This window comes from Pseudomonas sp. 13B_2.1_Bac1 (assembly GCF_025466155.1).
GTDB lineage: Bacteria > Pseudomonadota > Gammaproteobacteria > Pseudomonadales > Pseudomonadaceae > Aquipseudomonas > Aquipseudomonas aylmerensis.
Map to the genome: position 1 here is coordinate 1 of NZ_JANLOH010000106.1, position 57671 is coordinate 57671.

Here is a 57671-nt window from a genome sequence, read left to right on the forward strand (position 1 = left end):
ACCAAAATCGGTCATTCAGATGTGTCTAGGGAACCCGGCGCGATTCATTACTGTCGAGCGTCTGTTTACTATAGATATCAATTTTACGGGTATTTGGGAACTGTGAATGAACGTTAAGAACTTAAAGCCGGAGTACATTTCCCACTATGTTAATGATGGAGGCACTTATAGTTGGGTGAGTCATCAGGCAAAAGTCTTGCCATCAGCTTATTTGGAATACGCAAGGCAAGACTTTGACGAGCAGAATGGGGAGCGGGCTTTAATTAACGCTGTTGGAAACGCTAAAAGAGCTTTTCATCTGCAGACAGAAACACTGTGCGATGCCCTAGGATGGAAAGTTGCCTACAAAAATAAGAAGCTAGGGTTTGATAAGCGACTGGAGTACCTTTCGAAATGCGGGATATTGTCACCTCGCATTTTGTCTAGATTAAATAAGACACGCAATCGTGTCGAGCACGAGTACATTGTACCTACTACAGAGCAGGTTGAAGACTACCTCGATATTGTGGAGCTATTCATCTTCGCGGTCGGGCAAATCCTCGATAGATTTCCATACGAGATCGATTTTTCCCTGATGCAAGATGAGTATTACGATCCGACGTTGAAGTTGCCGGATAATTTTACCTTTAAAATGAACAGCGGCGGCCTAGATTCTTTCACGATTGGCCAAAAAGGCGAGAGCATTACAAAAGCAATGACTGATGATGACTATTTTCCTTGGTTAAAAGCTATATTTACGCAATATTTTCTAGTTTAGAGCTAGCACGTTGTAGGGTAGTGGCTTAGCGGTGGCTATACGCTGGTTCTTCATAAAGCTAATCACCACTGGTTTTGCAGCCTCTTCGGCGGAAAGGAGTGGCTAGATTAAAGATCTCCACAATGACGGTTATTGCCTAGAGGTGGCCCTCGTCTGAATATCTGTTTTTGGCCGAAAGCGGTAATAGGCCCACAGCCGCCACAGACTGAGAGCCGAAAAATCTGAAGCCTGCTTTTAATGGGAGAATCTGGTGAAGCGGAAGCTGCTTAAGCCTCCGCTTCTTCATCAACTGGTCTTTCTTTTGAGCTGAAGGTCAATGAAGTCAAGCTCTGCCTTGATTGCATCAATCGTGAGCGTCTCAACCTTGGTGTCTTTGTTTTCTCTAGCGTTGAGCTTTTTCATGCCAACCAGAACGACAATTATCCCGTTTAAATGAAGCTTTCGGGCCTTCAGGTAATCAGGCATCTGTGCGCTGTTCTGTGGTAGTTTGTTCATGATTGGACCGATAGTAGGCCCGAAGCAACCAGCCCTCGCCGGTTGCTTCGGGATAGGTTTGGGTTAGGCGGCCAGCAGGTCAAGCAGGCTGTGTTGGTGTGAGCGATCCGCGAGTTCGCGCCAGGTCCAGCTTCCAAAGTGCTCGCCCTGTTCAGGGATATCCAGCTTCATCAGTGCGACCGGGTCACGACTAATCAGGTTGCGTGCTGCCCACAGCTTGCCGCCTGTCTCCAGAAGTGTTTTCGCGGCCTCATTCCATTGCTCTTCTAACACTGTGTTCGCCAGATGAGCCGCTTGGTTTTCGATCTTGGCGCGTTCTTTTTGTGCCTTTATGATGTGCTGATCAATCGTCACGAGCTCCTGCTCCAGCGCGGTGATTAGCAGTTGTTGGCGGCGGTGATGTTCAACCGCAGCCGTTAGGTTTTTTGCTGCTTTTTGAGCTTCGGCATTGGCCGCTTTCTCGCCCTCCACATCGCCCCAGGCGACAGCCTGTGCATAAGCGGTGGCCGCGTCCGTTTCAGCTTGTCGAGCTTTTGCCATGTCTTCCTGATCGCTCTGGCGGACCTGCTGCAATCGGGTCTCGATGCTACTGCGCTTTTCGTTGAGTTCCATCTCGTCGGCTTTCCAGTTCGCCATATCGCTAAGATATCCCGCAGCCAAGCTCTCACGGTTTGCCAATCTCTCAAGGCGATGAATCTTTTGATTCAGGTTGCTGATTTCCAGATTTCGCGAGTCGATGCGTCTTTTGTGATCGTTGATTTCATCCTGCACGGCTCGTTGACGGCCCTGCTGGATAACCTCTGGGCTTTCCAGCGCCTCTTCGAAGGGAGCCAGGTCACCCTGAATGCTCTCCACTTCGAGGGTCAGTTGGTCGCGGCGGTCTTTCAGTTCTTGGATAGTGTTCATCTGTATTGTCTCTGGGTACTGCGGTTAATAGGGATGGTTGTCGAATGGCTGGCGAGGCCGAGAATGAGCCGGCGCTACCTCGATCAGCAGGCATGCCGTCAACTGGCCTTGGCCTCGCCTTCATCCGTTCCTGGAACCGTCTTCACCACGTGGCAGCGTTGAGGCCCTAACCCGGGCAGGCGAATCAAGCTGTACGCTTTTCCGTCGGTTCCCGGCTCGAGCACGCCCCGTTGCAGCGGTCCTTGTTCACCGCACTGATATTCATGCCCTTGAAGATCTCGGCCCTCTAGGCTTCCGGCAGCACGTAATAGGTATTGGTGGTATGCAGGGCATCGCCCATGCCGTGTTCCATCGTCGTGCGAAAGCCCAGTCGATCAATCGTTCGTGGGCCGTGCTCATCGATCTTGGCGGCGGCAGATTCCCAGCGCGTAAAGCGGCTTTCTCCAAAGCGTTCGATGACCTGACGCAACCGCGCCAAGATCTCATCGCTCTGGAAATCACCGGCGCCGCCGCGTTCGGCCACTCATAGATGCAGGGTCCTCCGTGAGGCGCTCTTGACCCTACAATCGGGCCGGCCGGTGACGCGCCAACTCTCATGCGAGCGCTGGCTAGGCCGAAGGGAAGGGGATCTGCAGGGCTTGCTTACTTTTAGAGGCAGGAAGGTTTTGGGTCACGAGTTGCTCTACCGTGTGGCGAGTGATCACCGACCGCTAAGCATTTCCTCAGGCGCGCAGAATGTGTGCAGGAAGGCAGTCGTGGCGTGTGCCAAAAAACTCGGCTACATGATGCTGGAGTACATCAGATTAAACAGCAGTGTCCTCAAACCACTCGGTATATTGTGTAATTGGAGCAAGGCGAAAACTTCGCTACTGACGTTCACGACGCTCCAGGCAGCCCGCCGGAAATTTCCCGCCACAGATCCTGGCTTCCTGCTTCAACCGCTCCTGCGCTACCTTCCGCTGTGTCGCTATCAACCTAGCGACCGGACTTGAGAATCCGAGAAACAATAGGCGCATAGGCGCCACCATCCATTAGACTGTTGGCGCTTTTTATCGCCCGTAAGTCTGTGTAATGGCGGCTATGCGTGGGAGACCTTCGGGTCTGCCGGGTTCCTATTGTCCCGGTTTCTCAGCCCGCGCATAGCTGCCACCCATTCGCATGAGAAACGAACGTGGCAGCTCTCAACATTAGGAGCTTAAGCAATGATCGTTTATGACAGGTCTTACCTTCGAAATCCCTCAACTCGCACCTCCGTCTATCTGGTAGGTGGCCAATGATCAATCCACCACTCAACAAAACCCTCGGCGTCATCACCTTTTCTACCTGCGGCAAGCAGCCAAGTCTCCACCGCCTATTCCGCGTCAATTCCGGCGTGCCCATCCGTGATGCCTTGGAGCATGTCTCCGAGCTTCTCCATTGTTCCAAAATGCTGGCGTTGGATGCAGCGATGGAGAAGGGCGCGGATCGCTATGCCTGGGCGGCGCATTATTTGGGGGAGATGGCGAAGGCGGTGGTGGATGATTTGGCGAATGGGATGTTGCCGAATGGTGTGGAGGAGGAGGGGGAAGAGAGTCGTGTGTAGGCGGGTGGTTTAAGGCTGTTGGGTCTGGCGTTTTCGCAGGCAAGCCAGCTCCCACAGGAGACTGCATTTCAAGGTGGCGACGGCGGCGACCGGTCATTTCGCGGGCTGGCCACTTTTCTACAGGCGAAAAAAAAGACCTTGAATTTCAAGGTCTTTTTTTAAGATGGTGCCCCGAGGGAGACTCGAACTCCCACTCCTTTCGAAAACGGATTTTGAATCCGCCGCGTCTACCAATTCCGCCATCAGGGCTCAATGGCGGCGAAGTATAGAGAGGTGATTACCGTTGGTCAATCACGTTTCATGGTCAATTTTGACTATTTCCGCTAGACTTCCCGGCCCTGCTAGACGAACCCCATCATGCGCGTTGCTGACTTTACTTTTGAGCTCCCTGATTCGCTGATCGCTCGCCATCCTTTGGCCGAGCGTCGCGCCAGTCGACTGCTGACCCTGGACGGGGTGAGCGGTGCCCTCGCACACCGTCAATTCACTGATTTGCTTGAGCATTTGCGCCCCGGCGATCTGATGGTGTTCAACAATACCCGGGTGATTCCGGCACGGCTGTTTGGCCAGAAAGCGTCCGGCGGCAAGCTGGAAATTCTGGTGGAGCGGGTGCTGGATAGCCATCGCGTGCTGGCCCATGTGCGCTCCAGCAAGTCGCCGAAACCGGGCTCGAGCATCCTCATCGATGGTGGTGGCGAAGCCGAGATGGTCGCGCGTCATGATGCGCTGTTCGAGCTCAAGTTCGCCGAAGAGGTGTTGCCGTTGCTGGAGCGCGTCGGCCATATGCCGTTGCCTCCTTATATAGACCGCCCCGACGAAGACTCGGACCGCGAGCGCTATCAGACGGTGTATTCCCAACGCCTCGGCGCCGTCGCTGCACCGACTGCCGGGCTGCATTTCGACCAGCCGCTGCTGGATGCGATCGCCGCCAAGGGCGTCGAGACCGCCTATGTGACCCTGCACGTGGGGGCCGGCACGTTTCAGCCGGTGCGTGTGGATAAAATCGAAGATCACCATATGCACAGCGAATGGCTGGAAGTCAGCCAGGAAGTCGTGGACGCGGTTGACGCGTGCAAGGCGCGCGGCGGGCGGGTGATTGCGGTGGGCACCACCAGCGTGCGTTCCCTGGAGAGTGCGGCGCGTGATGGCGTGCTCAAGCCGTTCAGTGGCGACACCGATATCTTCATTTACCCAGGCCGGCCGTTCCATGTGGTCGATTGCCTGGTCACCAACTTCCATTTGCCGGAATCCACGCTGTTGATGCTGGTGTCGGCATTTGCCGGTTATCCCGAGACCATGGCCGCTTATCAAGCCGCCATCGATAACGGATACCGTTTTTTCAGCTACGGTGATGCGATGTTTATCACCCGTAATCCGGCGCCGCGCGGCCCAGAGGAACAACTATGAGTCGTATGTCGTTTGAACTGCTCGCCACCGACGGCAAAGCCCGTCGGGGTCGCCTGACTTTCCCGCGCGGCACCGTCGAGACCCCGGCGTTCATGCCCGTGGGCACTTACGGCACCGTCAAGGGCATGCTGCCGCGTGACATCGTCGCCACCGGCGCCGAGATCATCCTTGGCAACACCTTCCACCTGTGGCTGCGCCCGGGTACGGAAGTGATCAAGAAGCACGGCGACCTGCATGACTTCATGAAGTGGCAAGGCCCGATCCTGACCGACTCGGGTGGTTTCCAGGTGTTCAGCCTGGGCGCCATGCGCAAGATCAAGGAGGAGGGCGTGACCTTCGCCTCGCCGGTGGACGGTTCCAAGGTGTTCATGGGCCCGGAAGAGTCGATGCAGGTGCAGCGTGACCTGGGCTCTGACATCGTGATGATTTTCGACGAGTGCACCCCGTACCCGGCTGACGAAGACGTCGCGCGGATTTCCATGGAGCTGTCGCTGCGTTGGGCCCAGCGCTCGAAGAATGCGCATGGCGACAACACTGCCGCGCTGTTCGGTATCGTCCAGGGCGGCATGCACGAAAGCCTGCGCAAACGCTCGCTCGAAGGCCTCGACAAGATTGGCTTTGACGGCCTGGCCATCGGCGGTTTGTCGGTGGGCGAGCCCAAGCACGAAATGATCAAGGTGCTGGATTACCTGCCGGGCCTTATGCCGGCTGACAAACCTCGTTACCTTATGGGCGTTGGCAAACCCGAGGATCTCGTAGAGGGTGTGCGCCGCGGTGTGGACATGTTCGATTGCGTGATGCCAACCCGTAATGCCCGCAATGGGCATCTGTTCATCGATACAGGCGTGCTGAAGATCCGTAACGCGTTCCATCGCCATGATGATTCGCCGCTGGATCCCACCTGTGATTGCTACACCTGCCAGAACTTCTCCCGTGCTTATCTGCACCATCTGGACAAGTGTGGGGAAATGCTGGGTAGCATGTTGAATACCATCCACAATTTGCGTCACTACCAAGTCCTGATGGCTGGTTTGCGCGAGGCTATTCAACAGGGTACATTGGCCGCCTTCGTCGATGCCTTCTATGCCAAGCGCGGGCTCCCTGTGCCGCCCTTGGACTGAGTTTTCCGACCCTAAGATTCACTATTTGCAACTGGAGTGCTAAATGAGCTTTTTTATCTCTAACGCCATGGCTGATGCCGCTGCGCCTGCCGCTGCCGGTCCTATGGGCGGTGGTTTCGAGTGGATTTTCCTGGTCGGCTTCCTGGTCATCTTCTACCTGATGATCTGGCGTCCACAGGCCAAGCGCGCCAAAGAGCAGAAGAACCTGCTCGGCAGCCTGCAGAAAGGTGACGAAGTTGTGACCACCGGCGGCATCGCTGGCAAGATCACCAAAGTTTCCGACGCTTTCGTGGTTCTGGAAGTCTCCGACACCGTAGAAATGAAGTTCCAGAAGGGCGCCATCGCCGCCACGCTGCCTAAAGGCACGCTCAAAGCGATCTGAGTAACAACCTTTACCAATCGACGGGGCGCGCAAGGCGCCCCGCGTTATAAGCGGGCGGCGTGATGCTGAACAAATACCCTCTGTGGAAATACGTACTGATCCTGGCGGTGCTGGCGATCGGTTTTATTTATTCCGCTCCCAATCTCTATCCTGATGACCCGGCGATCCAGATCACTGGCGCCAGCACTTCGCTGCAAGTCAATCAGGCTGACCTGGAACGCGCGAGCAAGGCACTGACCGACGCTGGCATCCAGGTTAAAGCGGCAACGTTGGCGGCTGATGCGAAGGGCGGCTTGCTGCGCCTGACCAAGGCAGAAGACCAATTGCCGGCCAAAGACGTTGTGCGCAAGGTCATGGGTGATGACTACGTCGTCGCGCTCAACCTGGCACAGACCACGCCGACCTGGTTGCGCAAGATCGGCGCGCACCCGATGAAGCTGGGCCTGGACTTGTCCGGTGGTGTGCACTTCCTGCTGGAAGTCGACATGGACAAAGCCCTCGACGCTCGCCTGAAAGTCTACGAAGGCGACGTGAAGAGCCTGCTGCGCAAAGAGAAGTTGCGTTATCGCAGCCTGCCGCAGCTCAACGGTGCCATCCAGCTGGGCTTCTCTGACGAAGCTTCGCGCGAACAGGCCCGTGCGCTGATCCGCAAGAATTTCAACGATTTCGACATCGTGCCGGCTGACCTCAATGGCCAGGCTGTACTGCGTCTGGCGATGACCCCAGCCAAGCTGGCGGAAATCCGCGAATACTCCATCAAGCAGAACTTGACCACGGTACGTAACCGCGTCAACGAGCTGGGTGTGGCCGAGCCGATCGTTCAGCGCCAAGGCGCCAACCGCATCGTGGTTGAGCTGCCTGGCGTGCAGGACACTGCTGAAGCCAAGCGTATCCTGGGCAAGACTGCCAACCTGGAATTCCGTCTGGCGGCTGAGCCGGGTGCTACCCGCGCGACTGCCGAAGAGTTCGAGTTCCGCGAAGGCAACCGTCCTCCAGCGCTGATCGAGCGTGGCTTGATCATCACCGGTGACCAGGTGACTGACGCCAAGGCCGGTTTCGGCGAACACGGTACCCCTGAAGTGAACATCCGCCTGGATGGCCACGGCGGCGAACTGATGAGCCGCGCCACGCGCAGCAACGTCGGTCGCAGCATGGCGGTGATCTTCATCGAGCAACGCCCGGTGACCACCTACACCAAGCAGATCGTCAACGGCGTCGAGAAAGACGTGCCGGTACAGACCTTCAAGGAAGAGAAGAAGATCATCAGCCTGGCGACCATCCAGTCGCCGCTGGGTGCTCAATTCCGTATCACCGGCCTGAACGGCCAGGGTGAGTCCTCGGAGCTGGCCCTGTTGCTGCGTGCCGGTGGCCTGGCTGCACCGATGTACTTCGCTGAAGAACGTACCATCGGCCCGAGCCTGGGTGCCGACAACATCACCAAGGGTATCGACGCGGCCTTGTGGGGCATGCTGTTCGTGTCGCTGTTCATCATCGCCATCTACCGCTTCTTCGGCATCATCGCCACCGTGGCCCTGGCGGGCAACATGGTAATGCTGCTGGCGCTGATGTCGCTGCTGGGAGCTACACTGACCCTGCCAGGTATCGCCGGTATCGTACTCACCATGGGTATGGCGGTTGACGCCAACGTGCTGATCTTCTCGCGGATCCGTGAAGAGATCGCCGCCGGCATGACCGTGCAGCGTGCAATCAACGAAGGCTTCGGCCGGGCATTTACCGCGATTCTCGACTCCAACTTGACCACTTTGCTGGTCGGCGGGATTCTCTTTGCCATGGGCACCGGCCCGGTCAAAGGTTTTGCGGTGACCATGTCCCTCGGTATCTTTACCTCGATGTTCACGGCCATCATGGTGACCCGCGCAATGGTCAACCTGATCTTTGGCGGGCGTGACTTCAAGAAGTTGTGGATTTAAGGGGCTGCCATGTTACGTACAATCAACTTCATGGGCGTTCGCAACGTTGCGTTCGGCGTCACTGTGCTCCTTACCGTTCTGGCGTTGTTCAGCTGGTTCCATAAGGGCCTGAACTACGGTCTGGACTTCACCGGCGGTACGCTCATCGAGCTGACCTACGAGAAGCCGGCCGACGTCACCCTGGTGCGCAACGAGCTGGTCAAGGCCGGCTATCACGAAGCCATCGTGCAGAGCTTCGGTGCCACCACCGATCTGCTGGTGCGTATGCCGGGCGAAGACCCGCAACTGGGTCACCAGGTCGCCGAGGCCTTGCAGAAGGTTGGCGGTGACAACCCGGCATCGGTCAAGCGCGTCGAGTTCGTCGGCCCGCAGGTCGGTGAAGAGCTGCGCGACCAGGGCGGCCTCGGCATGCTGATGGCGCTGGTCGGCATCATGATCTACCTGGCATTCCGCTTTCAGTGGAAATTTGGTGTCGGCGCCATTGTGTCGCTGATCCACGACGTGATCGTGACCGTGGGCATCCTCGCCTACTTCCAGATCACCTTCGACCTGACCGTGCTCGCGGCGGTACTGGCGATCATTGGTTACTCCCTCAACGACACCATCGTGGTATTCGACCGGGTTCGTGAGAACTTCCGGGTACTGCGCAAGGCGTCGTTGATCGAGAACATCAACGTTTCCACCACCCAGACCCTGTTGCGGACCATGGCGACGTCGATCTCCACCTTGCTGGCGATCGCGGCACTGATGATCTTTGGCGGCGACAACCTGTGGGGCTTCTCCCTGGCGCTGTTCATCGGCGTTCTGGCGGGTACCTACTCGTCGATCTACATCGCCAACGTGGTGCTGATCTGGCTGAACCTCAACAGCGAAGACCTGATCCCTCCTGCTGCGACTGGCAAGGAGGTCGACGACCGCCCTTGATGGGCGCTTGTTGATCTGCTGTTACAAAGAAGGCACGAGTATTGAACTCGTGCCTTTTTTTTTGCTCCAAGGCTGGGTATAGCGCGGATCTTTCGGTCCGTTTGTGATGGTCAGGAGGTTCACGTGAACAAGTCGTTGCTGGTTGGTGCGGTATTGGGTGCTGTCGGTGTGACTGCCGGGGGTGCTGTTGCCACCTACAGCCTGGTGAAAAGCGGCCCTGAGTATGCGCAAGTGCTGGCGGTGCAGCCGGTAAAAACCCAGATCAAAACCCCGCGCGAGGTCTGCAAGGACGTCGCAGTGACCCGGCAGAAGCCGGTTCAGGATCAACATCAGATCGTCGGCACGGTAGTCGGCGCACTGGCCGGTGGCCTGTTGGGCAACCAGGTCGGTGGCGGTAATGGCAAGAAGCTGGCTACTGTAGCTGGCGCGGTCGGTGGCGGTTACGCTGGTAACAAGGTTCAGGAAGGTATGCAGAACCGCGATACCTACACCACCACTCAAACCCGTTGTAACACCGTCAATGACATCAGCGACAAGGTGGTCGGTTATGACGTGCGTTACAACCTGGATGGCAAGGAAGGGTCTGTGCGCATGGACCGTGATCCGGGTGGCCAGATTCCAGTCGATAAAGAAGGTCGGCTGATCCTGGGTCAGAACCAGCAGTAATTGATAAGCCTGGCACTGATCCAGATGTAGGGGGTGGCTTGCCTGCGATTGCGCTGGGTCAGCAGCTGATTAGCTGGCTGACAGCAATCGCAGGCAAGCCAGCGCCTACATTGGATTGTGTTGAGTCAGTGGTACTGGGTTTTTCCAAATCCCAGGCATAAAAAAAGCACCCCTCGGGGTGCTTTTTTTGTGCTCGCTCGCTTAGCGTTTCAGCGAAGCCGGCAGGTGCGGCTGGATCGCCGTCAGTACTGCCTTGAAGCATTTGGTGTTGCCGGCAACCACGTGGCCTTTCTCAAGGAAGTCGTGACCGCCGGTGAAGTCGCTCACCAGGCCGCCTGCTTCCTGGATCAGCAGGGCGCCTGCAGCCATGTCCCACTCGGACAGGCCCGATTCCCAGAACGCATCAAAACGACCTGCGGCCACATAGGCCAGGTCCAGGCTGGCGGCACCGGCGCGGCGGATGCCGGCGGTCTGGCCAACCAGGGCGCGGAACATGCCCAGGTAGTTTTCCAGGTTGTCCATCTGGTCGTCACGGAACGGGAAGCCGGTGCCGAGTAGGGCGCCGTCCAGGCTGGTACGGCCGCTGACACGCAGGCGACGACCATTCAGCTGGGCGCCACGGCCACGGCTGGCGGTGAATTCTTCCTGGCGAACCGGGTCGAGTACGACGGCGTGTTCCAGGCGGCCACGGTATTTGCAGGCAATGCTCACAGCAAAGTGTGGGATGCCGCGCAGGAAGTTGGTGGTGCCATCCAGTGGGTCGATGATCCACAGGTAGTCTTCGCCTTCGCCGCTACCTTTGTGCAGGCCGGTTTCTTCACCGAGGATGCCGTGGGTAGGGTAGGCCTTGCGCAGGGCGTCGATGATTTTCTGTTCGGCGGCGCGATCCACCTCGGATACATAATCCTTGGCGTCTTTTTCGTCGACCTTGATGGTATCCAGGCGCTCGATGGAGCGGAAGATCAATTCACTGGCGCTGCGGGCGGCGCGCAGCGCGATATTCAGCATGGGCTGCATGGATGTGTCACCTAAGGTTGTTAAAGAAAGCCGGGCATTCTAGCAGAAACTTTCTTCAGGTGAAGGACGACGTTAGCTTTCATGGCATAACCTTAGGCTGTTCTGTAAGATTTGCTCCCCTTTCCCGTGTCCGAGAGCGCCTCCCTTGCTGCAAAACATTCGTGTCGTCTTGGTCAATACCAGTCATCCCGGCAACATCGGCGGGGTGGCGCGAGCCATGAAAAACATGGGGCTGACGCGCCTGGTGCTGGTCGAACCGCGCGTGTTCCCCCATCACGAGGCTGATGCCCGTGCGTCCGGCGCCAATGACATCCTCGAAAAGGCCCAGGTCGTCGCCACCTTGGAAGATGCCCTGGTCGGTTGCAACCTGGTGCTCGGCACCAGTGCTCGCGATCGCCGCATTCCCTGGCCGCTGCTGGATCCGCGCGAGTGCGGGACCAAGGTCGTGGAAGAGGCGGCTGGCGGCGCTGAGATCGCGCTGGTGTTTGGCCGTGAAGACTCCGGCCTCACCAATGAAGAGCTGCAGCGATGTCATTACCACGTGCACATTCCATCAGACCCCGAGTTCAGCTCGCTGAACCTCGGGGCAGCGGTGCAGGTGTTGAGTTATGAAGTGCGCATGGCCTGGCTGGCCGCAGAAGGGCCGCCGAGCAAGGTCGAGAAGGACGAAGTGGCGTCGACCAAGAGTGGCGAGTTGGCCACCATGGACGAGCTGGAGCGATTCTATGAACACCTGGAGCAAACCCTGGTGGCCATTGAGTTCCTCGATCCGGAAAAACCACGGCACTTGATGGCGCGCCTGCGTCGGTTGTACGGACGCAGCTCGGTCAGCCGGGCGGAAATGAATATATTGCGTGGCATCCTCACGGAAACCCAGAAAGCGGCCCGTGGCGAGCTTCTTAAGCGGAAGGATTAAAAATGTTCGAGCGTTTGCGAGAAGATATCCAGAGTGTTTTCCACCGTGACCCGGCGGCGCGCAACGCCTTTGAAGTGCTGACGTGCTACCCGGGCATGCATGCAATCTGGATCCATCGCCTGTCCGGCGCCTTGTGGGGCATGGGCTGGAAATGGCTGGCGCGGCTGGTGTCGAACTTCGGTCGCTGGTTGACCGGGATCGAAATCCACCCGGGGGCCAAGGTCGGGCGTCGCTTCTTTATCGACCATGGCATGGGCATTGTGATCGGCGAGACGGCTGAAATTGGGGATGACGTAACCCTCTACCAGGGCGTTACCCTCGGCGGTACCAGCTGGAACAAAGGCAAGCGCCACCCAACCCTCGAAGACGGCGTGGTGGTCGGGGCGGGCGCCAAGGTGCTTGGCCCGTTCACGGTCGGCGCGGGCGCCAAGGTCGGCTCCAATGCGGTGGTGACCAAGGCGGTGCCAGCCGGCGCGACCGTGGTCGGCATTCCAGGGCGGATCATCGTCAAGCCGGAAGTCGGTGACGAGCAGGAAGCCAAGCGCAAGGCTATGGCCGAGAAGATCGGTTTCGATGCCTACGGCGTCAGCGAAGACATGCCGGACCCGGTGGCGCGCGCCATCGGCCAGTTGCTCGATCATCTGCAGGCCGTAGATGGCAAGCTGGAGGGTATGTGCGGTGCGCTGAAGGATCTGGGCAGCCCTTACTGTGCGAAAGATCTGCCTGAGTTGCGCGAAGAAGACTTCGCCGAGATCAAGGACGAAGCGTCGGCCACCAAGGCAGGCTAGATATTACGGTTGATAGAACTCGCCTGTGGGAGCTGGCTTGCCGGTGATAGCGGTCTGCCAGCTACCCCTAGGGCTGCTGATCCACCGCCGATCGCAGGCAAGCCTGCTCCCACATTTGATCTCCATTGGGCATGAGATGGGGCCCTGACCTTGTTCCTGCTGGTCGTCCCCACCCCATCCTGCTATGATTCGCGCGCCCTTTTTACGGGTAATCCTGACTAAAGTACTAGGTCTTATAGTTGACTTAAATACTCGGGAATCGCATACTTGCTCCCATTCTGAAACACCTTGGTACTTGTCCATGAGACTGACTACAAAAGGCCGATACGCGGTGACCGCCATGCTTGACCTGGCCTTGCACGCGCAAACTGGGCCGGTGTCCCTGGCCGATATCTCCGAGCGCCAAGGCATTTCCCTGTCCTACCTCGAGCAACTGTTCGCCAAGTTGCGCCGCAGCAACCTGGTTTCCAGCGTGCGTGGGCCGGGCGGCGGCTATCAACTGTCCCGCGACATGCAGGGCATTCAGGTAGCCCAGGTCATCGACGCGGTGAACGAATCCGTCGATGCAACCAAATGCCAGGGTCTGGGTGACTGCCACGCCGGCGACACCTGCCTGACGCACCACCTGTGGTGTGACTTGAGCCTGCAGATCCATGAGTTTTTGAGTGGTATCAGCTTGGCTGATCTTGTGACTCGCCGTGAGGTGCAAGAAGTAGCCCAGCGTCAGGACCAGCGCCGTTGCAACACCAAGGCGCCGCGTCTGGACAAGATTGAAGCGTCCGCCGTCGAGTGACAGCCGAAGAGCTAACGGCACGCCAGCCAGCCTGATTTAGGAGAAAGTCCATGAAATTGCCGATTTACCTTGATTACTCAGCGACCACCCCGGTTGATCCGCGTGTCGCGCAAAAGATGAGTGAATGCCTGCTGGTTGACGGAAACTTCGGCAACCCGGCCTCCCGTTCCCACGTATTCGGCTGGAAAGCCGAGGAAGCGGTCGAGAATGCTCGTCGCCAGGTCGCCGACCTGGTGGGTGCAGACCCGCGTGAAATCGTCTGGACCTCCGGTGCTACCGAGTCCGACAACCTGGCAATCAAGGGCGCGGCGCATTTCTATGCGACCAAGGGCAAGCACCTGATCACCACCAAGATTGAGCACAAGGCTGTCCTCGACACCATGCGCCAACTGGAGCGTGAAGGTTTCGAGGTGACCTACCTCGAGCCAACCACCGACGGTATCGTCACCCCGGCCATGATCGAAGCCGCGCTGCGTGAAGACACCATCCTGGTTTCCGTGATCCACGTGAACAACGAAATCGGCACCATCAATGACATCGCGGCCATTGGCGAGCTGACCCGTTCCAAGGGCATCCTGCTGCACGTCGACGCTGCCCAGTCCACCGGCAAGGTCGATATCGACCTGTCGAAACTGAAAGTCGACCTGATGTCGTTCTCTGCCCACAAGACCTACGGCCCTAAAGGCATCGGCGCGCTCTACGTGAGCCGCAAGCCTCGCGTGCGTATCGAAGCCACCATGCACGGCGGCGGTCACGAGCGCGGCATGCGTTCGGGCACCCTGGCGACCCACCAGATCGTCGGCATGGGCGAAGCTTTCCGCGTAGCCAAGGAAGACATGGCTGCCGAAAATGTACGCATCAAGGCCCTCAGCGATCGCTTCTACAAGCAGGTCGAGAACCTTGAAGAGCTGTACATCAACGGCAGCATGACCGCCCGTGTACCGCACAACCTGAATTTGAGCTTCAACTACGTCGAAGGCGAGTCGCTGATCATGGCACTCAAGGACCTGGCGGTTTCGTCCGGTTCGGCCTGCACCTCGGCTTCGCTTGAGCCTTCGTATGTCCTGCGCGCCCTGGGCCGCAACGACGAACTGGCACATAGCTCGATCCGCTTTACGTTCGGCCGCTTCACCACCGAAGAACAAGTCGACTACGCCGCGCAGAAAGTCTGCGAGGCCGTCAACAAGCTGCGCGTTTTGTCGCCGCTGTGGGACATGTACAAAGACGGTGTCGATATTTCCAAGATCGAGTGGGCGGCACACTAAATATAGAAGCCGCCACCCAAGCTCTGTAGGAACGTGGCGGAAAACGCAGGCGTTTTTACAGGGTTCCAGAGCGGCCCTGATGAGTGAGGATTCAGTACCATGGCTTACAGCGAAAAGGTCATCGACCACTACGAAAACCCGCGCAACGTCGGCAAGATGAACGCGGAAGACCCTGATGTCGGCACCGGCATGGTCGGCGCTCCGGCGTGCGGCGATGTGATGCGCCTGCAGATCAAGGTCAACGAGGCTGGCGTTATCGAAGACGCCAAATTCAAGACATATGGCTGCGGTTCCGCCATTGCCTCCAGCTCCCTCGCTACCGAGTGGATGAAAGGCAAGACCCTGGATGAGGCTGTCACTATCAGCAACACCCAGCTGGCCGAAGAACTGGCCCTGCCGCCGGTGAAAATTCACTGCTCGGTACTCGCTGAAGACGCCATCAAGGCGGCCGTTCGCGACTACAAGCAGAAGAAAGGCTTGATCTAAGCATTTGGCGACGAGTAAGGAGTCAACGATGGCTATCAGCATGACAGAAGCGGCTGCGCAGCACATTCGCCGCTCCCTGAATGGGCGCGGTAAAGGTGAGGGGATTCGTCTGGGTGTTCGCACCACGGGCTGTTCCGGCCTTGCCTACGTGCTGGAGTTTGTCGACGAGGTGGTTGCGGAAGACCAGGTGTTCGAAAGTCACGGCGAGAAAGTGATTATCGACCCCAAGAGCCTGACCTACCTGGACGGCACCGAACTCGATTTCGTCAAGGAAGGGTTGAACGAAGGCTTCAAGTTCAACAACCCCAACGTGCGCGGTGAGTGTGGCTGCGGCGAAAGCTTCAACATCTGAGGCTATTCGTGGGTACTCCTTGTCATTTCGCTTTATTCGAGCTGCAGCCGAGTTTCCGGCTGGACCTCGAACAGCTAGCCACGCGCTACCGTGAATTGGCGCGTGGCGTGCACCCGGACCGCTTCGCTGACGCTTCCGAGCGTGAGCAACGCCAGGCCCTGGAGCAATCGGCCAGCCTCAACGAAGCCTATCAGACGCTCAAAAGCCCTCCGAAACGCGCGCGTTACCTGCTCGCGATGAATGGTGGCGAGTTGCCGCTGGAAGTCACGGTTCACGATCCGGACTTCCTGATGCAGCAGATGCAGTGGCGCGAAGAGCTCGAAGACTTGCAGGACGAAGCCGATCTGGCGGGTGTCGCGGTCTTCAAGCGTCGTCTGAAAACGGCCCAGGATGAGCTCAACGAAAGCTTCGCAGCCTGTTGGAACGATGCTGCGCAACGCGAACAGGCCGAACGCCTGATGCGGCGCATGCAGTTCCTCGACAAGCTCACCTACGAAGTGCGCCAGTTAGAAGAGCGCCTCGACGATTAACCCAGTGCTGCCCGTGATGCACGCCTGATAGACAGATAAGACCTGATTACCATGGCTCTACTGCAAATCGCCGAACCCGGCCAAAGCCCTCAACCGCACCAGCGTCGCCTGGCGGTGGGGATTGACCTGGGCACCACCAATTCCCTGGTTGCTGCCTTGCGCAGCGGCCTGTCCGAGCCGCTGCCCGACGCCGATGGCCAGGTGATCCTGCCGTCCGCCGTGCGCTATCACGCTGATCGCACCGAAGTAGGCGAGTCGGCCAAGCTGGCCGCGTCTGCCGATCCTTTGAACACCGTGCTGTCGGTCAAGCGCTTGATGGGTCGTGGTCTGTCCGACGTCAAGCAATTGGGCGACCAGCTGCCGTACCGCTTTGTCGGTGGCGAATCCCATATGCCGTTCATCGACACTGTCCAGGGGCCGAAGAGCCCGGTGGAAGTGTCTGCCGATATTCTCAAGGTGTTGCGCCAGCGTGCGGAATCCACCTTGGGCGGCGAACTGGTGGGCGCGGTGATCACCGTTCCGGCGTATTTCGATGATGCTCAGCGCCAAGCCACCAAGGACGCGGCGAAACTCGCCGGCCTCAACGTGCTGCGCCTGCTCAACGAGCCTACTGCGGCGGCCGTGGCCTATGGCCTGGATCAGCACGCAGAAGGCCTGGTCGCTATTTATGATCTGGGCGGCGGCACCTTTGATATTTCGATCCTGCGCCTGACCGGCGGTGTCTTCGAAGTGCTGGCCACCGGCGGCGACAGCGCCCTGGGCGGCGATGACTTCGATCATGCCATTGCGGGCTGGATCATCTCCAGCGCCGGCTTGTCGGCTGACCTGGATCCGGGCGCGCAACGCAACCTGTTGCAAACCGCCTGTGCGGCCAAGGAAGCGTTGACTGATGCCGCCTCCGTTGAAGTGTCCTACGGCACTTGGTCGGCGCAACTGACCCGCGACGCCTTCGATGCGTTGATCGAACCGATGGTTGCCCGCAGCCTCAAGGCTTGCCGTCGCGCCGTGCGTGATTCCGGTATTGAGCTGGAAGACGTCGGTGCCGTGGTCATGGTGGGTGGTTCCACCCGTGTGCCGCGCGTTCGCGAGGCCGTGGCCGAAGCCTTTGGTCGCCAGCCGCTGACTGAAATCGACCCGGATCAGGTAGTTGCCATTGGTGCTGCGATCCAGGCCGATACCCTGGCTGGGAACAAGCGCGATGGTGGCGAGTTGCTGCTGCTCGACGTGATTCCGCTGTCCCTGGGCCTCGAAACCATGGGCGGCCTGATGGAGAAGGTGATTCCACGTAATACCACCATCCCCGTTGCCCGCGCCCAGGACTTCACTACTTACAAAGATGGCCAGACGGCCATGATGATTCATGTGCTGCAAGGCGAGCGCGAGTTGATCAGCGATTGCCGCTCCCTGGCGCGCTTTGAATTGCGCGGCATTCCGGCGATGGTGGCCGGTGCGGCGAAGATTCGCGTGACCTTCCAGGTCGACGCCGATGGCCTGCTCAGTGTCGCTGCGCGCGAACTGGCGTCCGGCGTCGAAGCCAGCATCCAGGTCAAGCCGTCCTACGGCCTGACCGACGGCGAAATCGCCAAGATGCTCAAGGACTCGTTCCAATATGCCGGTGACGACAAGGTCGCCCGCGTATTGCGTGAGCAGCAAGTGGATGCCCAGCGCCTGCTCGAAGCGGTGCAGGGCGCCCTTGAGGCGGATGGCGAGCGCCTGTTGGATGCCGAAGAGCGCATGGTCATCGACCTGCAAATGCAGGAACTGGCTGAACTGATGAAAGGCAACGATGGTTACGCCATCGAGCAGCAGACCAAGCGCTTGTCGCAGGTCACGGATGCGTTTGCCGCCCGGCGCATGGATCAGACGGTGAAAGCCGCACTGGCCGGGCGCAACCTGAATGAAATCGAGGAATAATTAATGCCGCAGGTCATTTTTCTGCCACACGCCGAGCATTGCCCGGACGGTATGGTCGTGGAGGCTGAGACCGGCAAGTCCATCCTCGAAGTTGCCCATGACAACCACATCGAGATCGAAAGCGCCTGTGGCGGTGTGTGCGCCTGCACCACCTGCCACTGCGTGATTCGCGAGGGTTTCAACTCCCTGGAAGAAGCGGATGAGCTCGAAGAGGACTTCCTGGACCGCGCCTGGGGCCTGGAGGCGACTTCTCGCCTAAGCTGTCAGGCAAAGGTCGGAACTGAAGACATCACCGTCGAAATCCCGAAATATTCCCTCAACCATGCAGCCGAAGCGCCGCATTGATTCAAGGAAATGTCATGAGCCTGAAATGGGTTGATGTACAAGAGATCGCTATACAACTTGCGCAAGCCCACCCGGAGGTCAATCCTCTGACGGTCAACTTCGTCAAGCTGCGCAATCTGGTGATGGAACTGCCGGACTTCGACGACATCCCCGACCGGGGTGGCGAAAAGGTTCTGGAGGCGATTCAAGGCCTGTGGATCGAAGAAGCAGACTGAACCGCCTTTTTACGCAGTTAGGCAATACCCAATAACCCGCGTATAATTCGCGGGTTTAATTTTTCGTAAATTACCGTTTCTGGAGTTACACCATGGCTGTTCAACGTACTTTCTCCATCATCAAGCCTGACGCTGTTGCAAAAAACGTCATCGGCGAGATCACCACTCGTTTCGAAAAAGCCGGCCTGAAGGTTGTAGCTTCGAAACTCAAGCAACTGTCCAAGGCTGAAGCTGAAGGCTTCTACGCTGAGCACAGCGCTCGTGGCTTCTTCGGCGACCTGGTTGCCTTCATGATCTCCGGTCCTGTTGTTGTTCAGGTCCTGGAAGGCGAAAACGCTATCGCTCTGAACCGTGAGCTGATGGGCGCTACCAACCCTAAAGAAGCAGCTGCCGGCACCATCCGTGCTGATTTCGCTGAGTCCATCGACGCCAACGCTGTACACGGTTCGGACTCCGAAGCCGCTGCTGCTCGCGAAATCGCTTACTTTTTCGCTGCTACTGAAGTAACCGCTCGCTAAGCATCGGCTTAAAGAGTGAGGGTGAATCCATGACTACATCGACTGTTAAAACCAACCTGCTGGGTCTGACTCAACAGGAAATGGAAAAATTCTTCGACTCAATCGGGGAGAAGCGTTTCCGTGCCGGTCAGGTAATGAAGTGGATTCACCACTTTGGCGTCGACGATTTCGACGCCATGACGAACGTCAGCAAGGCTTTGCGCGACAAGCTCAAGGCTATTGCTGAAGTGCGTGGTCCGGAAGTGGTCAGCGAGGACATCTCCAGCGACGGCACCCGTAAATGGGTGGTGCGCGTGGCGTCCGGCAGTTGTGTCGAGACCGTGTACATTCCCCAGGGCAAACGCGGCACCTTGTGCGTTTCGTCCCAGGCAGGCTGTGCCCTGGACTGCAGTTTCTGCTCCACCGGCAAGCAAGGCTTCAATAGCAACCTCACCGCCGCCGAAGTCATCGGCCAGGTGTGGATTGCCAACAAATCCTTTGGCAGCGTCCCGGCAACCGTCGACCGTGCCATCACCAACGTGGTGATGATGGGCATGGGTGAGCCGCTGCTGAACTTCGACAACGTCGTTTCGGCCATGCATCTGATGATGGACGACCTGGGCTACGGCATCTCCAAGCGCCGTGTGACCCTGTCGACCTCCGGCGTGGTGCCGATGATCGATGAGTTGTCCAAGCACATCGACGTCTCCCTGGCGTTGTCGCTGCACGCACCCAATGACGCATTGCGTAACCAATTGGTGCCGATCAACAAGAAGTATCCGCTTAAGATGCTGCTCGAGTCTTGCCAGCGCTACATGTCGTCCCTGGGCGAAAAGCGCGTGCTGACCATTGAGTACACCCTGCTCAAGGACATCAACGACAAGGTCGAACACGCGGTCGAGATGATCGAGTTGCTCAAGAACATCCCGTGCAAGATCAACCTGATTCCGTTCAACCCGTTTCCACATTCTGGCTACGAGCGGCCGAGCAACAACGCCATCCGCCGTTTCCAGGATCAACTGCACCAGGCCGGCTACAACGTCACCGTACGCACCACCCGTGGTGAAGACATCGACGCCGCCTGTGGCCAATTGGTAGGACAGGTGCTGGATCGCACCCGTCGCAGCGAACGTTATATCGCGGTGCGCGAACTGAGCGCCGCCGACGATATGCCACAAAGCGCTGCGAATCGAAACTGAGAGAGGATCTCTATGCCCTTGCGCCTTGCGCTGCTTTTACTGGTGACCGGCCTTGCGGCCGGATGTGTTTCATCGGGACATGAAAGCCCGTTGCAAACCGGTAAAGGCCGTGACGCGGCGCGAGTTGCCTATGTGCAACTGGGGTTGGGGTACCTGCAGCAAGGCATGAGCGAACAGGCCAAGGTGCCATTGAAAAAGGCCCTGGCGCTGGACAGCGACGATGCCGACGTCAACGCGGCATTGGCCCTGGTATTCCAGGCCCAGGCCGAGCCTGAACTGGCCGATCAGTATTTCAACAAAGCCCTGGCCGTCCGGCCTGCCGATCCGAGGTTGCTGAACAATTACGGCAGCTTCCTGTTCGCGCAGCAACGTTATGACCAGGCAGCCGTTAATTTCCAGCAAGCCAGCGCCGATACCCTCTATCCTGAACGCTCGCGGGTGTTCGAGAACCTTGGGGTGACCTCGATGCGCCTCGGCCAGCGCGACAGCGCACGCCAGCAACTGGAAAAAGCCCTGCACTTGAACGGTCGTCAGCCACGCGCGTTGCTCGAAATGGCTGAGTTGTCCTACGAAGACAGGCATTATGTGCCGGCACGTGACTATTACGAGCGTTTTAGCCTGCTCAGCGGGCAAAATGCACGTAGTCTATTGCTCGGTGTGCGCCTGGCGACGGTTCATGAAGAACGCGACACGGCCGCACGTTTTGGCCAGCAACTCGAACGACTCTATCCCGGTACGCCGGAATATCAGCAATACCTGTCGGAGCAATGATGAAAGCGGCGCACCCGGAAGTTGTAGCAGCTAATCGCGTAAACCCAGGCGACACCTTGCGTCAGGCCCGCGAAAGCAATGGTTGGTCGTTGGCGGAAGTGGCCCTCAAGCTCAATTTGACCACCACCTCCCTGGGCAACCTGGAAGCCGGCGCGTTCGACAAGCTGCCTGGGCATACCTTCGCCCGCGGCTACATCCGCGCCTACGCCAAGCTGCTGGGGATCGACCAAGCCGTATTGGTCCAGGAATTCGACCAGTTCACCGGCACCGACTCCCAGGGCAGCAATGTCCACGGCCTGGGCCGCATCGAAGAGCCGGTGCGGGTTTCCCACACGATTTTACGCATTGTCAGCCTGTTGCTGCTGATCGCTGTCATTGGCGGCGGGTTTGTCTGGTGGCAAGACCAGACCTCCCAGCGCTCCAAGGACCTGACCAGCAACGCCATGGAGCACGTCGAAGTCGAAAGCGCCGACGGCACCACCCAGATTCACCCGCTCGATGAGCCAGAGGACCAGGCTGTGGCTGAGAGCCAGGCCGCGCCTGAAGCGCCGGTTGCCACTGAGCCGCCAGCAGCAGAAACCGCACCTGCCGCAACCGCTGCCGTACCAGCACCTGCGACGCCGTCTGCACCGGCTCACACACCGGCAGCTCCGGCCGCCCAGGCGCACACTCCAGCGACTCCGGCGCAGGCGCCAGCGGCCCCAACGCCGGCCGCTCCGGCAGCGCCTGCGATTTCACCGCCTACCGCCCCGGCATTGATCGCGGGTGATGGGCGCGTACAGATCACCTTCATCGCTGACTGCTGGACGCAGGTCACCGATGGCAATGGCAAAGTGCTGTTTAGCGGTCTGAAGCGTAAGGGAGATACTCTTGACCAAGGCGGCAAGCCTCCTTTGACGCTGCGTCTGGGCTTTGCCCGTGGCGCGCAAGTGGCCTACAACGGCCAGCCTGTGGACGTGGCGCCGTTCACCAGTGGCGAGACCGCTCGCCTCAAGTTGGGACAATAGTCATGCACGGCGAATCTCCAATCAAACGTCGCGTATCGCGCAAGATCTGGGTCGGCTCGGTGCCGGTGGGCGGCGATGCCCCCATCGCGGTGCAGAGCATGACCAACAGCGACACCAATGACGTGGCCGCTACCGTCGCCCAGATCAACCGTCTGGAAGCGGCCGGCGTGGACATCGTGCGGGTATCCGTGCCGGACATGGACGCTGCCGAAGCCTTCGGTCGCATCAAGCAACTGGTCAAGGTGCCGTTGGTGGCCGACATTCACTTCGACTACAAGATCGCACTGCGCGTAGCCGAACTGGGTGTGGACTGCCTGCGTATCAACCCGGGCAACATCGGTCGCGAAGACCGTGTGCGTGCCGTGGTGGATGCGGCGCGTGATCGCGGCATTCCGATCCGCATCGGCGTCAACGCCGGCTCCCTGGAAAAAGACCTGCAAAAGAAATACGGCGAGCCGACCCCGGCGGCGCTGGTTGAATCGGCGCTGCGCCATGTTGAACACCTTGAACGCCTGAATTTCCAGGACTTCAAGGTCAGCGTAAAGGCCTCCGACGTGTTCATGGCCGTAGAAGCCTACCGCCTGCTGGCCAAGGAAATCGTGCAGCCGCTGCACCTGGGTATCACCGAAGCCGGTGGTTTACGTTCAGGCACAGTGAAATCTGCGGTGGGTCTCGGTATGCTGCTCGCCGAAGGGATTGGCGATACTATCCGCATCTCCCTCGCGGCAGACCCGGTAGAGGAAGTGAAGGTCGGTTACGACATTCTCAAATCCCTGCATTTGCGTTCCCGTGGCATCAACTTCATTGCCTGCCCGAGCTGCTCGCGGCAGAACTTCGACGTGGTGAAAACCATGAACGAACTGGAAGGGCGCCTCGAAGACCTGCTGGTGCCGCTGGATGTCGCGGTAATCGGTTGTGTGGTCAACGGCCCGGGTGAAGCCAAAGAGGCGCACATCGGCTTGACCGGCGGCACACCGAACTTGATCTACATCGACGGCAAGCCGTCGCAGAAGTTGACGAATGACAATCTGGTGGATGAGCTCGAAAGACTGATCCGCGAGAAAGCGGCCGAAAAGGTCGCGGCTGACGCAGCGCTGATCGCGCGCGGCTGATTGAACGAATTTAAGGATTTGATGTGAGCAAGTCTCTGCAAGCCATTCGTGGCATGAACGACATCCTGCCTGAGCAGACGCCCCTGTGGCGTTACTTCGAGAGCACTGTCGCGCGCCTGCTGGATAACTACGGTTACAAGCAGATCCGCATGCCGATCGTCGAGTTCACCGAGCTGTTCAAGCGCTCGATCGGTGAAGTGACCGACATCGTCGAAAAAGAGATGTACACCTTTGAGGACCGCAACGGCGACTCCCTGACCCTGCGTCCGGAAGGCACAGCCGCGTGCGTGCGCGCCGTGCTCGAGCATGGCCTCACCGGTGGCGGCCAGCCACAGAAACTCTGGTACATCGGCCCGATGTTTCGCCACGAGCGCCCGCAGAAAGGCCGTTATCGCCAGTTCCACCAGATCGGCCTGGAGGTGTTCAACCTCGACGGTCCCGACATCGACGCCGAGCTGATCGTGCTGACCTGGCGCCTGTGGGGCCTGCTGGGCATCCGCGACGCGGTCAAGCTTGAGCTCAACAGCCTGGGCACCAGCGAGTCGCGCGGTCGCTATCGCGAGGCCCTGGTCGAATACCTGTCCGCCCACCTGGACAAACTGGATGAAGACAGCCAGCGCCGTCTGAAAACCAACCCGTTGCGCGTCCTTGATACCAAGAACGCCGACACCCAGGCCGTGCTGGTTGATGCGCCGAAAATGGCCGACTACCTGGACGACGAATCCCGACTCCACTTCGAGGGCCTCAAGGCTCGCCTGGAGGCGGCCGGGATTCCGTACGTGATCAACCCGAAGCTGGTACGTGGCCTCGATTACTACAGCAAGACCGTGTTCGAGTGGGTCACCGACAAGCTCGGCGCCCAGGGCACCGTGTGTGCCGGTGGGCGTTACGACGGCCTGGTTGAACAGATGGGCGGCAAGCCGACCGCGGGTGTAGGTTTTGCCATGGGTATCGAGCGGCTGATCCTGCTGCTGGAAACCCTGGAGCAGGTCCCGGAAGAAATCTCCCGTCAGGTGGATGTGTACCTGTGCGCGTTCGGCGAGGCGGCCGAACTGGCAGCCCTGGCCCTGAGCGAAAAGGTTCGCGACCAACTGCCGAACCTGCGCCTGCAGATCAATGCCGGCGCCGGCAGCTTCAAGAGCCAGTTCAAGAAGGCCGACAAGAGCGGTGCGCTGTATGCACTGATCCTCGGCGATGACGAGTTGGCCCAGCAAGTGATAGGTTTCAAACCCCTGCGTGGCCAGGGCGAGCAACAGAACATTGCCTTTGATGCGCTCGCCGCGCACTTGGCCACCTGCGTCGTGCAGGGTTGAAGCTGTCGAACAGCCGAATTTAGCGATTAAGGAGTATTGGGGTGTCGAGTACTGATGATGAGCAACTGGCCGAGTTCAAGGACTGGTGGCAGCGTAACGGCAAGCCCCTGGTTACTGGCGGCCTGCTGGCTTTAGTGGTGGTGTTCGGCTGGCAAGCCTGGACCAAGTATCAGGCCAACCAATCCCAGGGCGCCTCGATCCTCTATCAGCAATTGCTGGAAACCACGTTGACGCCTGACGGCAAACCCGACCCTGCACAAGTAGCGGATCTGGCCGGCAAGCTGAAGAACGAATTTGGCGGTACCACTTACGCCCAGTACGGCAGCCTGTTCGTCGCGAAAGTCGCGGTCGACACCGGCAAGCTGGATGACGCAGCCACCGAGCTGAAGGCCATCGCCGACAAACCGACCAACCCGACCCTGGGTGAAATCGCACGTCAGCGCCTGGCTCAGGTATTGGCGGCACAGAACAAGGCTGACGAAGCACTCAAACTGCTCGACGGCGATGCTGACAAGGCATTTGTAGCCACTCGCGAAGAGCTCAAGGGCGACCTGTTGGTCCAATTGGGTCGTACCGACGAAGCCAATGCTGCGTACCAAAAAGCCAAGGCGGCGCTGTCTGATGAAGCGGCGGTCGGTGGCTTACAAATCAAGCTGGACGACTTGGCCAAAGGGGATGCGTGACGTGATCCGTTGGAAACATGCAGCATTGCTGGCTCTGGCCGTTCTGGCCGCGGGTTGCAGCAGCAACAGTAAAAAAGAACTGCCTCCGGCCGAGCTGACCAGCTTCAAGGAAGAAGTGGTCCTGCAAAAGCAGTGGAGCCGCTCCATCGGTGACGGTCAGGGCGACACCTACAACATGTTGGTACCGGCAATCGACGGTGACAACATTGTGGCCGCTGACGTGACCGGCGTCGTGATCTCCATGGATCGCATGAACGGCGACGTGAAGTGGAAGAAAGACCTCGAATTGCCTGTGTCCGGCGCCGTTGGCGTGGGTTATGGCCTGGTGATGCTCGGCACGCTCAAGGGCGAAGTCGTGGCGCTGGATTCCAGCACCGGTGAAGAGAAATGGCGCGCTCGCGTGACCAGTGAGGTTCTCGCACCGCCTGCCACCAACGGCGATATCGTCGTGGTGCAGACCCAGGACGACCGTGTGATCGGCCTCGACGCCAGCACCGGTGAACAGCGCTGGTTGTACGACAGCACCCCGGCGGTACTGACGTTGCGCGGTACCAGTGGTCCGATTGTGACCAACAATCTGGCCGTTGCAGGCCTGTCGACCGGTAAAGTGGTCGCCCTCGATACCCAGAACGGCGTGCCGGCCTGGGAAACCCGTGTGGCCATCCCGCAAGGTCGTTCGGAACTCGATCGCGTGGTCGACATCGATGGTGGCTTGCTGCTGTCGGGTGAAACGATCTACGTCGCCACTTACCAGGGCCGTGTAGCGGCGCTGGACCTGCAGAGCGGTCGCGTCAACTGGCAGCGTGATGCTTCCAGCTACGCGGGTGTCGCCCAAGGGTTTGGCAGCGTCTACGTCAGCCTGGCATCCGGCACCGTTGAAAGTGTGGATGAGCGCACCACCACTGCGCTGTGGAGCAACGACTCGCTGGCCCGCCGTCAACTGTCGGCACCGGAAGTGTTCTCCAGCTACGTGGCTGTTGGCGACTTCGAAGGCTACCTGCACCTGCTGAGCCAGGTGGACGGTCGCTTCGTAGGTCGTGAGCGTATCGACAGCGACGGCCTGCGTGCCCGTCCGCTGGTCGTGGGTAACATGCTTTATGTGTTTGGCAACAGCGGCAAGCTGGAAGCCCTGACCATCAAGTAAGAACTATGCTTGGGGTAACCCCCAGGCGGCCCCGTTTCGGCGGGGCATGCGGCATTTGAATATGCTGCCCCGAGCACCAGCCGCTGCCTTGCAGCGGCTTTTGTATTTTCTGAAATAACGAAGTGGAGAGCCGCATGGTTCCCGTAATCGCCCTGGTGGGCCGACCTAACGTCGGCAAGTCCACCTTGTTCAACCGCCTGACCAGGACTCGCGACGCCATCGTCGGCGACTTGTCCGGTCTGACCCGTGATCGCCAATACGGTGAGGCAAAGTGGCAAGGGCGCTCCTACATTATTGTCGACACCGGTGGTATCTCCGGTGACGAGCATGGCATGGACGAAAAAATGGCCGAGCAGTCGCTGCTGGCCATTGAAGAAGCCGATGTCGTGTTGTTCCTGGTGGACGCCCGTGCGGGCTACACCGCTGCCGACCAGATGATTGGCGAGCACCTGCGCAAGCGCAACAAGCGTTCCTACGTGGTCGCCAACAAGATCGACAACATCGATCCTGAACTGGCCCGTGCCGAATTCAGCCCGATGGGCCTGGGCGACGCGATCCCGATCGCCGGTGCACACGGTCGCGGCATCACCCAGATGCTGGAAATTGCCCTGAGCAGCTTCCCCAAGGATGACGCCGAGGAAGAAGAGGGCGAGGAAGAGATCGTCGCCGAGGGTGAGGAAGCCAAGCGCATTCCTGGCCCGAGCGAAAAAGACGGTATCAAGATCGCCATCATCGGCCGTCCGAACGTGGGCAAGTCGACCCTGGTCAACCGCATGCTCGGTGAAGACCGGGTTATCGTGTATGACCAACCCGGCACCACGCGCGACAGTATCTACATCCCGTTCGAGCGTAACGACGAGAAGTACACGCTGATCGACACCGCCGGTGTGCGCAAGCGCGGCAAGATCCACGAGGAAGTTGAAAAGTTCTCCGTGGTGAAAACCCTGCAGGCGATCAAAGACGCCAACGTGGTGATCTTCGTGATGGACGCCCGCGAAGGCGTGGTGGACCACGACCTCAACTTGCTGGGCTTTGCCCTGGAAGCCGGTCGCGCCCTGGTGATCGCGATCAACAAGTGGGACGGCATGACGCCGAGCGAGCGCGATTTCGTCAAGATCGAGCTGCAGCGCCGGCTGTTCTTCGTCGAGTTCGCCGACATCCACTTCATCTCGGCACTGCACGGGACCGGCGTGGGCAACCTCTACGCATCCGTACAGAACTCGTTCAAGTCCGCGGTCACCCGCTGGCCGACCAACCGCCTGACCCAGATCCTCGAAGACGCGGTGGGCGAACACGCGCCACCGATGGTCAACAACCGCCGGATCAAACTGCGTTACGCCCACTTGGGTGGTGCCAACCCGCCGATTATCGTGATCCACGGTAACCAGATCGAGAAGGTGCCAAAGTCCTATGTGCGTTACCTGGAGAACACCTACCGCCGTGTCCTGAAGCTGGTCGGTACGCCGATCCGCATCGAGTTCAAGGGCGGCGAGAACCCATACGAAGGCAACAAGAACACACTGACTGACCGTCAGGTGAACAAGAAGCGTCGTTTGATGACTCACCACAAGAAGGCCGACAAGAAGCGCCGCGACAAGCGATAGCAGCAGCTTCAAGTCGTCAGCTACAGGCTGCAAGAGAGGGCTCCTTTGGAGCCCTTTTTTGTGCCTGGCAGTTTGTCGCTTGACCTGCTTGCAGCTTGCAGCTTAAAACTTGGGGCTCACCTGCAGGGGCCTCCGATGATCACCAGTAAGCTGCCAAATGTCGGCACGACCATTTTCACCACGATGTCGCAACTCGCTGCCGAAACCGGCGCGCTCAACCTGTCCCAGGGCTTTCCCGATTTCAATGGCCCGCAGGGTTTGCTCGACGCGGTAGGCAAGCATATCGCCCTTGGCCATAACCAGTATGCGCCGATGACCGGGCTGCCCGTGTTGCGTCAGCAAGTAGCCGCCAAGATCGCCCGCAGCTACGGCGCCACGGTGAATGCGGACACTGAAGTGACCATCACCCCAGGCGCCACCGAGGCGATCTTCTGCGCGATCCAGGCAGTGATTCGCAGTGGTGACGAAGTCATCGTCTTCGATCCCTGCTACGACAGCTACGAGCCCTCGGTCGAACTGGCTGGTGGCCGTTGCGTGCATGTGCAACTGAGCCTGCAAGGCTTTGCGCTCGACTTCGAAAAGATCAAGGCCGCGCTTTCATCGCGCACGCGCATGATCATCCTTAACACCCCGCACAACCCCACCGGCGCGCTGATCAGCCGCGCCGAGCTGGACCAGTTGGCCGAATTGATCCGCGACCGCGATATCTATCTGGTCAGCGATGAAGTCTACGAGCACCTGGTATTCGATGGTGTGCCCCACGTCAGCGTGCTGGCCCATGAAGAGCTGTACCAGCGCGCCTTTGTGGTCAGCTCCTTCGGCAAGACCTATCACGTCACCGGCTGGAAAACCGGCTACGTGGTCGCGCCACCGGCCCTTAGCGCCGAACTGCGCAAGGTGCATCAATATGTCAACTTTTGCGGCGTAACGCCTTTGCAGTACGCTCTGGCGGACTTCATGGCCGAACACCCGGAGCACGTCGAGGAACTGCCGGCCTTTTATCAGGCCAAGCGCGACCTGTTCTGTGATCTGCTGGCGCCGTCGCGTTTGAGCTTTACCCGGGTGACTGGCACCTACTTCCAATTGGTGGATTACTCACAGATTCGCCCGGACCTGGATGACGTCGCCATGTCGCTGTGGATGACCCGCCAACACGGTGTGGCGACCATTCCGGTCTCGGTGTTCTATCAGGATCCACCCCAAGGCCAGCGCCTGGTGCGCCTGTGCTTTGCCAAACGCGAGGAGACGCTGCAGCAGGCAGCGGAAAAACTATGCGCGATCTGAGTGCACTGCCCGACCTGAACATTGCCTTGGTCCAGACCAGCCTGGTGTGGCATGACCGTCAGGCCAACCTCGAGCATTTCGAGCTGTTGCTGGAGCAGGCGCGCGGCGCCGAACTGATCGTGTTGCCGGAGATGTTCACTACCGGCTTCTCCATGGAGTCGGCCACCCTCGCCGAACCGGAAAACGGCCCTACCCATCATTGGCTCCAGGCCCAGGCGAAGAAGTACAACGCGGTAATTACCGGCAGCGTGATCATCCAGGCCGCCGACGGCAGCCATCGCAATCGCCTGCTGTGGGCACGGCCGGATGGCGAGGTGTTGCACTACGACAAGCGTCATCTGTTTCGTATGGCCGGTGAGCACGATCACTACACCCCCGGCGAGCGTCAGGTGCTGTTCGAACTCAAGGGCTGGCGCATTCGCCCGCTGATTTGCTACGACCTGCGTTTCCCGGTGTGGAGCCGTGACGCCCAGGACACCGACTTGCTGCTGTACACCGCGAACTGGCCTGGTGCGCGGCGTCATCATTGGAACCGTCTGTTGCCGGCGCGGGCTATCGAAAACCTGTGTTATGTGGCAGCGGTGAATCGGGTTGGTACCGACGGTAAGGGTTTTGCCTACACTGGTGACAGCCAGGTGCTGGATTTCCAAGGCGAGACCGTGCTGAGTGCGGGGGAGGCGGATGGGGTTTTTCAAGTTCGTCTTGAGGCCGGGGAGCTGGCGGATTATCGCACTCGGTTTCCTGCCAATTTGGACGCCGACACGTTTCACTTGGGCTGATGGGGCGATGTTGAGTACGGGTACCTCGACCTTCCAGTCGAGGTACAAGGGGATTAGCTTTTAGAGCGCAAATTCGCTGCTTCGAATGGCCGCGTAGTAGTTCTTGCTTTGCTGGGCGATGTCTTTGGCTTCTGTGCTGTTGGGATCAAGTGTTCGATATTGCTCATAAAACTTGTGTCCCAAACCTCCTTTTTGTCCGGACGTTTCTTCCAGCTGCTTGCAATAATCCTCTCCCAACATGGATTTGGCGGTACTTGGATTCATCTTTCCAAAGATCATTGCAGGTGTGATGACTTGCATTTCACAATTGCCGCCGGCCTCAGATTTATAGGTGGCATTGATGCCGCTGTAACCGAGTGGGTCTACATCTCCATCAATTCTTTTTATATTGATGCCGCCTTTTTTTTCCAGATCGGAAACCACGTTGTCTACTTTTTCGCTATTGATAATGACGGTCGTGCGGGTGAGGTCTTTGATTTTTCCCATGTCGCCGCCGTAGTCATTATTTATTTTGGTCAATGCTCGATCAATTGTTTTCATCGGGGCGGTAATTAACTTGCCGCCATAATCTTTAGCTATTTTTTTGGAAAAATCATCGTTTTCCGATTTCGAGGTGTACATCTTTTCGTAGATGAACGTTCCCAGCTTGGTATGCCCTCTTTTTATACCCAAACGTTCAGGGTCACTATTGTTTGTAGGCGGGAGGGTTTCTTTATTGTCCGTTGACCATGCGTTTGGCCTTTGCTGTTGGGGGCTTGCTTGTTGTGCAGGCGTGTGCGCGATAAAGGGGTTGCTGGCTGGATGAGAAGGAGCGGTCGTAATCATGAGCGAGTACTCTCACTGTGATTATTTTCTTGCGGATCAATACGGAAGATTTCATCAGAGAGATTTTTGCAGTGATAATGCTGTTTCATGTGATTCCTCAATACTTACCTCAAATGCAATCCCTTAGAGATTAATGCAGGGCGCTCCTCACCTTGCAGGCGCTTATTGGGTGGTTGCATCTAAGTTTAAAGTTCCATCCATGCCGTAAGGTCTATGTCTGGAGCAGGTAGGCAGGGAGGCGTTAAGTCTCTCGAAAAGTATTTGGTATGATTTTGAATACTTAATAAAAAAGCCCCTGAGTTTTAACTCAGGGGCTTTTTGCATTGCCGCGATCAGGTTTACGCCGCTTTCGCTTCCAACTGGCTCAACGAGCGGTTCAGCGCGCTGAAGAGTGCCTTGAAGCTCGCCGTGGTGATGTTTTCATCAATGCCCACGCCGTGCACCGGACGCTCGCCGTTCACGCGCAGTTCGATGTAGGCCGCAGCCTTGGCGTTGGTGCCGGCGCCGATTGCGTGTTCGTTGTAGTCCATGATCTCGACCGCTACCGGCAGGCCGGCTACCAGGGCTTCCAGTGCACCGTTGCCTTTGCCTTTCCAGTGCAGGTTGGTTTCGCCCTGGCCTTTGCCCGACACTTCTACCTCGACAAAGCTGTTGCCATTCTCTTCCTGCAGGCGATGGCTGACCAGCGCGTACGGGGTGTTGGCCTGCAAGTATTCACGCTGCAGCAATGCGTAGATCTGCGGGGCGGTCATCTCCAGGCCCACGCGGTCGGTTTCAGCCTGGACCACCTGGCTGAACTCGATCTGCATGCGGCGTGGCAAGCTGATGTCGTATTCCTGCTCCAGCAGGTAGGCGATACCGCCTTTGCCCGACTGGCTGTTCACGCGGATCACCGCTTCGTAGCTGCGGCCGATGTCCGCCGGGTCGATCGGCAAGTACGGCACTTCCCACAGGGCGTCGTCTTTCTGCTGGGCAAAGCCCTTGCGGATCGCATCCTGGTGGGAGCCGGAGAAAGCGGTGTGCACCAGGTCGCCGACATAGGGGTGACGTGGGTGCACCTGGATCTGGTTGCACTCCTCAACGACCTTGCGCACGCCGTCGATGTCGGAGAAGTCCAGCTGCGGGTCGAGGCCCTGGGTGTACATGTTCAAGGCCACGGTGACCAGGTCGACGTTGCCGGTACGCTCGCCGTTGCCGAACAGGCAGCCTTCGACACGATCGGCGCCGGCCATCAGGCCCAGCTCGGTGGCGGCAACGCCGGTGCCACGGTCGTTGTGGGTGTGCAGGCTGATGATCACGCTGTCACGACGGTTGATATGGCGACCGAACCATTCGATCTGGTCGGCATAGATGTTCGGCGTGGCGCACTCGACGGTGGCGGGCAGGTTGAGAATCACCTTGTGCTCAGGCGTCGGGTTCCACACCTCGATCACTGCGTCACATACTTCCTTGGCGAATTCCAGTTCGGTGGCGCTGAAGGTTTCCGGGGAGTATTCGAAGGTCCACTGGGTGTCTGGCTGTTGGGCCGCGTATTTGACAAACAGCTTGGCTGCGTTGACCGCGATGGCCTTGATGCCTTCCTTGTCCTGGTTGAACACGATGCGGCGGAACGACGGCGACGTGGCGTTGTACAGGTGCACGATGGCCTTCTTGGCGCCGCGCAGCGATTCGAAGGTGCGTGCGATCAAGTCTTCACGGCCCTGGGTCAGCACCTGGATGGTGGTGTCCTCGGGGATGTGGTTGTCTTCGATCAGGGTGCGCACGAAGTCGAAGTCGGTCTGCGACGCGGCCGGGAACGACGCTTCGATTTCTTTCACACCCACCGCGACCAGGGTCTTCCAGAAACGCAGCTTCTTCACCGCGTCCATCGGCTCGATCAGCGACTGGTTGCCATCACGCAGGTCGGAGCTGCACCAGATCGGCGCTTCGGTGATGGTTTTCGACGGCCAGGTGCGATCCGGGATATCGATGGTCGGGAACGCGCGGTATTTCGAAGACGGGTCTTTGAGCATGCTCATCGGGAAATCCTTTGTTGTAGGGGCCGAGAAAAGGCGGCCTGCCGTAGAACTGTTTTTAGGGATAAAACGTAAAGACGAGGCAGATCGATTCAGCCTGGCAGTCGTGCGCTGACAAGGCACAGGCTGCGGTGCTGGCGGAGCTGAATGAGGGTGTGAGAGGTTTTCATAAGCTCAACCCTAACCGCCGGGGTGAAAGATGGCAAGCAGTCGAGAAAAATTGAGATAAGTTCTGCTATTGGCGTAGGAAACGAGAGTTTATGCCCGAGAATGAGTCAGCGGCTGTTTTTAATTGCGCACCCATTATCGGGTGCGCAATTCCACGTTTCAGGGCTGGAACGCGCCGATGAAGATCGCCGGGTCGACCCGTGCATCGTTCAGGCTGACATTCCAATGCATGTGCGGCCCCGTCGCGCGGCCTGTCGAACCGACCTTGCCGACCACTGCCCCGCGCGCCAGTTGCTGGCCGACTTTCACGTCGATCTTCGACATATGGCAGAACATGCTGATGAAGCCCTGGCCATGGTCGACGAACACGGTGTTGCCATTGAAGAAGTAGTTGCCGACCAGAATCACCTTGCCGTTGGCCGGCGTCTTGATCGGCGTGCCGGCTGGCACGGCGAAGTCCAGGCCCGAATGAGGGTTGCGCTCTTCACCGTTGAAGAAACGGCGTACGCCGAACTTGCTCGACAGTGGCCCGTTCACCGGTTTATCCAGCACCAGGTTGCTTGGCAGGTTCGGGCTGAAACTGCGGTACGCCTTGATCTGCACCGCCAGCTCCGCCTCGATGCGCTTGAGCTGCGCGGGATCGGGGTTGACCTGGCTTTTGTTTTTCAGGGTGATGCGCTGTTCCGGGTACTTTTTGTAGCCGACGATAAACGGCAGGTTGCGCCCACCGCTGCTGATGCGCTCATTGCCGGGCTTGACGGTCAGCGGAATGCCGACAATCGCCAGCCAGTTGTCCGCCTCCTTTACCACCAGCACCGGTTTACCTTGATACGTCGCTTTCGGCGCGGCGGCCGAAGGGCCCAGTTCGACCACGGCCACGCCGCCCGGCACGGGTTTGTTCAGGGTGCGGGTGATGTAGCTGTCGGCGTGGGCATTGAAGGCGAGGCACAGCAGCATCAATACACTTAAAAGACGTGGCATCAATCAATCCAATAACGAAAGGGTGACGGGTGTCAGGTGGTTATCTTCCACCCGCACTTGCAGTTGGCCTTCCCCGAGACGCGCGGTGAGGCGCTGGCCGGTGTGGGTCTGTGCGGCATTGCGAATGGCCTGGCCACGCTCGTCGAGCAGAATGCTGTAGCCACGGCCCAGGGTCGCCAGCGGGCTGACCACTTGCAGCGTCTGCACCTGGCTTTGCAGTTGCAGGCGGCGCGCCTTGAGGCCCTCGCGCATGGCGCGGGGCAGGCGTTCGGCGAGGCTGTCCAGGCGTTGGCGCAACAGCGCCAGTTGACGGCCCGGGTGCTGACCGGCAAGGCGGGTTTCCAGGCGGATCAGGCGCTCGCGCCGGGTGTTGAGGCTGCGTTCGAAGGCGCGGCGCAGGCGCATGTCCAGGTCATCCAGGCGCTGGGCTTGCTGGCGCAGGCGCTCACCGGGATGGCGCAGGCGCCGGGCCATGCCTTCCAGGCGCAGGCGGTCGTGGCGCAGGCGGTTGCGCATCAGCATCACCAGGCGGCGGTGCAGGTTTTCGACCTGGCGCACCAGGTGGCTGGCGTCGGGCGCGAGCAGTTCGGCGGCGGCGGAGGGCGTGGGCGCGCGCACGTCGGCGACGAAGTCACTGATCGATACATCCGTTTCATGGCCGACGGCACTCACGATCGGCGTGACGCACGCATCCACCGCGCGGGCCACGGCCTCTTCGTTGAAGCACCAGAGGTCTTCCAGCGAGCCGCCGCCACGCGCCAGGATCAACGCATCGAAGCCACGCGCATCTGCCAGTTTCAGCGCTCGCACAATCTGAGGTATGGCTTCGCGGCCCTGCACGGCGGTGGGGATCAATGTCAGTTCGACGTTCGGGGCCCGGCGGCGGAACACGCTGATGATGTCGCGGATCACCGCGCCCGTCGGCGAACTGATAATGCCAATGCGTCGAGGGTGCGCCGGCAGCGGCACCTTGCGTTCGGCACTGAACAGGCCTTCGGCGCTGAGCTTTTCCTTCAAGGCATCAAAGGCCAGGCGCAGCGCGCCATCACCGGCCGGCTCCACGGTGTCGAGGATCAACTGGTAGTCGCCGCGGCCCTCGAACAGCGAGACCTTGCCACGCACCTTGACCGCCAGGCCGTCTTTCAACGCCTGGCGCACCCGCGCAGCGTTGTTGCGAAACAACGCGCAACGCACTTGGGCGCCGCTGTCCTTGAGGGTGAAATACACATGGCCGGAGGCCGGGCGCGCGAGGTTGGAGATCTCGCCCTCGACCCAGATATTGGTGAACACGTCTTCCAGCAACACCCGCGCGCGGCCGTTGAGCTGGCTGACAGTCAGGACTTCACGGTCCAGGCCCAGACGGGCAAAGGGATCTTTAATCATGGGCGGCAGTTTATAGGCATTCGTGCAGGGTTTGACAGAACTGCTCCACCAGCGCGCTTGGCGACTGCTGGCAGGCCAGGGCCACGGTGCTCAGGCAGTCCGGGTCGGCCAGGGGCAAAAAGTGCACGTTGGCGGGCGCGATGTCCTGCATGGATTTTGGTAACAAGGCAATACCGAAGCCGGCCTGGATCAGCTGCAGCTGGGTGGTCTTGCGCGACATCACCCGAGCGGCCTTGGGGAAAAATCCTGCGCGCATGCACAACTCGGCTGACAGATAACTCAATCCGCCGCGCTGCGGATGCGGGATCGAGATAAACGCCTGATCCTTGAGTTGGGCCAATTCGACCGGCGCCTGACTGCGCGCCAGGGGATGGTTCGGCGGTACCGCCAGCAGCAGTTGTTCACTGTATAAAGGCACTACACGCACGCCTTCGCGCTGGCGCAGCACGGGCAGGCGCAACAGGCCCACTTCCAGGCGATCGTCGGCGATTTCTTCCAGCTGCGCTTCGGACGACAGTTTGACGATGTCCATCGACGCACCGGGGCAGCGCGCGAGCCAAGTACTGATGCCCTCAAGCAAAGGCCCGCTCATCGGCACGGTGCTCGAATGGCTCAGGCGCAGCGTGCCGAGTTGGCCGTTGCCCACCTGCGTCGCCATTTCGCTGGCTTTGAGCAACTCGCTCAGCAGGTTGCGTGCACGCGGATAGAAGGCCTCACCGGCGGCCGTCAAGCGCGGCTGGCGCGCCGTGCGTTCGAACAGCGGGGTTTGCAGCTGGGTCTCCAGCTCCTTGATCTGCCGGCTCAGTGCCGATTGCGCGACAAACAGGCGCTCGGCGGCAGCGCTGAAACTGCCACTGTCGGCGATTTCGACGAAGTAGCGCAGTTGGCGGGTAGAGATCACGCGTCATGCCTTTTCGAGATGGGTGGAGGGCTTTGAAGATATTAGTCGCAACCCTCGCGAATGGCTAAAGTGATGACCATCTCTTACAAGGAATCATCATGGGACCGGTTGAACTGATGAGTCAGTGGTCGTTTGGCGGTGTGGATTGGCTGGTGATCGGGCTGGGCATTGTCGTGGCCTACATCGTGTTTGGCATCGCCGGCTTCGGCACGGCGCTGGTGGCGGGGCCGATCCTGATCGTGTTCATGCCGCTGTCGAAGATCATCCCGCTGCTGGTGTTGCTGGATTTTGTCGCGGCGTTTGGCAACCTGCTGCAGTCGCGCCGGGATGTGAACAAGCCGGAGCTGCTGCGGTTGCTGCCCTGCATGGCGATTGGTTGCACCCTGGGCGTGGTGTTCTTGCTCAACCTGCATTCGGACCTGTTGCTGCTGTTGATGGGGCTGTTCATCAGCGCCTACGCGATTTACAGCCTGGCGGTAAAGGCGCGGCCGACCCAGCTGGCGGCGGGCTGGTCGATCCCGATGGGTACGGTCGGCGGGCTGTTTGGTGCGTTGTTCGGCAGTGGTGGCTTCTTATATGCCATCTACCTCAACAGTCGCTTGCCCAAGGACGCGGCGCGCGCCACGCAAAGCGCGCTGATCAGTTGCAGCACGGTGGTGCGCTTGACGCTGTTCCTGATTGCCGGGGTCTATGCGGATCTGCCGTTGCTGATGTTGGCGCTGTGCCTGTTGCCGGCGATGGCCCTGGGATTGTGGTGCGGGCGCAGGCTGACGATGCGCATGTCTCGCGAGGCGTTCGTGCGGTTGGTGACATGGCTGGTGCTGGCGAGTGGGATTGCGTTGATCGGGCGGTATTTGAGTACTTGACCTGTGTGGGGCAGGGATTAAGCTGCCAGCCTTCAGGGCCTCTTCGCGAGCAAGCCCGCTCCCACATTTGAATCTATTCACAAATCAAAAAGTGGGAGCGGGCTTGCTCGCGAAGGCGCCAGACGGCACACCGCAGGACTCCCAGGCCTCATGAACTCGCAAAGCATCCTTGTCCCGAAAATCTCCACCTTGCCCGTCCACGAACCCCGCGCCCGGGCGATCGTGCGTTGGCTGGTGCGCAAGAACATCATCAAGGAAGAGCTGACCACCTGCGGGCGCACCGGCAATCGCATGGGCTACGCCCTGGCGGATGGCGCGCGTGCCGTGGTGCTGCACCCCGAGGCGTTGCCGTTCAACGAGCCGATCAACGGCCTGGAGATCATCTACAAGCGTTGCATCTACACGCCGGCCAAGGGTTTCCTCGAAGAAGCCGGCTGCCCGGAGTGCCTCAAGGAAGTCGGCGAGGCGCTGTTCGAAAGCCTCGAAGACTGGATGCCCGGCCACACCGACAACTTCACCTGCCCGCTGTGTGGGCATGAGGACGACATCAACGGGTTTCTTTTCCTGCAGGAATGCGGGTTTTCCAACCTGGGATTCATCTTCAACAACTGGGCCGAGGCGGGGTTCAAGCAGAGCTTTATCGACGAATTTGCCGATTGGCTCGATCAGAAGATGAGTTGGGTCAAGGTCGAGCTCTAAACCACCGCCGTTCAACGCTGTAGGAGCCCGGCTTACCGGCGATGGCGCCCGATGGTCGAGCGCAAGGCTCAAGGACTTCATCGCCGGCAAGCCGGCTCCTGCAGTGGCTGTTTTTCTCCATCTATCAGTATTACCAAGTTTGTCAGAGTTTTACATTGAGCCTGACAGGGTGCATGTATATAATGGCGCGCTTCCATTTTCCCGCTCGGGAGCCCCCGCGATGCTGCGTATCAGCCAAGAAGCTCTGACATTCGACGACATTCTCCTAGTGCCCGGTTATTCCGAGGTGCTTCCTAACGAAGTCAGTCTCAAGACCCGCCTAACCCGTGGCATCGAGCTGAATATTCCCCTGGTTTCCGCTGCCATGGACACCGTCACCGAAGCCCGTCTGGCCATCGCCATGGCTCAGGAAGGCGGCATCGGCATCATCCACAAGAACATGACTATCGAGCAGCAAGCTGCCGAAGTGCGCAAGGTCAAGCGTTACGAAGCCGGTGTGGTGAAAGATCCCATCACTATCGAAGCCGACGCCACCGTGCGTGACCTGTTCGACCTGACTCGCCTGCACAACATTTCCGGCGTTCCGGTGCTGCACGATGGCGACCTGGTCGGCATCGTCACTTCCCGTGACGTGCGTTTCGAGAACCGTCTGGAAGTCACCGTCCGCGAGGTGATGACGCCCAAAGAGCGTCTGGTCACGGTCAAGGAAGGCGCCGACAAGAACGATGTGCGCGAACTGCTGCACAAGCACCGCATCGAGCGCGTGCTGATCGTCGACGACAAATTCGCCCTCAAGGGCATGATGACCGTCAACGACATCGAAAAAGCCAAGGCCTACCCGCTGGCCAGCAAGGATGACCAAGGTCGTCTGCGCGTGGGGGCTGCAGTCGGTACCGGTAAAGACACCGGCGACCGTGTTTCGGCCCTGGTGGCTGCCGGTGTTGACGTGGTGGTGGTCGACACGGCTCACGGTCACTCCAAAGGTGTGATCGACCGCGTTCGCTGGGTCAAACAGAATTTCCCTGAAGTACAGGTGATCGGCGGCAACATCGCCACCGGCGCTGCTGCCAAGGCCCTGGCCGAAGCCGGCGCCGACGCCGTCAAGGTCGGTATCGGCCCTGGCTCGATCTGCACCACGCGTATCGTCGCCGGTGTGGGCGTGCCGCAAATCAGCGCCATCGCCAACGTCGCCGCGGCCCTTGAAGGCACCGGCGTACCGTTGATCGCCGACGGCGGCATCCGTTTCTCCGGTGACCTTTCCAAGGCCATCGTTGCCGGTGCTTCCTGCGTGATGATGGGCTCGATGTTCGCCGGTACCGAAGAAGCGCCAGGCGAGATCGAACTGTTCCAGGGCCGTTCGTACAAGGCTTACCGCGGCATGGGTTCGCTGGGCGCCATGTCCCAGGCGCAAGGTTCCTCCGACCGCTACTTCCAGGACTCTTCGGCAGGCGCCGAGAAGCTCGTACCGGAAGGCATCGAAGGCCGTGTTCCGTACAAAGGCACCCTGAGCGCGATCATCCATCAACTGATGGGCGGCCTGCGTTCCTCGATGGGCTACACCGGCAGCGCCGACATCGAAGAAATGCGCACCAAGCCTGAGTTCGTGCGGATCACCGGTGCTGGCATGGCCGAGTCCCACGTCCACGACGTACAGATCACCAAGGAAGCGCCAAACTACCGCGTAGGTTGAGGCTTCCAGCAAATAGTTAAGTAACCGGGGCTGTCTTATTCAGCCCCGAGTTGTTTCTGATTCATTAGACGAGACTGATCTCATGGCCCTCGACATTCACGCCCACCGCATCCTGATCCTCGACTTCGGTTCCCAGTACACCCAGCTGATCGCCCGCCGCGTGCGCGAAATCGGCGTGTACTGCGAGCTGCATCCGTTCGACATGGATGACGAAGCGATTCGCGAATTCGCTCCAAAAGGCGTCATTCTCGCCGGCGGCCCCGAGTCCGTGCACGAAGCCAACAGCCCGCGTTGCCCACAGGCAGTGTTCGACCTGGGCGTGCCGGTCTTCGGTATCTGCTACGGCATGCAGACCATGGCCGAGCAACTGGGCGGCAAGGTCGAAGGTTCCGAGCTGCGTGAGTTCGGTTACGCGCGTGTCGACGTGGTCGGCAAGAGCCGCCTGCTGGACGGCATCGAAGACCACATCGACGCCGACGGCCTGTTCGGCCTCGACGTATGGATGAGCCACGGTGACAAGGTCACCAAGATGCCGGAAGACTTCCACATCCTGGCCAGCACCCCGAGCTGCCCGATCGCCGGCATGTTCAGCGACGAGCGTCGTTACTACGGCGTGCAGTTCCACCCGGAAGTGACCCACACCAAGCAAGGCGGGCGCATCCTGTCGCGCTTCATCCTCGACATCTGCGAGTGTGAAGCCCTGTGGACTCCGTCGAAAATCGCTGAAGACGCCATTGCCCAGGTGCGCGCCCAGGTCGGCACCGACAACGTGTTGCTCGGCCTGTCCGGCGGCGTTGACTCCTCCGTGGTTGCTGCGCTGCTGCACAAAGCCATCGGCGACCAACTGACGTGCGTGTTCGTCGACAACGGTCTGCTGCGCCTGCACGAAGGTGAGCAAGTGATGGCCATGTTCGCCGAGAACATGGGCGTCAAGGTGATCCGCGCCAACGCTGAGGACCAGTTCCTCGACAACCTGGCCGGTGAGTCCGACCCTGAGAAGAAGCGCAAGATCATCGGTCGCACCTTCATCGACGTCTTCGATGCCCAGTCCAACAAGCTGGACAACATCAAGTTCCTCGCCCAGGGCACCATCTACCCTGACGTGATCGAGTCGGCCGGCGCCAAGAGCGGCAAGGCCCACGTGATCAAGTCCCACCACAACGTGGGTGGCCTGCCTGAGGAAATGAACCTCAAGCTGGTAGAGCCGCTGCGCGAGCTGTTCAAGGACGAAGTCCGCCGTCTCGGCCTGGAACTCGGCCTGCCGTACGACATGGTCTACCGCCACCCATTCCCGGGCCCGGGCCTGGGCGTGCGGATCCTCGGTGAAGTGAAGAAGGAATACGCCGACCTGCTGCGTCGCGCCGACCACATCTTCATCGAAGAACTGCGCAAGGCTGACTGGTACCACAAGGTCAGCCAGGCCTTCGTGGTGTTCCAGCCGGTCAAATCGGTTGGCGTGGTCGGCGATGGCCGTCGCTACGCATGGGTCGTGGCCCTGCGTGCGGTGGAAACCATCGACTTCATGACCGCCCGTTGGGCACACCTGCCGTACGAACTGCTGGAAACTGTCAGCGGCCGTATCATCAATGAAATCGAAGGTATTTCGCGCGTGACTTACGACGTGTCGAGCAAGCCGCCGGCGACCATTGAGTGGGAATAAGCTGAACAAAAAGGGCGCCATGAGGCGCCCTTTTTGCATCTGTAGGAAATGTTACCGATCGCAGCCCTCTGCTGCCGGTACAGCGCTCCAGTTATGAGTTGGCATCTGTGTGAGCAATGATGTCAAAATAGTATCAATTTCGACGAATCGCCCGATTCGGACTTTCAGCACACGGACGTGTACAGGCTGCAATAGAGCCTGCATAAGGGATATATGGTTTCTATTTACATAGGCGGTCAAGACAGGACCCGGCAGATCAAAGACTGGGAGATTGGCAAAGACCGGAACGGTCAACCCTCGCTGATTTGCTACTTTCACTCCGGCAAGCAATTTTCTCGACCCCTCGTTGACTGCGAGGTCGTGCCTACCCGAGAAGTGCTAGACAAGCTTCTTGTTGAAAAGGGGAGTGCTGCGGTGGTCACTGTCGAGAGAGCAGTGATCTACGGTGAGAAATATGCGCTGGTGCAGTCGCCCGGAAGGACGGCGCGTGAGGTATTCAAGATGGATACCTGCGAGTTTATCGCACCGGCGAAGATGAAGAACGAACCGATATTCCACTATTTCCGTGCCGTGGCTGACCGACGGGTCCATGAGGCTGTGAAGCAAGCCGACAAACTGATCGCGGAAAATGTGTTGCGTCAGTTGAATGCCTTGCCTGCATGCACGGACACGGCTCTGCATGCCTACTGCACTGGACGTAATGGCAGTCTGGAGTCGACGGGCAACTTCATCTTTCCGTTTGGTCTCAACGAAAGTCAGCTTCAAGCCGTCGAGAAGGCTTTCAGTTCGCAGGTGAGTCTGATCGAGGGGCCGCCCGGCACCGGCAAGACCCAAACTATTCTGAACATCATCGCTAATATTCTGTTGCGCGAAGGCACCGTGGCGGTGGTCTCCAACAACAATCCGGCCGTCAGTAATGTCTGTGAAAAGCTGGGTAAATTCGAGCTCGATTATCTGGTCGCGAAGTTGGGTAACGAGAAAAACCGAAAGGCGTTCTTCGACAATCCTATCCCTCGACCCGTTGCGACTGTCGAAACCGCACCCTCCATGGCGCATATCCAGGGCATCTTGCAGCGGCTCAAGCACTTTTTGTCTCACCGGAACGCAGTGGCGCAGTTGCAGATTGAAATCAGTGAGCTGGAGATAGAACGCGGCTATCTTCGGCAATGGCAGCAGGATAACGGCGTGCAGGACCCCGTCGCTCTAGACAAGTACAACCTGACCCCGCAAAAGTCCGCTGACCTGATGGCTTACCTGACGCACCTTGCAGGCAATCGTGTGCGCATCAAGGACAGGATCGAGATGTTGTTCAATTTCAAGATCCTGCGCATGAAACCATTCGATGACTGGGAAAAGCGCAAGTCAGTCTTCTATGGCCTGCAGCTTCACTACTACGATAAGGCACTGCTGGAAAGAAAAGCGGTGCTGACCAGTCATCAAGAAGCGTTGCAGCGGGGCAATTACGTCGCGCTGCTGGATGAGCTGACGGATGCTTCGATGAAGCACCTCAAACAACATTTGTATCAGCGTGAACCGAGTGCTGAAAACTTTGACGCAACGAGTTATCGCAAAGATAACTTCGATAAGTTCCTGAAACGCTATCCGATCATCGCCAGTGGTACGCATTCGATCGTCAACTCGCTCAAGTCCGGGGCAGTACTCGACTACGTCATCATCGACGAGGCGTCGCAGCAGGACATCGTTCCAGGAATACTGGCACTCGGTTGCGCGAAGAATCTGATTATTGTTGGCGATAGAAAGCAGCTGGCGCACATTCCTTCAAGGTTGGGCATTGCCGCGCCTGAGGACCGGGGACACTACGATTGTGAGAGGTACAGCCTGCTCGATTCGTGCGCCCGGGTGTTCAGTGATTCGATCCCGATGACCCTGTTGAAGGAGCACTATCGCTGTCATCCGCAAATCATCCAATTCTGCAATCAGCAGTTCTACGACAACCAGTTGGTTCCGATGACGCAAGACGGTGGAGAAAAACCGTTGTCATTGCTGGTCACTGCCAAGGGTAACCATACCCGCCACAACGCCAACCTCAGGGAGCTGGATTCGATTCTGGCTGTGCTCGAAGGGGAGGGCGACAGTGCGTGGGAGGGTGGGGACGGTCGAGGCTTCATTGCCCCGTTCAGGAACCAGGCAACGCTTTCGGACACCCTTTTACCTGAGGACTTTGTCAAAGACACGGTTCACAAGTTTCAGGGCCGTGAGTGCGACGAAATCGTCTTTTCCACGGTGCTGGACAAGAAGTGCGCAACCCCGAAACTTCTGGCGTTCGTGGATGACCCTCGTATTGTCAATGTGGCGGTATCCAGAGCGAAACATCGGTTCACACTGGTCACTGGAGATGAAGTCTTCACTGCAAATAACGGCCATATCGCCGCACTGGTGCGCTATATCGAATACTACGCGGAGCAAGGGCAGCTCCACCGTGCGCCTGTGATTTCGGCCTTTGACTTGCTCTATAAGGAGTATGACCAGTCGCTCGAACGCCTTAATGGCCGGTTGAGACGCAGTGATTCCGAGTACAAGTCCGAGCAGATCATGGCGCAGATACTGCGCGAGACGCTGGATCAGGACGTCTTCCAGGGGCTCGCATTTCACTCCCAGATCCTACTGAACCAGGTAGCCTCCAAAGACAACCCGCGTTTAACCGCGCGCGAGTTGGAGTTCCTGAGTCAGGGCGCCAGTTGCGACTTTGTGCTCTATTACGAAGTGGGGAAGAAGCCGGTGGGTGTCGTCGAGGTCGACGGAGGCTCTCATACTAAGCCTGAGCAGATTGAGTGCGATGCCCTGAAAAACAGCATCCTGGAAAAAAGCGATATTCCCTTGCTTCGTTTGCGGACCATTGAGAGCCATATCGAAGAAAAACTGGCGGCATTTCTGGTGCGTTGGGCCAGGAATATTCCTGAAGCAATCCGCGAGTTTTCGTCGATGTAGAGGATTTTGTACCGACTGGCACCGATCGCCCCGCACACCTCAAAGACCCCTTGGACCTGCGTCCATAGGGTCTTTTGCGTTTACCGCCGCGCAATATCCGAAAAATAAAACTTATCCAACGTATGCCGCGACTCGGTGTACTCGAACTGCCGCCCATCCTGCAAAAACGTCTGGTTGCTCACCACGATCACATGGCTCTGGCCTTCGAGGTCCAGGTGCGTCTGATCGTCCTTGCCGCGCGGCAGGGCTTCGATGGTGCGTTGGGCGTAGCTGATCTGCAGTTGCAGGGTCTGCTCGATGAAGGCGTAGATCGACTGCTCGGCAATCGAGCGGTCGAGGCCTGGGATCAGGTCGGCGACGAAGTGGTTGATGTCGAGGATCACCCGTTTGCCGCCGATGCGCCGCACGCGCTTGATACGCGTGATCAGCGTGCCCGGCTCGGCCTCGATGTGTTGCAACAGTGGGCCGTCGAGGGGCAGTTGGGTGAATTCGACGACTTCGGTGCGGACGTCGTCGCCCAGGTCGGCGTGGGTTTCGTGGAAGCTGACGATGCCGCCCAGTTGGAATTCAATTGGGTTGGGCGACAGCACAAACGTGCCCTTGCCGTGGATTTTTTGCGCGAACCCGCGCTCCTGCAACTGCTCGATAGCCCGACGCACGGTGCCACGGCTGGCCTGGTAGGCGTCCATCAATTCGGTTTCGGAGGGAAGGCGCGTGCCGCGTTGCAAACGTTCAGTGGTGATGCTGGCAAGCAGATCCGTATAGATCTGGTTGTATTTGCTCATGGAGATGGCTCTGTGCCCGACTTGATGAAAGTGAACGGTGCGTTCACGGCAGGAACCTTAGTGGCAGAGGTGGGGTTTGTCCATCAGACCCTTGGATATCTGCGGCCTCCAGCGATATGACGGCCTACAAGATATAAACATTTTGTAACTCGTACAGACGAGTTTTTGCTTTAACTCGTACAGACGAGTACTTTTGCCCTCGGCGTGCTGCCAATGACTGCCCCCAAATAAAAAAATCAAAGTGGAAACCAAGCATGAGCCACGACTATTCGACGATTGCCCGCGAGATTCTCGAGAACCTCGGGGGCAGCGATAACCTTGAACAAGCTGCCCATTGCGTGACCCGCCTGCGCCTGGCGCTCAAGGACCCGAGCCTGGTCAACAGCAGCGCGCTGAACCAGGTCGATCTGGTCAAGGGCTCGTTCTTCACCGGCGGCCTGTTCCAGGTCGTGATCGGCCCCGGTGAAGTGGAAAAAGTCTACGCCGCCCTGCGCGAACAGACCGGCCTCGCCGCTGCCACCATCGCCGACGTGAAGAAGAAGGGCGCCGACAAGACCAACGCCATGCAGCGTCTGGTGCGGGTCTTTTCCGATGTGTTCATGCCGATCCTGCCCGCGCTGATCATCGCCGGCCTGTTGATGGGGGTGAACAACCTGATGGGCGCCAAGGGCATGTTCATCGACGGCAAGACGCTGCTCGAGGCCTATCCGAACCTGGATGGGCTTTGGAGCCTGATCAACCTGATGGCCAACACCTCGTTCGTGTTCCTGCCGGCGCTGGTGGGCTGGTCGGCGGCCAAGCGTTTTGGTGGCAGCGAAATCCTCGGCATCGTGCTTGGCCTGATGCTGGTGCACCCGGACCTGCTCAACGCCTGGAACTACGGCAAGGCGGTCGCCGGGCTCGATGGCCAGAGCCTGCCGTACTTCGATATTTTCGGCTGGTTCAAGATCGAAAAAGTCGGCTACCAGGGGCAGATCCTGCCGATCCTGATGGCGGCCTACGTGATGAGCGTGATCGAGAAGTGGCTGCGCGCTCGCGTGCCCAACGCGATTCAGCTGCTGGTCGTGCCGATCACCACCATCGTTGTCACCGGTGTGCTGGCGCTGGCGATCATCGGCCCGGTCACGCGTCACCTCGGGATCCTGATCACCGAAGGTGTGGTCACCCTGTTTGACCTGGCGCCGATGGTCGGCGGGGCGATTTTCGGCCTGTTGTATGCGCCGCTGGTGATCACCGGCATGCACCACATGTTCCTCGCCGTGGACCTGCAGCTGATCTCCACCCAGGGCGGCACGTTTATCTGGCCGATGATTGTGATGTCCAACCTGGCCCAGGGCAGCGCAGCACTCGCGGTGTTCTACACCACCCGCAATGCGCGGGATAAAAGCATGGCCTCGACCTCGGCGATTTCCGCGTACTTCGGCATCACTGAGCCGGCGATGTTCGGCGTGAACCTGCGCTTCAAATTTCCATTCTATGCCGCGCTGCTCGGCTCGGCGCTGGGCAGTATTTTCCTCTCGCTGAACAAGGTGCAGGCCTCGGCCATCGGTGTCGGCGGCTTGCCCGGATTCATCTCGATCATTCCGCAGTACATCCCAAGCTTCGTGATCGGGATGGTGGTGGCGATGGTCGTGCCGTTTGTTCTGACCTGTGCATTGAGCATGAAGATCGTTCGGCCTGGTTATCGCGTCGCCTGACCGACCGCTATCGCCGGCAAGGCCCGCACATATTTCAAAGGAGTCCACCATGCAAGACTGGCAACACTCGGTGATCTACCAGATCTACCCCAAAAGCTTCCACAGCCACGCGGGTAACGCCACCGGTGACCTGCTCGGCATCGTGGACAAGCTCGATTACCTCAAATGGCTGGGCGTGGATTACCTGTGGGTCACCCCGTTCCTGCGCTCGCCGCAACGTGACAACGGCTACGACATCAGCGACTACTACGCCATCGACCCGAGCTACGGAACCATGGCCGATTGCGAATTGCTGATCAGCGAAGCGGCCAAGCGCGGCATCAAGCTGATGCTTGACATTGTGGTCAACCACACCTCCATCGAGCATGCGTGGTTCCAGCAGGCGCGCAGCAGCCTCGACAACCCGTACCGCGACTTCTACATCTGGCGCGACCAGCCGAACAACTGGGAATCCAAGTTCGGTGGCTCGGCCTGGGAATACGAGGCGCAAACCGGCCAGTATTTCCTGCACCTGTTCGATCACACCCAGGCCGACCTCAATTGGGACAACCCCCAGGTGCGCGCCGAGGTGTTCAAGTTGATGCGCTTCTGGCGCGACAAGGGCGTGGGCGGCTTCCGCCTGGACGTGATCAACCTGATCTCCAAGCCAGCGGACTTTCCCGAAGACCACAGCGACGGCCGCCGTTTCTACACCGACGGCCCGAACGTGCATGAATACCTGCAGGAAATGCACCGCGAAGTCTTCGAAGGCCATGACCTGATCAACGTCGGCGAGATGTCATCCACCAGCCTGGAACACTGCATCCGCTACTCGAATCCGGCGTCGAAAGAATTGTCGATGACGTTTAACTTTCATCACCTGAAAGTCGATTACCCGAACCTGCAGAAGTGGGTGAGGGCGGACTTCGACTTCCTGCAACTCAAGCAGATTCTGTCCGACTGGCAGCTCGGCATGCAGGCTGGTGGCGGCTGGAACGCGCTGTTCTGGTGTAACCATGACCAGCCGCGGGTGGTCTCGCGTTTCGGTGACGACGGTGAGCACCGCGTGGTCTCGGCGAAGATGCTCGGCACCGCGTTGCACTTCCTGCAGGGCACGCCGTTTGTGTATCAGGGCGAAGAGCTGGGCATGACCAATCCGGGATTCGACCGGATCGAGCAATACCGCGATGTCGAGACCCTGAACATCTTCCGTCTCAAGCGCGATGCCGGTGAGTCCGAGGCGTCGAGCATGGCGGCGATCATGCAAAAGTCCCGCGACAACAGCCGCACGCCGATGCAGTGGGACACCCAGGCGAATGCCGGTTTCAGTCGCGGCGAACCGTGGATCGGGATCCCGGCCAATGCCGCGCAGATCAATGCGCAGAGCCAGCTGGATGACCCGGATTCGGTGCTGCATCACTACCGCGCGCTGATCGACTTGCGTCGCTACGAACCGCTGATCCAGACCGGCGTTTACCGCCAGCTGCTGCAGGACCATTTGCAGGTCTGGGCGTACCTGCGCGAGGGGCAGGGCGAGCGCTTGCTGGTGCTGAACAACTTCTATGGCACGCCATGCGAAATCCAGCTGCCCGACGACGTGATCAACCCCGCCAGCGAACAGCGCCTGCTGATCAGCAACTACCCCGATTGCCCGCAGCGCACCGGCACGGTCGCACTGCGCCCCTATGAATCGTTTGTCCTGCACCTGAAAGACTGAAACACCACCATTCCCTGTAGGCGCCGGCTTGCCGGCGATAGCGCCCTCTAGATCGCTATCGCCAGCAAGCTGGCTCCTGCAAGGGATCGTGTCGGGTAAAAAAAAGTAAGAAAACAATAAAAATAAAAGGAGCGCTGCATGAAAACAACAATAAAACTGGGCCTCGTCGCATCCTGCCTGACCCTTCCACTGGGCGCTCAGGCGCTGGAATTTGCCGGTTACTTGCGTAGCGGCGCGGGGACTTCCACGGGCAGTGGCAAACAGCAATGTTTCCAGTTGCCGGGGGCGCAAACCAAGTACCGCCTGGGCAACGAATGTGAACAATATGCGGAGCTGGAATTGCGCCAGGACCTGCTGACCCTCGACGACGGCTCTGTACTCAGCGTCGACGCCATGGCCTCGTTGTACAACAAGTACGACCGCGCGCTTAAATTCCAGGGCGAGGACAACGGCTCGGCGCGCATGCCGCAGATGTATGCGCAATGGTCGAACCTGCCCGCGCTCAACGGCGGCTCGGTGTGGGCCGGTCGGCGTTACTACAAGCGTAATGACATCCATATCTCCGACTTCTACTACTGGAACCAAAGCGCAACGGGCGGTGGCATCGAGGACGTGCTGATCGGCGACCTGAAATACAGCTACGCCATTTCGCGCAAGGACAACCTGTACCAGAAGGAATACGCCACCCGTCACGACTTCAACGTCGCGGGCTTCAAGACCAACCCCGGCGGCGAGCTGGAGCTGGGCTTGAGCTACATCGAAAAGGCCGGTGGGCGCGATACCAACAGCGGCTGGGCAATCACCGCGCAACACGTGCAGAAGCCTTTCCTCGGCGGCAAGAACAAGTTCGCCCTGCAGTACGGTGAAGGCCCCGGCACCGGCCTGGGCTACACCGGCAATACCTTCCTGGACAACAGCAGCAAAAGTTATCGCGCCGTCGAGTTTTTCGACTGGCAAGTGACCCCGCGTTTTGGCGGGCAGATCGAGGCGGTGTACCAGAAGGACATTCGCCCCGGCAGCCAGGACCAGACCTGGATGTCGGTCGGCGTGCGCCCGGCGTATGCCATCAGCGAGCAGTTCAAGCTGGTCACCGAACTCGGCCATGATCAGGTCGAGGCCAGCGGCGGCACGCGCAAGCTGAGCAAATTTACCTTCGCCCCGACCTGGTCGCCCAACGGCCCGGATTTCTGGGCGCGGCCGGAAGTGCGGTTGTATTACACCTATGCGAGCTGGAACGAAGCGGCCAAGCGTGCGGCGAATGAACTGGCGGCGGGCTCGGCGTTGTCCGATACCGGCGCCTATGGCACGGCGCGGCATGGGTCGAATGTGGGTGTGCAAGTCGAATATTGGTGGAAATAGCTCGGATTCAAGTGAGCGAGCTTTATGTGGGCGCTGGCTTGCCTGCGATAGCAACACCTCGGTCTTACTGAGAAACCGAGTCGCCGGCATCGCAGGCCAGCCAGCTCCCACATTGGACCGTCGTTCGCCCTATGATTTTTACAGAACAAAATAGCAGGTGAAGTCATGACCACAACGCAACCCTTGGAACTGCTGGCGCCCCTGTCCGGGGTGCTGCTGGCCCTGGACCGGGTACCCGACCCGGTGTTCTCCAGCCGTCTGATCGGCGACGGCCTGTGCATCGACCCGATCTCGCAGACGCTCTGCGCACCGTTGGCGGGTGTGATCAGCAATATCCAGGACAGTGGTCATGCCGTGAGCATTACCGACGACAATGGCGTCCAGGTGCTCATGCACATCGGCCTGGACACCGTGAACCTGGCGGGTCAGGGCTTCACGCGGCGGGTCGTGGAAGGCCAGCGGGTGGAGGCCGGGCAAGTGCTGATCGAGTTCGATGCCGACTATGTGGCACTCAATGCCCGCAGTCTGCTGACCTTGATGCTGGTGGTCAGCGGCGAGCCGTTTACGCTGCTGGCGGCGGACAACGGCGTGGTGGCGGTGGGGCAGCCGCTGTTGCAGGTGTCCCCAGGCGAGGCGGCTGAAGGTGCGGAGGAAGAAGAGGGCGACGCGCTGTTCTCCAAGCCGCTGACATTGCCCAATGCCAACGGCTTGCATGCGCGCCCGGCAGCCGTGTTTGCCCAGGCGGCGAAAGGTTTTGCCGCAAGCATTTACCTGCACAAGCAGACCCAGAGTGCTAACGCCAAGTCGCTGGTTGCGATCATGGCGCTGCAGACTGTGCAGGGCGATACCTTGCAGGTCAGTGCGGCGGGTGCAGACGCCGAGGCGGCGATCACGGCCTTGGTCGAGTTGCTGGCCCAGGGCTGTGGCGAGCGCGTGACGGCACCGGCTGAAGAGGTCGAGGGGGTTGCGCCAGTGTCGTCGGCGAGTGTCTTGCGCGGCGTGTGTGCGTCACCGGGTTCGGCGTTCGGCCAGGTGGTTCAAGTGGCTGAGCCCGAACTGAGCATCACTGAGCAGGGCAGCACGCAAGCTGCCGAGCGCGCCGCGTTGGCGCGGGGCCTGCAGGCGGCAACCGACGCCTTGCAAACCCTGCAAGCCAAGGCTGCCGGCAGCGCCCAGGCGCAGATCTTCGCTGCCCACCAGGAGCTGCTCGAAGACCCGACCTTACTGGAGCAAGCCCACCGCCTGCTGGACGAGGGCAAGAGCGCTGCGTTCGCCTGGAACAGCGCCACGGTAGCCACCGCCAAATTGTTCCAGGGCCTGGGCAATGCGTTGCTCGCCGAACGTGCGGCAGACCTGGCGGATGTGGGCCAGCGTGTGCTGAAACTGATCCTCGGGATCCAGGACAGTGCCTGGGACTTGCCTGAGCGCGCGATCCTGATCGCCGAGCAACTGACGCCGTCGCAAACCGCCAGTCTCGATACCCACAAGGTGCTGGGGTTTGTCACCGTTGGTGGCGGTGCGACGAGCCACGTGGCAATCCTCGCCCGCGCCCTTGGCTTGCCGGCGATCTGTGGAGTGCCCGCCCAGGTACTGGCGCTGGCCAATGGCAAGCAAGTCCTGCTGGATGCCGACAAAGGCGAGTTGCACCTGGACCCCAACCTGGCCGAGATCGAACAGCTGGAAACGGCGCGCAAGCAGCACGTCCTGCGACGCCAGCGTGAAGTGGCGCAGGCCTCGTTGCCCGCGATCACCCGCGACGGCCATCATGTTGAAGTCACTGCCAACGTCGCCTCGCTGCAGGAAGTGGAGCAGTCCCTGACCCTGGGGGGCGAAGGCGTCGGCCTGCTGCGTTCGGAATTCCTCTACCTGGATCGCAATCGCGCGCCCAGCCCGGATGAGCAGGCGGCGACCTACAGTGCCATCGCCCGCGCCTTGGGCCCGCAGCGCAACCTGGTGGTGCGCACCCTGGATGTCGGCGGCGACAAACCGCTGGCGTACGTGCCGATGGACAGCGAGACCAACCCGTTCCTCGGCCTGCGCGGGATTCGCCTGTGCCTGGAGCGCCCGGAGCTGTTGCGCGAGCAGTTTCGCGCGATCCTCGCGAGTGCCGGGCTGACACGCCTGCATATCATGTTGCCGATGGTCAGCCTGCTGTCGGAGCTGCTGGCGGCACGCCGCATTCTTGAAGAAGAAGCGCTGGCGCTGGGGCTCAGCGAGTTGCCGAAGCTGGGCATCATGATCGAAGTACCGTCGGCGGCGCTGATGGCGGACGTGTTTGCGCCGCACGTGGATTTTTTCTCGATCGGCACCAATGACCTGACCCAGTACACCCTGGCCATGGACCGCGATCACCCACGCCTGGCCAGCCAGGCCGACAGCTTTCACCCGGCCGTGCTGCGCCTGATCGCGACCACCGTCACGGCGGCGCATGCCCATGGCAAGTGGGTCGGGGTGTGTGGCGCGCTGGCGTCCGAAGCACTGGCGGTGCCGGTGTTGATCGGGCTTGGCGTGGATGAATTGTCGGTCAGCGTGCCGCTGATCCCGACCATCAAGGCCGGTGTGCGTGAGCTGGACCTGGACGGCTGCCAGACCCTCGCCCGCCACGTGCTGGGCCTGGAGGAAGCCAGCCAGGTGCGCGAGGCTGTGCGCCGGTATCGCGCGGCCACTGTTGAAATCTCACCTGTCGTGGAGCACTGAGCATGTTCGAGAAATTGCAGCGGGCGTTCTGGAAAGCCCTGACCCCGGATCTGATCGCCGAAACCGTGGTGGCGCCAGTACCAAGTGGGTTGTCGGCCGAGGTGCTGAGTGCACTGGGCGGCGCGGATAACCTCAAGTCGCAACAGCGCGTGGCGCTGACGCGGGTGCGCGTGCAGCTGCAGGACGCGGGACGATTGGATGAGTCGGCGTTGAAGGCGGCGGGTGTGCCGGCAGTGATGGTATTGAGCGGCGGCGTCGTGCATCTGCTCACTGGCCTCTGAAGCCAGGGGCAGATCAAAAATGTGGGAACGGGCTTGCTCGCGAAGAGGCAGTGCCAGTCACTGAAGGTAGCGACTGGCACACCGCTTTCGCGGGCAAGCCCGCTCCCACAGTTTTGATCGTTGTTCGGGCTTGCGATTCGGGGCGCCGCACCGGCATTTGAGCGGTCTGATCAACCCGGTTCCAACCTTGGAATACCTGCAAAATGTGGGAGCTGGCTTGCCTGCGATAGCGGTGGGTCAGCCACTACCTTCAGCGACTGACACACCGCTTTCGCGAGCAAGCCCGCTCCCACATTGGTTTTGTGGTGTTTGGGGGAGTGGCTTACAGCTGCGGGGTTTCTTCCGGCGGCTTGGTCTTGTCGACGCCCGGTACATGCAGGTTGCCTTCGACCACCTGGTTGCCTTCCAGCTGCGGCTGGGTCACCCAGGTGAGGATGTCGTAGTAGCGCCGGATGTTCGCCACGAAGTGCACCGGCTCGCCGCCCCGCGCATAGCCGTAGCGGGTCTTGCTGTACCACTGCTTCTGCGCCAGGCGCGGCAGCATTTTCTTCACGTCCAGCCACTTGTTCGGGTTCAGGCCTTCTTTCTTCGCCAGCAGGCGCGCGTCGTCCAGGTGCCCGGTGCCGACGTTATAGGCGGCGAGGGCGAACCAGGTGCGATCCGGCTCGGCGATGCTGTCGTCCAGCTCATCCTTGATCTTGGCCAGGTACTTGGCGCCGCCCATGATGCTTTGCTTGGCGTCCAGGCGGTTAGACACGCCCATCGCCTGGGCGGTGTTCTGGGTCAGCATCATCAGGCCACGCACGCCGGTCTTGGAGGTGACCGCCGGTTGCCACAGGGATTCCTGATAGCCAATGGCAGCCAACAGGCGCCAGTCGACCTTTTCTTCCTTGGCGTAGGTGCGAAAGTGCTTTTCGTACTTGGGCAGGCGCTGCTGCAAATGCTGGGCGAAGGTGTAGGCGCCGACATAGCCGAGTACATCAACGTGCCCGTAATAGCGGTCTTTCAAGCGCTGCAGGGTGCCGTTCTTCTCGACCTTGTCCAGGTAGCTGTTGATCTCGTTGAGCAGGCTGTTGTCGTCGCCGGCGGCCACGGCCCAGCTCTGGTTGCTGGCATTGCCGAGGTCGAATGCCACGCGCACGTTGGGGAAGTACACCTGGTTCATCGCGACTTCGTTGGAGTCCACCAGGGTCAGGTCGATTTGCCCCTCGTCGACCATGCGCAGCAGGTCGACTACTTCAACGGCGTCGGATTCTTCGTATTCAATCGCAGGATTCTGCTTTTTCAGCTCCGCCAGTTGTTCGGCGTGGGTGCTGCCCTTGAGCACCATGATCTTCTTGCCCACCAGGTCCGCCGCGTTGGTCGGGCGTGACTGGCCATTGCGGTAGATGATCTGCGGGGTTACCTCCAGGTAAGGGTGGGAGAAACGCACCTGCTGCTGGCGCTGCTCGCTGCTGACCAGTCCGGCGGCGGCGAGCACCGGACCGTTGGGTTTGCCCAACTGGCCGAACAGGTCATCGAGGTTGTCGGCGGTCTCGATCTCCAGTTTCACGCCCAGGTCATCGGCAAAGCGCTTGACCAGTTCGTATTCGAAACCGGTTTCACCGTTGCGGTCCTGGAAATAAGTCGCCGGGCTGTTCCGGGTGATCACCCGCAATACGCCATCCTCCTTGATTCGCTCGAGCGTGCTGGGTTTATCAACACAGGCGCTGAGCATCAGGAAGAGTCCGGTTGCGATGAGCCATTTGGCGCATCGCGGGCGCAAAGCAGTAGGGGAGAACATCTGCGCAGTATACGCAAACGGCCCACGGCGCCATATCTCGACAGCATGGGACTTGTCTGCTAGCGCCGGCAAAACTGTGCTGCAGCCCGCAGAAACGTGGCCTGGCAGCCGATTGTGACGGTTAAAATAACTGCTCCGAATACCCGGGAAAACGCCCCGATACCGTGCAAACCGTGCCAACTGACGTCCGGCAGCGGCCACTGGTGCCGTTTCGGGTGCCGTTGGCGATGGTTTACGCTAGAATGCACGGCCTCAAAGCACACCCCCTTCCCGAGGCTGTCCCGAAGATGTTGATCCTGCGCGGCGCTCCTGCCCTTTCTGCCTTTCGCCACAGCAAACTCCTTGAGCAACTGAGCCAGAAGGTTCCAGCTGTTACAGGCTTGTATGCTGAATTTGCTCACTTCGCCGACGTTACCGGCGTCTTGACCGCCGACGAACAGCAAGTGCTCGCACGCCTTCTGAAGTACGGCCCCAGCGTTCCCGTTCAAGAGCCGACCGGCCGCTTGTTCCTGGTTCTGCCACGGTTCGGCACCATCTCGCCCTGGTCGAGCAAGGCCAGCGACATCGCCCGCAACTGCGGCCTGGAGAAAATCCAGCGCCTGGAACGCGGTATTGCCTTCTATGTAGCGGGGCAGTTCAGCGATGCCGAGGCCGAGCTGATCGCCAGCAGCCTGCACGACCGCATGACCCAGATCATCGTCAGCCAGCTGGAACAGGCCGCCGGTCTGTTCAGCCACGCCGAGCCCAAGCCGCTGACCGCGATTGACGTGCTTGGCGGTGGCCGCGCGGCCCTCGAGAAGGCCAACACCGAACTCGGCCTGGCCCTGGCCGAAGACGAGATCGACTACCTGGTCAACGCCTTCAACGGCTTGAAGCGCAACCCGCACGACATCGAACTGATGATGTTCGCCCAGGCCAACTCCGAGCATTGCCGTCACAAGATCTTCAACGCCAGTTGGGATATCGACGGCGAGAGCCAGGAAAAAAGCCTGTTCGGCATGATCAAGAACACCTACGTGATGCACAGCGAAGGCGTTCTGTCGGCTTACAAGGACAACGCCTCGGTGATCGTCGGCTCCGTTGCCGGCCGTTTCTTCCCGGACCCTGAGACCCGCCAGTACGGCGCGGTGCAGGAGCCGGTGCACATCCTGATGAAGGTTGAAACCCACAACCACCCGACCGCGATTGCCCCGTTCCCAGGCGCAGCCACCGGTTCCGGCGGCGAGATCCGTGACGAAGGTGCAACCGGCCGTGGCGCCAAGCCCAAGGCTGGCCTGACCGGCTTCACCGTGTCCAACCTGCAGATCCCGGGCTTCGAACAGCCGTGGGAAGTGCCGTACGGCAAGCCTGAGCGCATCGTTACCGCGCTGGACATCATGATCGAAGGCCCGCTGGGCGGCGCCGCGTTCAACAACGAATTCGGGCGTCCGGCGCTGACCGGTTACTTCCGTACCTTCGAACAATCCATCACCACTCCGCGTGGCGATGAAGTGCGCGGCTACCACAAGCCGATCATGTTGGCCGGCGGCATGGGCAACATCCGTGAAGAACACGTCAAGAAAGGCGAGATCCTGGTCGGCTCCAAGCTGATCGTGCTCGGCGGCCCGGCGATGCTGATCGGCCTGGGTGGCGGCGCCGCTTCCTCCATGGCCACCGGCACCAGCTCGGCAGACCTGGATTTTGCTTCCGTGCAGCGTGAAAACCCTGAGATGGAGCGTCGCTGCCAGGAAGTCATCGACCGTTGCTGGCAGTTGGGTGACAAGAACCCGATCAGCTTCATCCATGACGTCGGCGCCGGCGGTTTGTCCAACGCTTTCCCGGAACTGGTCAACGATGGCGACCGCGGCGGCCGTTTCGAACTGCGCAACATTCCAAACGACGAGCCGGGCATGGCCCCGCACGAAATCTGGAGCAACGAATCCCAGGAACGCTACGTGCTGGCCGTCGGCGCCGAAGACTTCGCACGCTTCCAGGCCATCTGCGAACGCGAGCGCTGCCCGTTTGCCGTGGTCGGCGAAGCCACTGCCGAGCCGCAACTGACCGTCACCGACAGCCACTTCGGCAACAGTCCGGTCGACATGCCGCTCGAGGTGCTGCTGGGCAAAGCCCCGCGCATGCACCGTTCGGCGGTACGTGAAGCCGAGCTGGGCGATGATTTCGACCCAAGCACCCTCGACCTGGCCGACAGCATCGAACGTGTGCTGCACCACCCGGCCGTGGCGAGCAAAAGCTTCCTGATCACCATCGGCGACCGCACCATCACCGGCCTGGTGGCCCGTGACCAAATGGTCGGCCCGTGGCAGGTTCCCGTGGCCGACGTTGCCGTCACCGCCACCAGTTTCGACGTCTACACCGGCGAAGCCATGGCCATGGGCGAGCGTACGCCGCTGGCCCTGCTGGACGCCCCGGCGTCGGGCCGCATGGCCATTGGTGAAACCCTCACCAACATCGCAGCCTCGCGCATCGGCAAGCTGTCCGACATCAAATTGTCGGCCAACTGGATGTCCGCTGCTGGTCACCCGGGTGAAGACGCGCGTCTTTACGACACCGTAAAAGCGGTCGGCATGGAGCTGTGCCCTGAGCTGGGCATCACCATTCCGGTGGGCAAGGACTCGATGTCCATGGCCACCCGTTGGAACGATGAAGGCGTGGACAAGAGCGTCACCTCGCCGCTGTCGCTGATCGTCACCGGTTTCGCCCCGGTCACCGACATTCGCCAGACCCTGACCCCGCAACTGCGCATGGACAAGGGCACCACCGATCTGATCCTGATCGACCTCGGCCGTGGCCAGAACCGCATGGGCGCCTCGATCCTCGCACAAACCCACGGCAAGCTCGGCAAGCAGGCGCCGGACGTCGACGATGCCGAAGACCTCAAGGCCTTCTTCGCCGTGATCCAGGGCCTCAACGCCGATGGCCACCTGCTGGCTTACCACGACCGTTCCGACGGCGGCCTGCTGACCAGCGTGGTCGAGATGGCGTTTGCCGGTCACTGCGGCCTGAACATCGTGCTCGACAGCGTTGCCGAGGATGCTGCCGAAATCAACGGCA

General features: G+C 59.7%; 50 protein-coding genes, 1 tRNA gene and 1 pseudogene (1 of these 52 running past the window's edge). 40 read left to right on the plus strand and 12 right to left on the minus strand.

All coding sequences use genetic code 11. The features are described 5' to 3' along the window. The first annotated feature begins 106 nt into the window (after nucleotides 1–106). Nucleotides 107–757, plus strand: a complete 651-nt coding sequence (locus tag NTD80_RS26250; protein ID WP_262135474.1) for a hypothetical protein — start codon at nucleotides 107–109, stop codon at nucleotides 755–757. Between the two features lie 285 nt (nucleotides 758–1042). On the opposite strand, the gene NTD80_RS26255 is transcribed toward NTD80_RS26250, so the two are convergent. The 3 genes and pseudogenes from NTD80_RS26255 to NTD80_RS31475 all read right to left on the minus strand — a co-directional run. Further along, nucleotides 1043–1252, minus strand: coding sequence for a hypothetical protein (locus NTD80_RS26255; RefSeq protein WP_262135475.1), 210 nt, complete (start codon nucleotides 1250–1252; stop codon nucleotides 1043–1045). A 63-nt stretch (nucleotides 1253–1315) separates the two neighbouring features. Next, a complete protein-coding gene (locus tag NTD80_RS26260) occupies nucleotides 1316–2158 on the minus strand; it encodes a chromosome segregation protein SMC (protein WP_262135476.1) in 843 nt (280 codons plus the stop codon). Between the two features lie 98 nt (nucleotides 2159–2256). Further along, nucleotides 2257–2961, minus strand: a pseudogene (locus NTD80_RS31475) (DNA/RNA helicase, superfamily II protein); the annotation flags it as partial. 470 nt (nucleotides 2962–3431) lie between these two features. Here NTD80_RS31475 and NTD80_RS26270 point away from each other — a divergent pair. Then, nucleotides 3432–3740 carry a DUF3077 domain-containing protein gene (locus NTD80_RS26270; RefSeq protein ID WP_262135479.1) on the plus strand — a complete coding sequence of 103 codons (309 nt, stop codon included), beginning with the start codon at nucleotides 3432–3434 and terminating at the stop codon, nucleotides 3738–3740. A gap of 164 nt (nucleotides 3741–3904) precedes the next feature. Here the strand turns inward: NTD80_RS26270 and NTD80_RS26275 are convergent. Continuing rightward, nucleotides 3905–3989 (minus strand) — tRNA-Leu (locus NTD80_RS26275). Between the two features lie 108 nt (nucleotides 3990–4097). Between NTD80_RS26275 and queA the strand changes: the two genes are divergently transcribed. The 6 genes from queA (at nucleotide 4098) to NTD80_RS26305 (ending at nucleotide 10171) form a co-directional block, all read left to right on the plus strand. Further along, nucleotides 4098–5147, plus strand: a complete 1050-nt coding sequence (gene queA, locus NTD80_RS26280) for a tRNA preQ1(34) S-adenosylmethionine ribosyltransferase-isomerase QueA (RefSeq protein WP_065908609.1) — start codon at nucleotides 4098–4100, stop codon at nucleotides 5145–5147. 5 nt (nucleotides 5148–5152) lie between these two features. Next, nucleotides 5153–6268 (plus strand): tRNA guanosine(34) transglycosylase Tgt, encoded by a 1116-nt coding sequence (gene tgt, locus NTD80_RS26285; RefSeq protein WP_003175976.1) that lies wholly within the window; start codon nucleotides 5153–5155, stop codon nucleotides 6266–6268. 43 nt (nucleotides 6269–6311) lie between these two features. Continuing rightward, complete coding sequence (gene yajC / locus NTD80_RS26290; RefSeq protein WP_003175975.1) at nucleotides 6312–6650, plus strand: preprotein translocase subunit YajC; 339 nt, start codon at nucleotides 6312–6314, stop codon at nucleotides 6648–6650. Between the two features lie 62 nt (nucleotides 6651–6712). Next, nucleotides 6713–8581, plus strand: coding sequence for a protein translocase subunit SecD (gene secD / locus NTD80_RS26295; protein WP_106802682.1), 1869 nt, complete (start codon nucleotides 6713–6715; stop codon nucleotides 8579–8581). 9 nt (nucleotides 8582–8590) lie between these two features. Further along, nucleotides 8591–9505: a protein translocase subunit SecF gene (gene secF / locus NTD80_RS26300; protein WP_065908613.1), complete on the plus strand. Its 915-nt coding sequence runs from the start codon at nucleotides 8591–8593 to the stop codon at nucleotides 9503–9505. 123 nt (nucleotides 9506–9628) lie between these two features. Next, on the plus strand, nucleotides 9629–10171 hold the full coding sequence (locus NTD80_RS26305) for a glycine zipper 2TM domain-containing protein (RefSeq protein WP_065908615.1): 543 nt from the start codon (nucleotides 9629–9631) through the stop codon (nucleotides 10169–10171). A gap of 201 nt (nucleotides 10172–10372) precedes the next feature. Here the strand turns inward: NTD80_RS26305 and suhB are convergent, their stop codons facing one another. Continuing rightward, nucleotides 10373–11188 carry an inositol-phosphate phosphatase gene (gene suhB / locus NTD80_RS26310; protein WP_003175971.1) on the minus strand — a complete coding sequence of 272 codons (816 nt, stop codon included), beginning with the start codon at nucleotides 11186–11188 and terminating at the stop codon, nucleotides 10373–10375. 145 nt (nucleotides 11189–11333) lie between these two features. Here suhB and trmJ point away from each other — a divergent pair, with 145 nt between their 5' ends. From trmJ to NTD80_RS26415, 21 genes are all read left to right on the plus strand, one after another. Beyond that, on the plus strand, nucleotides 11334–12104 hold the full coding sequence (trmJ, locus tag NTD80_RS26315; protein WP_262135480.1) for a tRNA (cytosine(32)/uridine(32)-2'-O)-methyltransferase TrmJ: 771 nt from the start codon (nucleotides 11334–11336) through the stop codon (nucleotides 12102–12104). Between the two features lie 2 nt (nucleotides 12105–12106). Further along, complete coding sequence (gene cysE / locus NTD80_RS26320) at nucleotides 12107–12892, plus strand: serine O-acetyltransferase (protein WP_065908617.1); 786 nt, start codon at nucleotides 12107–12109, stop codon at nucleotides 12890–12892. Between the two features lie 301 nt (nucleotides 12893–13193). After that, on the plus strand, nucleotides 13194–13685 hold the full coding sequence (gene iscR, locus NTD80_RS26325; RefSeq protein WP_003194020.1) for a Fe-S cluster assembly transcriptional regulator IscR: 492 nt from the start codon (nucleotides 13194–13196) through the stop codon (nucleotides 13683–13685). A 50-nt stretch (nucleotides 13686–13735) separates the two neighbouring features. Then, entirely contained in the window at nucleotides 13736–14950 is a 1215-nt protein-coding gene (locus NTD80_RS26330) for an IscS subfamily cysteine desulfurase (protein WP_017530022.1), read from the plus strand. 99 nt (nucleotides 14951–15049) lie between these two features. Further along, a complete protein-coding gene (gene iscU, locus NTD80_RS26335) occupies nucleotides 15050–15436 on the plus strand; it encodes a Fe-S cluster assembly scaffold IscU (protein WP_003209682.1) in 387 nt (128 codons plus the stop codon). Nucleotides 15437–15464: 28 nt separating this feature from the next. Continuing rightward, nucleotides 15465–15788, plus strand: coding sequence for an iron-sulfur cluster assembly protein IscA (gene iscA, locus NTD80_RS26340; RefSeq protein ID WP_003175963.1), 324 nt, complete (start codon nucleotides 15465–15467; stop codon nucleotides 15786–15788). Nucleotides 15789–15796: 8 nt separating this feature from the next. Further along, a complete protein-coding gene (gene hscB, locus NTD80_RS26345; RefSeq protein WP_106802684.1) occupies nucleotides 15797–16318 on the plus strand; it encodes a co-chaperone HscB in 522 nt (173 codons plus the stop codon). A 51-nt stretch (nucleotides 16319–16369) separates the two neighbouring features. Continuing rightward, complete coding sequence (gene hscA, locus NTD80_RS26350; protein WP_262135481.1) at nucleotides 16370–18232, plus strand: Fe-S protein assembly chaperone HscA; 1863 nt, start codon at nucleotides 16370–16372, stop codon at nucleotides 18230–18232. A gap of 3 nt (nucleotides 18233–18235) precedes the next feature. After that, nucleotides 18236–18577, plus strand: a complete 342-nt coding sequence (gene fdx, locus NTD80_RS26355; protein WP_015885743.1) for an ISC system 2Fe-2S type ferredoxin — start codon at nucleotides 18236–18238, stop codon at nucleotides 18575–18577. A 14-nt stretch (nucleotides 18578–18591) separates the two neighbouring features. After that, nucleotides 18592–18792, plus strand: coding sequence for a Fe-S cluster assembly protein IscX (gene iscX, locus NTD80_RS26360; protein WP_065908623.1), 201 nt, complete (start codon nucleotides 18592–18594; stop codon nucleotides 18790–18792). Between the two features lie 92 nt (nucleotides 18793–18884). After that, nucleotides 18885–19310 (plus strand): nucleoside-diphosphate kinase, encoded by a 426-nt coding sequence (ndk, locus tag NTD80_RS26365; RefSeq protein ID WP_060754319.1) that lies wholly within the window; start codon nucleotides 18885–18887, stop codon nucleotides 19308–19310. A gap of 29 nt (nucleotides 19311–19339) precedes the next feature. Continuing rightward, a complete protein-coding gene (gene rlmN, locus NTD80_RS26370) occupies nucleotides 19340–20488 on the plus strand; it encodes a 23S rRNA (adenine(2503)-C(2))-methyltransferase RlmN (protein WP_065908625.1) in 1149 nt (382 codons plus the stop codon). A 12-nt stretch (nucleotides 20489–20500) separates the two neighbouring features. Beyond that, a complete protein-coding gene (gene pilW, locus NTD80_RS26375; RefSeq protein WP_065908627.1) occupies nucleotides 20501–21259 on the plus strand; it encodes a type IV pilus biogenesis/stability protein PilW in 759 nt (252 codons plus the stop codon). After that, nucleotides 21259–22266 carry a helix-turn-helix domain-containing protein gene (locus tag NTD80_RS26380; protein WP_262135482.1) on the plus strand — a complete coding sequence of 336 codons (1008 nt, stop codon included), beginning with the start codon at nucleotides 21259–21261 and terminating at the stop codon, nucleotides 22264–22266. Before pilW ends, NTD80_RS26380 begins: the two co-directional genes overlap by 1 nt. 2 nt (nucleotides 22267–22268) lie before the next feature. Beyond that, nucleotides 22269–23378, plus strand: coding sequence for a flavodoxin-dependent (E)-4-hydroxy-3-methylbut-2-enyl-diphosphate synthase (ispG, locus tag NTD80_RS26385; RefSeq protein ID WP_025859271.1), 1110 nt, complete (start codon nucleotides 22269–22271; stop codon nucleotides 23376–23378). Between the two features lie 23 nt (nucleotides 23379–23401). Then, entirely contained in the window at nucleotides 23402–24691 is a 1290-nt protein-coding gene (gene hisS / locus NTD80_RS26390) for a histidine--tRNA ligase (RefSeq protein WP_065908631.1), read from the plus strand. A 41-nt stretch (nucleotides 24692–24732) separates the two neighbouring features. Next, complete coding sequence (locus NTD80_RS26395) at nucleotides 24733–25374, plus strand: YfgM family protein (protein ID WP_065908632.1); 642 nt, start codon at nucleotides 24733–24735, stop codon at nucleotides 25372–25374. Continuing rightward, nucleotides 25367–26518, plus strand: coding sequence for an outer membrane protein assembly factor BamB (gene bamB / locus NTD80_RS26400; protein ID WP_065908633.1), 1152 nt, complete (start codon nucleotides 25367–25369; stop codon nucleotides 26516–26518). Before NTD80_RS26395 ends, bamB begins: the two co-directional genes overlap by 8 nt. 134 nt (nucleotides 26519–26652) lie before the next feature. Further along, nucleotides 26653–28122 carry a ribosome biogenesis GTPase Der gene (der, locus tag NTD80_RS26405; RefSeq protein ID WP_065908635.1) on the plus strand — a complete coding sequence of 490 codons (1470 nt, stop codon included), beginning with the start codon at nucleotides 26653–26655 and terminating at the stop codon, nucleotides 28120–28122. A gap of 135 nt (nucleotides 28123–28257) precedes the next feature. Then, nucleotides 28258–29406 (plus strand): pyridoxal phosphate-dependent aminotransferase, encoded by a 1149-nt coding sequence (locus tag NTD80_RS26410; RefSeq protein ID WP_262135484.1) that lies wholly within the window; start codon nucleotides 28258–28260, stop codon nucleotides 29404–29406. Beyond that, nucleotides 29394–30185, plus strand: a complete 792-nt coding sequence (locus NTD80_RS26415) for an amidohydrolase (protein WP_262135485.1) — start codon at nucleotides 29394–29396, stop codon at nucleotides 30183–30185. Before NTD80_RS26410 ends, NTD80_RS26415 begins: the two co-directional genes overlap by 13 nt. Nucleotides 30186–30245: 60 nt before the next feature. On the opposite strand, the gene NTD80_RS26420 is transcribed toward NTD80_RS26415, so the two are convergent. From NTD80_RS26420 to NTD80_RS26440, 5 genes are all read right to left on the minus strand, one after another. Continuing rightward, complete coding sequence (locus NTD80_RS26420) at nucleotides 30246–31010, minus strand: hypothetical protein (RefSeq protein ID WP_262135486.1); 765 nt, start codon at nucleotides 31008–31010, stop codon at nucleotides 30246–30248. Between the two features lie 338 nt (nucleotides 31011–31348). After that, nucleotides 31349–33028 (minus strand): 2-isopropylmalate synthase, encoded by a 1680-nt coding sequence (gene leuA, locus NTD80_RS26425; RefSeq protein ID WP_065908640.1) that lies wholly within the window; start codon nucleotides 33026–33028, stop codon nucleotides 31349–31351. A gap of 324 nt (nucleotides 33029–33352) precedes the next feature. Beyond that, nucleotides 33353–34174 carry a M23 family metallopeptidase gene (locus NTD80_RS26430; RefSeq protein ID WP_262135487.1) on the minus strand — a complete coding sequence of 274 codons (822 nt, stop codon included), beginning with the start codon at nucleotides 34172–34174 and terminating at the stop codon, nucleotides 33353–33355. 3 nt (nucleotides 34175–34177) lie between these two features. Continuing rightward, nucleotides 34178–35557 (minus strand): exodeoxyribonuclease VII large subunit, encoded by a 1380-nt coding sequence (gene xseA, locus NTD80_RS26435; RefSeq protein ID WP_065908643.1) that lies wholly within the window; start codon nucleotides 35555–35557, stop codon nucleotides 34178–34180. Between the two features lie 10 nt (nucleotides 35558–35567). Further along, nucleotides 35568–36458, minus strand: a complete 891-nt coding sequence (locus NTD80_RS26440; protein ID WP_262135488.1) for a LysR family transcriptional regulator — start codon at nucleotides 36456–36458, stop codon at nucleotides 35568–35570. A 98-nt stretch (nucleotides 36459–36556) separates the two neighbouring features. Here NTD80_RS26440 and NTD80_RS26445 point away from each other — a divergent pair, with 98 nt between their 5' ends. The 5 genes from NTD80_RS26445 (at nucleotide 36557) to NTD80_RS26465 (ending at nucleotide 44322) form a co-directional block, all read left to right on the plus strand. Then, nucleotides 36557–37324 (plus strand): sulfite exporter TauE/SafE family protein, encoded by a 768-nt coding sequence (locus tag NTD80_RS26445; RefSeq protein WP_106802691.1) that lies wholly within the window; start codon nucleotides 36557–36559, stop codon nucleotides 37322–37324. A 150-nt stretch (nucleotides 37325–37474) separates the two neighbouring features. Continuing rightward, nucleotides 37475–38023: a hypothetical protein gene (locus NTD80_RS26450; RefSeq protein ID WP_025859262.1), complete on the plus strand. Its 549-nt coding sequence runs from the start codon at nucleotides 37475–37477 to the stop codon at nucleotides 38021–38023. 220 nt (nucleotides 38024–38243) lie between these two features. After that, complete coding sequence (gene guaB / locus NTD80_RS26455; protein WP_010207937.1) at nucleotides 38244–39713, plus strand: IMP dehydrogenase; 1470 nt, start codon at nucleotides 38244–38246, stop codon at nucleotides 39711–39713. Between the two features lie 82 nt (nucleotides 39714–39795). Further along, nucleotides 39796–41373 carry a glutamine-hydrolyzing GMP synthase gene (gene guaA / locus NTD80_RS26460; protein WP_065908647.1) on the plus strand — a complete coding sequence of 526 codons (1578 nt, stop codon included), beginning with the start codon at nucleotides 39796–39798 and terminating at the stop codon, nucleotides 41371–41373. A 213-nt stretch (nucleotides 41374–41586) separates the two neighbouring features. After that, entirely contained in the window at nucleotides 41587–44322 is a 2736-nt protein-coding gene (locus tag NTD80_RS26465) for an AAA domain-containing protein (protein ID WP_262135489.1), read from the plus strand. Nucleotides 44323–44402: 80 nt separating this feature from the next. Here the strand turns inward: NTD80_RS26465 and treR are convergent, their stop codons facing one another. Then, nucleotides 44403–45107, minus strand: a complete 705-nt coding sequence (gene treR, locus NTD80_RS26470; protein ID WP_065908651.1) for a trehalose operon repressor — start codon at nucleotides 45105–45107, stop codon at nucleotides 44403–44405. Between the two features lie 254 nt (nucleotides 45108–45361). Between treR and treP the strand changes: the two genes are divergently transcribed. From treP to NTD80_RS26495, 5 genes are all read left to right on the plus strand, one after another. After that, complete coding sequence (gene treP / locus NTD80_RS26475; RefSeq protein WP_065908653.1) at nucleotides 45362–46804, plus strand: PTS system trehalose-specific EIIBC component; 1443 nt, start codon at nucleotides 45362–45364, stop codon at nucleotides 46802–46804. A gap of 49 nt (nucleotides 46805–46853) precedes the next feature. Beyond that, nucleotides 46854–48500, plus strand: a complete 1647-nt coding sequence (treC, locus tag NTD80_RS26480) for an alpha,alpha-phosphotrehalase (protein ID WP_262135491.1) — start codon at nucleotides 46854–46856, stop codon at nucleotides 48498–48500. 138 nt (nucleotides 48501–48638) lie between these two features. Beyond that, on the plus strand, nucleotides 48639–49859 hold the full coding sequence (locus tag NTD80_RS26485; protein WP_065908656.1) for a maltoporin: 1221 nt from the start codon (nucleotides 48639–48641) through the stop codon (nucleotides 49857–49859). Nucleotides 49860–50024: 165 nt separating this feature from the next. Then, nucleotides 50025–52556, plus strand: coding sequence for a phosphoenolpyruvate--protein phosphotransferase (gene ptsP, locus NTD80_RS26490; protein WP_262135492.1), 2532 nt, complete (start codon nucleotides 50025–50027; stop codon nucleotides 52554–52556). Between the two features lie 2 nt (nucleotides 52557–52558). Further along, the gene (locus tag NTD80_RS26495) at nucleotides 52559–52837 is read left to right on the plus strand and encodes a PTS transporter subunit EIIB (RefSeq protein WP_262135493.1); all 279 of its coding nucleotides are present in this window, start codon (nucleotides 52559–52561) and stop codon (nucleotides 52835–52837) included. Between the two features lie 322 nt (nucleotides 52838–53159). Here the strand turns inward: NTD80_RS26495 and mltF are convergent, their stop codons facing one another. Continuing rightward, a complete protein-coding gene (gene mltF / locus NTD80_RS26500) occupies nucleotides 53160–54620 on the minus strand; it encodes a membrane-bound lytic murein transglycosylase MltF (protein WP_262135495.1) in 1461 nt (486 codons plus the stop codon). Nucleotides 54621–54907: 287 nt separating this feature from the next. Here mltF and purL point away from each other — a divergent pair, with 287 nt between their 5' ends. Beyond that, nucleotides 54908–57671, plus strand: partial view of a phosphoribosylformylglycinamidine synthase gene (gene purL / locus NTD80_RS26505; RefSeq protein ID WP_262135557.1) — the 5' portion only. It continues 1133 nt past the right edge of the window; the window shows 2764 of its 3897 coding nt (coding positions 1–2764); the start codon lies at nucleotides 54908–54910; its stop codon lies beyond the right edge, outside the window.

Excerpts from the sequence above, each read along its gene's own strand:
- NTD80_RS26250 (WP_262135474.1), top strand. The coding sequence starts at position 107 with ATGAACGTTAAGAACTTAAAGCCGGAGTACATTTCCCACTATGTTAAT.
- NTD80_RS26255 (WP_262135475.1), bottom strand. The coding sequence starts at position 1,252 with ATGAACAAACTACCACAGAACAGCGCACAGATGCCTGATTACCTGAAG.
- NTD80_RS26260 (WP_262135476.1), bottom strand. The coding sequence starts at position 2,158 with ATGAACACTATCCAAGAACTGAAAGACCGCCGCGACCAACTGACCCTC.
- NTD80_RS26270 (WP_262135479.1), top strand. The coding sequence starts at position 3,432 with ATGATCAATCCACCACTCAACAAAACCCTCGGCGTCATCACCTTTTCT.
- queA (WP_065908609.1), top strand. The coding sequence starts at position 4,098 with ATGCGCGTTGCTGACTTTACTTTTGAGCTCCCTGATTCGCTGATCGCT.
- tgt (WP_003175976.1), top strand. The coding sequence starts at position 5,153 with ATGTCGTTTGAACTGCTCGCCACCGACGGCAAAGCCCGTCGGGGTCGC.
- yajC (WP_003175975.1), top strand. The coding sequence starts at position 6,312 with ATGAGCTTTTTTATCTCTAACGCCATGGCTGATGCCGCTGCGCCTGCC.
- secD (WP_106802682.1), top strand. The coding sequence starts at position 6,713 with ATGCTGAACAAATACCCTCTGTGGAAATACGTACTGATCCTGGCGGTG.
- secF (WP_065908613.1), top strand. The coding sequence starts at position 8,591 with ATGTTACGTACAATCAACTTCATGGGCGTTCGCAACGTTGCGTTCGGC.
- suhB (WP_003175971.1), bottom strand. The coding sequence starts at position 11,188 with ATGCAGCCCATGCTGAATATCGCGCTGCGCGCCGCCCGCAGCGCCAGT.
- cysE (WP_065908617.1), top strand. The coding sequence starts at position 12,107 with ATGTTCGAGCGTTTGCGAGAAGATATCCAGAGTGTTTTCCACCGTGAC.
- iscR (WP_003194020.1), top strand. The coding sequence starts at position 13,194 with ATGAGACTGACTACAAAAGGCCGATACGCGGTGACCGCCATGCTTGAC.
- NTD80_RS26330 (WP_017530022.1), top strand. The coding sequence starts at position 13,736 with ATGAAATTGCCGATTTACCTTGATTACTCAGCGACCACCCCGGTTGAT.
- iscU (WP_003209682.1), top strand. The coding sequence starts at position 15,050 with ATGGCTTACAGCGAAAAGGTCATCGACCACTACGAAAACCCGCGCAAC.
- iscA (WP_003175963.1), top strand. The coding sequence starts at position 15,465 with ATGGCTATCAGCATGACAGAAGCGGCTGCGCAGCACATTCGCCGCTCC.
- hscA (WP_262135481.1), top strand. The coding sequence starts at position 16,370 with ATGGCTCTACTGCAAATCGCCGAACCCGGCCAAAGCCCTCAACCGCAC.
- fdx (WP_015885743.1), top strand. The coding sequence starts at position 18,236 with ATGCCGCAGGTCATTTTTCTGCCACACGCCGAGCATTGCCCGGACGGT.
- iscX (WP_065908623.1), top strand. The coding sequence starts at position 18,592 with ATGAGCCTGAAATGGGTTGATGTACAAGAGATCGCTATACAACTTGCG.
- ndk (WP_060754319.1), top strand. The coding sequence starts at position 18,885 with ATGGCTGTTCAACGTACTTTCTCCATCATCAAGCCTGACGCTGTTGCA.
- rlmN (WP_065908625.1), top strand. The coding sequence starts at position 19,340 with ATGACTACATCGACTGTTAAAACCAACCTGCTGGGTCTGACTCAACAG.
- pilW (WP_065908627.1), top strand. The coding sequence starts at position 20,501 with ATGCCCTTGCGCCTTGCGCTGCTTTTACTGGTGACCGGCCTTGCGGCC.
- NTD80_RS26380 (WP_262135482.1), top strand. The coding sequence starts at position 21,259 with ATGAAAGCGGCGCACCCGGAAGTTGTAGCAGCTAATCGCGTAAACCCA.
- ispG (WP_025859271.1), top strand. The coding sequence starts at position 22,269 with ATGCACGGCGAATCTCCAATCAAACGTCGCGTATCGCGCAAGATCTGG.
- bamB (WP_065908633.1), top strand. The coding sequence starts at position 25,367 with ATGCGTGACGTGATCCGTTGGAAACATGCAGCATTGCTGGCTCTGGCC.
- der (WP_065908635.1), top strand. The coding sequence starts at position 26,653 with ATGGTTCCCGTAATCGCCCTGGTGGGCCGACCTAACGTCGGCAAGTCC.
- NTD80_RS26410 (WP_262135484.1), top strand. The coding sequence starts at position 28,258 with ATGATCACCAGTAAGCTGCCAAATGTCGGCACGACCATTTTCACCACG.
- NTD80_RS26415 (WP_262135485.1), top strand. The coding sequence starts at position 29,394 with ATGCGCGATCTGAGTGCACTGCCCGACCTGAACATTGCCTTGGTCCAG.
- NTD80_RS26420 (WP_262135486.1), bottom strand. The coding sequence starts at position 31,010 with ATGATTACGACCGCTCCTTCTCATCCAGCCAGCAACCCCTTTATCGCG.
- leuA (WP_065908640.1), bottom strand. The coding sequence starts at position 33,028 with ATGAGCATGCTCAAAGACCCGTCTTCGAAATACCGCGCGTTCCCGACC.
- NTD80_RS26430 (WP_262135487.1), bottom strand. The coding sequence starts at position 34,174 with ATGCCACGTCTTTTAAGTGTATTGATGCTGCTGTGCCTCGCCTTCAAT.
- xseA (WP_065908643.1), bottom strand. The coding sequence starts at position 35,557 with ATGATTAAAGATCCCTTTGCCCGTCTGGGCCTGGACCGTGAAGTCCTG.
- NTD80_RS26445 (WP_106802691.1), top strand. The coding sequence starts at position 36,557 with ATGGGACCGGTTGAACTGATGAGTCAGTGGTCGTTTGGCGGTGTGGAT.
- NTD80_RS26450 (WP_025859262.1), top strand. The coding sequence starts at position 37,475 with ATGAACTCGCAAAGCATCCTTGTCCCGAAAATCTCCACCTTGCCCGTC.
- guaB (WP_010207937.1), top strand. The coding sequence starts at position 38,244 with ATGCTGCGTATCAGCCAAGAAGCTCTGACATTCGACGACATTCTCCTA.
- guaA (WP_065908647.1), top strand. The coding sequence starts at position 39,796 with ATGGCCCTCGACATTCACGCCCACCGCATCCTGATCCTCGACTTCGGT.
- NTD80_RS26465 (WP_262135489.1), top strand. The coding sequence starts at position 41,587 with ATGGTTTCTATTTACATAGGCGGTCAAGACAGGACCCGGCAGATCAAA.
- treR (WP_065908651.1), bottom strand. The coding sequence starts at position 45,107 with ATGAGCAAATACAACCAGATCTATACGGATCTGCTTGCCAGCATCACC.
- treP (WP_065908653.1), top strand. The coding sequence starts at position 45,362 with ATGAGCCACGACTATTCGACGATTGCCCGCGAGATTCTCGAGAACCTC.
- treC (WP_262135491.1), top strand. The coding sequence starts at position 46,854 with ATGCAAGACTGGCAACACTCGGTGATCTACCAGATCTACCCCAAAAGC.
- NTD80_RS26485 (WP_065908656.1), top strand. The coding sequence starts at position 48,639 with ATGAAAACAACAATAAAACTGGGCCTCGTCGCATCCTGCCTGACCCTT.
- ptsP (WP_262135492.1), top strand. The coding sequence starts at position 50,025 with ATGACCACAACGCAACCCTTGGAACTGCTGGCGCCCCTGTCCGGGGTG.
- NTD80_RS26495 (WP_262135493.1), top strand. The coding sequence starts at position 52,559 with ATGTTCGAGAAATTGCAGCGGGCGTTCTGGAAAGCCCTGACCCCGGAT.
- mltF (WP_262135495.1), bottom strand. The coding sequence starts at position 54,620 with ATGTTCTCCCCTACTGCTTTGCGCCCGCGATGCGCCAAATGGCTCATC.